The following is a 44,589-nucleotide window of genomic DNA, read 5'->3' on the forward strand; positions in this document are numbered from 1 at the left end:
CAGCCTGACAACATGCACTATTTACTGGTTGAGGACAGTGAGGACATCGGACAGGCGGTGACCGCACGGCTGAGCGAACAGGGCCACGCCGTGGACTGGGCGCGCACCTTGGCCGAGGCCGACGCCGTGCTGGCCGCGAGTGGCGTCGACCTGATCGTGCTCGACATCATGCTGCCCGATGGCGACGGTCGCGACTTCCTCGCCCGGCACCGGGCCCGCGCCGACACCACGCCGGTGTTGGTCCTGACCGCGCGCAGCCGGGTTTCGGACCGTGTCAGTGTGCTCGACCTCGGCGCCGACGACTACCTGACCAAGCCCTTCGACATCGACGAACTCGACGCGCGCTGTCGTGCCCTGATCCGGCGCAGCAGCGGGGGGGCACGCGAGCACTTCAGGGTCGGCACGCTGGTGTACGACCCGCTCGCCAGCACCGTCACCGTCGACGCCGACGTGCGACCGCTGCGCAACCGGGAAAACCGCCTGCTCGAAGTGTTCTTCCGCGCGAACGGGCGCGTGCTGTCGAAGGCACACCTGCTGGACAGCCTGTTCTCACTCGACGCCGACGTGTCGGAGAACACCATCGAGGTGTACGTCGGCCGCCTGCGCCAGCAACTCAGTGGCAGCGGCGTGCGCATCGAGACCGTCCGCGGCGCGGGCTACCGATTGGCCGGCGCATGAACCGCACCGCCGTCGCGCCCGACGCCGGCCCGTCGCTGCGGTACCGACTGCTGGCGATGCTGCTCGCGGCCTTTCTGCTGCTTGCTCTCGGCCTCTACACGGGCACGCGAGCGATCGCCGAGAACGCCGCCGACCGGGTGCAGGACCACACCCTTGCCGCGTCCTTGAACGCCGTCGCCGAGCAGCTGAGCGTGGTCGACGGCGAAGTCAGCGTCGACCTGCCCTACGCCGCCCTGGCCTTGCTGGGGGCCGCCGGCGACGACCGGGTGTTCTACCGGGTGTCGTTGCAGCCCGGCGGCGAACTGACGGGCTACGCCGACTTGCCACACGCCGTCACCGAGGCCCGCGACCAGCCGCGTTTTCAGACCCGCGACTACCGCGGGGACCCGGTGCGCATCGCCAGCACACAACGCGCGGTGTTCAACCGCAACGGCGTGGCAACGGTCACCCTCTCCATCGCCCAGAGCCGCGACAGCCACACCGAGATCATCGACCGCATCTCGCGCAACGCCGCAGCGCTCGGCGCGGCCTTTCTGCTCTCTGCAGTCGTGCTGGCCTGGTTTGCGATCGGCGGCGCCCTCGCCCCGCTCGGCCGCCTGAGTGACGCGCTCCGCACCCGACGCGCCCACGACACGGCGCCGCTGGCCCTGCGGGTGCCCCGTGACATTGCCCCCGTTGTCGGGTCATTGAACGGTTTTCTCCAACGCCTGCGCACCACGCTGAACAACACCGAGACCCTGATCGCCGACGCCGCACACCGGGTTCGCACGCCGCTGACGGCGGTCAAGGCGCAGGCCCAACTGGCGTTACGTCACGCTGAGCACCCGGAACAGCGGGACCGCCTGCGCAACCTGCTGCGGGCCGTTGATCAAACGGCGCGATCGACCGATCAGATTCTCGATCACGCGATGGTCACGTTCCGCAGCGACAGCGTCGACCACGCCACACAGCGCGAGCACAGCGACACGGTGGCCTTGTTGCACAACGCCATCACCGAGTTGCGCTACGCCGCCGAGCAACGTGATATCGCACTCCAGATCACGGTGCCGCCAGCCCCGCAGACGCTCGAGCTCGACCCGATACTCGTGACCGAGGCGCTGCGGAACGTGATCGACAATGCCATCAAGTATTCACCCACCGAGTCGGAAGTCGCGATCAGCTTGACCGCCCATGCCGAGCATCTCGACATCGCCGTCGCCGACCACGGTTGCGGCATTGCCGACGCTGACACCGCACGCGTGCGCGAGCGCTTTGTCCGTGGCAGCAACGCCGGCAACGTTGTGGGCTCCGGTCTGGGTCTGACCATCGTCGAGCAGGTCATGCAGGCCCACGGGGGCAGTCTTGCCATTTCGGCGCGCCACGGCGGTGGCACCGTTGTCACCCTCCGTTTTCCGCGGGCACGTTCATGAGAGCCACACTGATCGCCGTGCTCTGCCTGCTGGTGTGCAGCGTGGCACGCGCAGCCGAACGCGCCGTAGAGAGCCTGCCCTTCGCGGTCGAAGCCCACGCCTACCTGCCCGCAACCCCGACCACAGCGGTGTTGGACATTGTCAGCTCGGCCGACCTGGCCCTGTTTGGCACGGTGCTCGACGGGTTTCAGGCGCGGTCACCCGGCGTCGCGATCAACTACTTCCAGGTGTCGAGCCTCGAGGCCAACAAGGCCGCCACCGCAAACGCCGGCATCGATCTCGTGATCAGCTCGGCCATGGACCTGCAGACCAAGCTTGCCAATGACGGTGCGGCGCAGCCCTGGCGCTCGGCCGCAACGACCCGCCTGCCCGCCTGGGCACGCTGGCGCGACCGGGTGATCGCGTTCACCGAGGAACCGATCGTGATCGTGCTGAGCCACAGTGCGTTCGCGGGCGATCTGCCGCGCACACGCAGCGAGATCATGAACCGCTTGCGCGAGCAGCGGCCGCGGTTCCGAACGCGGTTGATCACCTACGATCTCGCCGCCAGCGGTCTCGCGTATCTGTTGGCAACACAGGACACCCGGCACGGTGGCACCTTCTGGGGCCTGACCGAACTCATGGGTGCGCTGGATTCCCAGTTCGTGTGTTGCTCGGGCCAGATGATCGACGCGATTCTCAGCGGCGAAGCGGACATCGCCTACAACGTGATTGGCTCGTACGCGCGGCAACGCCTCTCGGCGCTGCCGGCCGATCACCCGGGTTTCGTCATCCTCGAACCCGAGGATTACACCCTGCTGATGCTGCGCAGCGCGCTGATTCCGATCACCGCCGACGCCGCCGCCGCGGCTGGGCGCTTCATCGACTTTCTGCTGTCCGACACCGGGCGCGTGCACTTGCGCGACGATGCCGGCCTGCCACCCTTGCCCACGCGACAAGACACGCGTGCGCCGTCGAGCCGTCCGATCAAACTGGGGCCGGGCTTGTTGGTGTTTCTCGATCGTCTGAAGAAACGCCGGTTCCTCCAGACCTGGCAGGACGCGACGCAGCGCCAAAACGAGGTGCGTAGCGACTGAACCATCGCACCCGGCGCAGGGGCACGCGGCGTGGCCTTGCCGCGCGATGGTGATTTTCCCTCATCTGAATGTCCGGGGTAACCAGGGAACCGCTACGGTGCTCGGTCCGGCGACCTCAAGGTACGTATCTGCAACCTCGACCCCGCGCACAGCCCCGGTGACAGTGCTGTCTTGCTGCCTGAGAACCGGCTGATGATCAGCGGCGATCTGAGCTCCCACGAGCGGTTATTGCCGGTCTTCGAGCACACCGACAACAACGGCCTTGAACGGGACAGGGTCGGCGTTTGAGGCGCTCGGCGCCAATAGCGTGATCTCGGGGCACGGTGGGCCGAAAACCGTCGACGTGGTGCGCCGCCACACCCACGACAACCTGGCCGACTTGCGTCAACGCATTGCCGCGCACCTCGACCAGGGCGGCAACCTCGCCGGTGCCTGCTGCGTCAACCTGTCGCGGTGGGCGCACCTCGACACCCGGCGCACGCTGACACGCCACAACGCCGGCCGCGTGGTCGAGGCGGTGGAGTTCACGTCGCCACGCTGCGCGCACGCGCGCAGGCGATTCCCGGTAAGCTCCCCGTCGACACACCAGGCGGGCGCCACACCATGCAAGCCGTTTTCGATCGTCGCCAGCAACAGCACGACCCGCAACGCTTTGTGCGATTGGGCCAACTCGGCGAAAGCCCTGAACAACCCGAGCGCGCCGAGCGCTTGCTGGCCGCGCTGGAGCGGGCCACCATCCCGGTGCGGGTGCCGGACGACCACGGCATCACACCGATCGCGCAGGTCCACAGCCCGCTCTACCTGCACTTTCTCGAAACCATCCACGCGCGCTGGGTCGACCTGCCGGGCGCCTCGGACGAAGTGTTGCCCAACGTCCACCCGCGCGATCGCAGCGAGCGCTATCCGGCGTCACCCATCGGGCAAGCGGGCTATCACCAGGCCGACACCGCCTGCCCGATCGGCGCGCACACGTGGTCGGCGGCCTACTGGTCCGCGCAAACCGCCCTGACCGCCGCCAGCGCATTGCAGCGCAACGCCGGACCGCAGTACGCGCTGTGCCGCCCACCTGGCCACCACGCCTGCGCCGAGCAAGCGGGCGGGTTCTGTTTCCTCAACAACGCAGCGATAGCGGCACAACACCTGTTGCTGCAGGGCGCGCGGCCCGCGGTGTTGGACGTCGATGTCCACCACGGCAACGGCACGCAGCAGATCTTCTACCAGCGCGACGACGTGCTGACCGTGTCGCTGCACGCCGACCCGATGCATTTTTACCCGTTTTTCGTCGGCCACCGGAGCGAGACCGGCGCAGGGCGGGGTGTCGGGTACAACATCAACTTGCCGATGCCGCTCGGCAGCGACGACACCACCTTCATCCAGACGCTCGACGCGGCGTGCGATCACATCGCCCGCTTCGGTGCCGATGTGCTGGTGGTGGCCTTGGGTCTCGATGCTCACGAGAGCGATCCCTTGCGCGGGCTCGCAGTGACCACATCGGGGTTTTCGCGGATCGGCGCCCGCATCGGCCGCGCAGGCTTGCCCACGGTCTTCATCCAGGAGGGCGGGTACCTCTCGGAACACCTCAGCGGAAACCTTGAAGCAGTGCTGACCGGGTTCACCAACAGTTAGACGCTGTCGTCACGCGTTGACGCATCGAGCGAAAACAGCGCCGGCGTGGAACGGTTTGCAAGAACCGCAGCGCAGTGGACGTATTGGTACAGGCCAGCGGCGCAAGCGCAGCAAAGCGCCCGACGTACGACGCCCGCGCCGTTTGCAGCCGAGTATCCGGCTCTTGACGACAGTGTCCGGAACGCCCACGGGGACCGCTCGGCACACGGCACGCGCGGCGTGCAAATTGCAGCCCACCGGTGTTTGTGTGACCTGAGGGTATCGACATGCGGCCAACTGCACTGGCACTTCTGTTGACACTGGGCCTTGCGGGCTGCGGCGGTTCGGGCTCGGGGGGCCCATCGAGTGTGTCCTACCCGACTGCCGGCGACTACGCCGAGCTGCGCGTGTCCAATGACAACGCCTCGAGCTTGTACTCGGGCACCACGACCGCGCTCGCCGACGACACCACCAGCACCCCTGGGGTGTCGTCCGACGCCTTCACACACCGACCGGCGACCGCGTTGAACGCGTTGAGTCAGGTCACCGAGCTCTATCCGACCTTCACCACGCGTGCGCTGCAACGCGTCTCGACCCGACAGACCAGCGCCTGCGCAGGCGGCGGCAGCATGACGGTGACCGGCACCGGCCAGCTGACAGCGGCTGGCGACACGCTCAGCGTGACCTTCGCCAACTGTGTGACGGCAGGCAGCACGGTGAACGGCGGATTCAGCATGACCAACGTTTCGAGCGGCAGCAGCGCCGGTGCGATTCGTCTGGTCTTCGACAACCTGTTGACCGTCGACGCCACCCAGTCGGTCTACGTCGACGGCGACCTCAGCACCGAGGTCTCCAGCACCGGCTCCACCACGGTGGTGACCATGACCAGCACGCGGCTGAACGTGAAAGACAGCCTGGCCGGCGACACGGTGATGAGCAACCTCCTTATCCGCGGTGAACTCGACACCGGCGGCGCCTCACGTCTGTCGATGGCCTACACCCTGGCGTCCGACGCCATCAACGGCCGGATCACGGTCAGCACGCCTATCCAACTCGCCTTCGACGCGAACCAGACCTACCCCAGCACTGGTCAATTGCGGATCACCGGCGAGGGCGGCAGCTACGTCGAGTTCGACGCCAACACCGGTGACGTCTCCACCGTGTTGGTGACCGTCAGCAGCACCAGCGGCACCACCGCCAACACGGTGAGCTGGACCAGTCTTGGCGGTCAGACGTTGACCGGCGTGGTCGACTTCACCTGACGACACCGGCCGCCTCACGGGGCACCTCTCATCCGGGGCAGTGGTACCATCGCGCCACGCCCCCGAACCGGAGTTGCCATGACCGATGCCCGCCTGCAGCCGTTGTTGGACGCGCTGGCAACACACGGGCTCGACGCAGCCGCGTTTGTGCCGGGCCCCAACTTCGTCTCGCTGTTCGGTCGTGATTTTCACCTGATGGAACGTCCGCTGGTCGTCGTTGTCGCGGCGTCCGGCGAGGCCGTCGCCATCGTGCCGGACCTCGAGATGGGCAGTTTCGCTGCGCTGGATTTTCCGGGCGAGGTCATCCCCTGGCGCGATCAGGACGGCTACGAGCACGCCTTCGACGCGCTGGCCGACAGCCTGCCGGCACTGCACAACACAGACCGCCTCGGCATCGAATCCCAGCGCATGCGCGCCTTTGAACACATGGCTTTGCAACGCGTCTACCCGCAAGCCACGCTGGTGGATGCGCACGGCGCCATCTCCTCGATGCGGGTGCGCAAGACGGCTGAGCAGATCGAGCATCTGCGCGAGGCGATTCGCCGTTCGGAGCATGCACTGGAGGTCGTGTTGCGCCACGTGCGCGCGGGCATGACCGAGAAGATGATCGAGTCGATGCTCATCAACGCGCTGGTCGAAGCCGGCTGCGATGGACTGTCCTTCAACCCGATCGTCGCCGCGGCCGGCAACGCCGCCGAACCGCACGCACACGCGCGTGACGACTACCGCATTCAGGCCGGCGACCCGTTGCTGATCGATTTCGGTGGCCGGTACCAGGGCTACAACGCCGACATCACACGCACCTTTTTTGTCGAGCGCGCGAGCGACGAACACCGCGCCATCTACAACGCCGTGCTCAACGCCAACCTCGCGGGCATCGCTGCGGCCGTACCGGGTGCGACCGCACACGACATCGACGACGCCGCAACAGCGTCACTCGAGGCCACGCCCTACGCCGACCTGATCGTGCACAAGACCGGGCACGGCCTCGGGCTCGATGTGCACGAGGCGCCGCAGATCATGCGCGGCAACCACCACACGCTCGAGCCGGGCACGGTGTTCACCGTCGAGCCGGGCTTGTATCGCACAAATGATGTCGGCGTGCGCATCGAGGACGACGTCGTGATCACCGCGTCGGGTTGCGAGGTGCTGACGCGGTTTCCGAAGACCCTGCAGATCGTCGGCGCTCCGTCGTGAGCGACGCACCGCTGCAGTTCGACGAGTTTCTGCGGGTCGAGCTGCGGGTCGGTACCGTCCGGCAGGCAGAGCCTTTTCCGGAGGCGCGCAAGCCGGCGTTCATCCTGCACGTCGATTTTGGCGAGGCCATCGGCATACGGAAATCGAGTGCCCAGATCACCGACCTCTACATACCCGAGGAACTGGTGGGCAAACAAGTGCTCGCGGTGGTCAATTTCCCACCGAAACAGATCGGGCCACTGATGTCGGAATGCCTCGTGACCGGTTTCTACAACGCCGACGGCCAGGTGGTGCTGGCGGTGCCGGACCAACCGCTGCAGAACGGCGCGCGCCTCGCCTGACACGGGCCTGCGGTGCGCGGCACGGCCGTCAACGCACGCGCCGGGGTGGGCGCGCCGGACCAGACGCCCTCAGACCACAACCCGCCCAGCGACCGATCAGGGCATCAGAACGAAGTTGCCGACAAAGGTCTTGTCTGCAAACTGCCGCTGTGCCGTTGCGATGTCGGCGAGCGGAAACGTGGCGGCGACCAGGGGTCGGATTTCACCGCGTTCGATGTAGCCGACCAGGTTCGGGAACACCGGCTCGTCCCACGCGGTGCAGCCGATCAGGTTGAGGTCCTTGAGGTAGAGGTCGCGCATGTCCACGGTCACGAGCGGGCCGGCAATGGCGCCGCTGGTGGCGTAGCGCCCACCGCGCCGCAACAGCTTGAGGATCGGACCGACACCGTCGCCGGCCACGTTGTCGATTGCTACAGTCACCGACGATTCCCCCAACGCGGCGACGAGGTCGGTGCCGCGTGCCACGGCCGTGTCGGCACCGAGCTCGCGAACGGCATCGAGCTTGTCCCGGCCGGCCACCGCGATCACCTCGGCACCCCGCCGTTTGCACAGTTGCACGAGCGCCGAACCGACGCCGCCCGACGCCCCGGTCACCAGCACACGGTCATCGACGCAGACCCCGGCGCGGTGGACCATGTTCTCGGCCGTGCCGTAAGCACAGGGAATGGTGGCCAGTTCGGCATCCGACCAGTCACAGTCCACCGCAAAGACTTCACTCGCTGGCACAGTGACGAACTCGGCAAAGGCGCCGTCGAAATCCGACGCCATCCAGATGTTCTCCAGTGACCCGTAACCGTCGCGACGCATGCACGCCCGCACCAGCACGCGTTGCCCCGGCGCGAGGTGCGAGACGCCCTCTCCGAGCTGCACCACGTCCCCACAGCAATCGGTGCCCTGGATCAGCGGAAACGGCGTGCGCTCGTTCCACCCGCCGTCCTCGACCTCGGGCCGCTCTTCGGCGTCTCTCAAGCCCGCCGTGCTGCCCGTGACCGACGACGAGTACCAGCCGAGCCGGGTGTTGACCTCGGTGTTGTTCACGCCGGCCGCACGCACCCGGAGAAGCACCTCGCCGGTGCGCGCCTTCGGCATCGGCACCTCGCGGTAGTCAAGCTTGTCATAACCGCCGTTGCCGGTAGTCACGACCGCACGCATGGTCGGCTCGCCAGCGCGCAGCGTGAAGCGCGCGGGGTCGGTGTGGGTCAGGTAGCTGAGATCGGTCATGGGTGTGTCGCCGAATTCGAAGCGGAGGTGCAAGCGGCTGTGCCCACACCGCTCACTTCAGCAACGGTCGAAGGTCCTCGAGTTTGTCAAAAAGGTGCCAGATGTAGTCGCTGGTGCCGTCGACACGGTGTTGGTGCAAATCCGCCAATGCGGGGTCACTGCAGTAGCCGTGAAAGGCCTCGAGCGAGGCCCACTCGACCACGATCATCACCGTGCGCGGCGCGAGATCGCCCTGCGCGCTCTCGCGAAACTTGCCGAGTGCCACCAACGCGCCGCCGTGCGCGCCCACGGCCTCGACCGACCGGCGCGAGTAAGCCAGGTACTCGTCCTTGTTGGCGACGTTGAACAGGTTGAGCGCGTACACGGGCTGCGACATGGCTGGGGTTCCGCTCGAAAACGCGCAGTGTGCTGGTACGCGAGGACGGGGTCAAACGACACAGCCCGCTTCAAATCGCCTTGATCATCGTGGTCGAAATGGCCGCGAAGCCGGCGCGCTCGTAGGCCGCAATCGCCGCGGCGTTCTCGCTGTAGACGCCGAGCTCGACGTGTTCAACACCCTGTGCCCGTGTCCAGTCGCACAGCGCATCAATCACGCGCCGGACCAGACCGTGGCCGCGCGCTGACGGCACCACGAACAGGAAGCCGATGTAGCCGACGCGGGCGTGGGTGTAGAACGCCTTGGCGTCGCGCAACTGCACGTAGCCGCAGGCGAGCACGGTCTCGCCCTCCACCGCCACCGCCACCGCCACTTCACTGTCGGCCCCCGCGAGCAACGACTCGAGGTCGTAGTAGCGCACGCCGGCCGCCTTGAGGTCTCGGTCGAACGCGCGTTCGACGTCGATCAGCTGTTGCTCGAAGCCCCGCAAGGTGTCGAGATCGCTGTCAACGGCAGTTCGAATCGTGATCATGGCCACCCCTTGAAATGCAAGGCCGAATCAAAGCGGATCAGGCGGGCGGGCTGACCCACGGCGAGACGGCCATGACCCGCACCCAGGCGCAACAGGTCGGCCGGCGTCGACGTCGCGGCCCGCAGTGCCTGGTCGAGTGGCACACCCACCCGCTCGACCAGAACACGCAGCGCACGCGGCAGGTCGAGGTCGGCACCAGCGAGGGTACCGTCGTCGAGTGTCAGCCGACCGGCTGCACGGTGCACGGTTCGCGCGCCCAACGCAAACGACTGGAGCTCGCTGCCGGCGCAGGCCATCGCATCGCTGACCAGAAACGCGCGCCCCGCCGGCTGCATGGCCTGCCAGGCGACACGCAGGCTGGTCGGGTGCACGTGCACGCCGTCGGCGATCAGGCCTGCCGACACCGAGGCGTGAGCGAGCACCGCGCCCACCAGGCCAGGCTCCCGGCTGCCGAGCTGCCGCATCGCGTTGAACAAATGGGTGGTGACACTGACGCCAGCGTCGAAATACGCTCGACACGTGTCACAGTCGGCGTCGGTGTGACCCAGCGACACCGTGACTCCCGCACGGATCAGGGCGCCGACCTGCTCGAGCGACACGGACTCCGGGGCCACAGTCACCCACAACGCGGGCAACCGCCGGCGCGCCTCAATCAGCACCGCGAGGTCTGCAGGCGTCATGGTGCGTACGAGAGCCGGGTCATGTGCACCACAACGCGCCACCGAGAGGTGCGGACCCTCCAAATGCAAGCCCGCGACGGCTGTCTCCCCGTCTGCCACCGCCGTTTCAACTGCGCTGATTGCCGCCAGCACGGTGTCGGGGGTGTCGGTGATCAGGGTGGGCAGCAGCGTTGCCGTGCCGAGCGGCGCGTGCGCCGCGACCATGCGGCGCAGCCCGGCGGCACTCGGCATGTCGTTGAACATCACGCCCCCACCGCCGTTGACCTGAAGATCGATCAGGCCCGGGGACAGCAGGTCGCCGTCGAGGTCGACAACCCTGTCGGCGCCACGGGCCGCACCCCGCGCCAAGGCCAGCACCCGGCCGTCGCCCACCAGCAGGTCGCACTCCGGTCGGAGCGACACGCCGTCGAACACCACGCCGCCCCGGTACCCCGTCGTCGACACCTCAGGCACCCCGACCTTCGTTCGGCAAAACGGCAGCGTCAGCCGTGTCGGCACGGCAACGCGCAGCATAGTCGCCCGCGAGCGACAGGGCACCGTCGAGCGGTGTGCCCGCCGGGGCCTGCACACGCGCCCCGAGGTCGCTCTCCAGCGGGGGTTGGTAGTGAGGGCCCAGCCCGCCGGTCAGCCGAATCGCCAGGCTGTCGTCCCAGCCCATGGCCTCGAGCACCTCGACCGCACCGGCCGCCCCGCGCAACAGGATGTCGACGGCACAGGCGTCGCCGCGTTCCGCCGCACGGGTCACCTCGGGCGCCAACGCGCCCAAGGCCGTGGGCGTGGCATCACGGGCAAAGCGGACCACGCCGGTCGGCGATCCGAAGCGTGACAGCAAGTCTTTGGTGAGTTCGGTCGCCGGCACCAGGCCATCGTGGGTGTCGAGCACCGCCGTCAGCGCCTCGCGGCCGACCCACATCGCCGACCCGTGGTCGCCCAGCACCGCGCCCCAGCCGCCCGCCGAGCGCAGCGCGCCGGCCCGTTGCACGGCGAAAAAGGACCCGGTGCCACAGTGCACCAGCGCTCCGTCCGCGGTGCCGAGGGCGCCGCGCACGGCAGCCGGTCGATCGTCCTGCACCTGTGCCCGCTGAAACGGCAGCCGGTCAGCGACCGCGCGCGCAACCCCCGAGTCCGTGACACCGGCGAGGCCGAGGTACACCGGCACGTCGGTCCATCTGGCCAGGTCGGCGTCGAGCGCGTGTGCCAGGCGGTCAGTTGCGGCGATCACAGCTGCCACGCCACGCTCGAAGTCGGTCGTGATGTTGGCGCCTTCGACATCGACGACGTACCGCTCGCCGGCGACCCACGCGGCCGCCCGGCAGCGCGACCCGCCGCCGTCCACCGCGATCGCCGCGGGTTCAGTGCGCACGAGGCCGCCCCTGCCGCCGCGCCCGCGCGGTGCCGCTCGCCACGATCAATACAGCGTCCTCGCCTGGCGTGCCTCGAGCGACGCGTCGTAGCCCGCCCCATCGAAGTCGGACATGACGGACTGGGCCAGCGTGCCGGCGCTCGGCAGCTCGGCGGGGTCGCGCTGGCTCGACAGGGACCAGAGCTGCGCCCGCTTGAGCGCACGCGCACACTGGAAGTAGAGGGTGTCGACTGACACCACCATGACCGTGGTCGGCGTCTTGCCGTTGACCTCGAAACGCGCAAGCAGCGCCGGGTCGGTCGACAACGCGGCGCGGCCGTTGACGCGGAGACTCAGGTGGACACCGGGGATCAGGAAGAGCAGCGCCACGCGGGGGTCCTCAACCAGATTGCGCAGCGTGTCGAGGCGGTTGTTGCCGCGGCGGTCGGGCAGCAGCAACGTGCGTTCGTCGGCGATCTGCACGAAGCCCGGCCCGTCGCCGCGCGGCGAACAGTCCAGCCCGCCCGGTCCACTGCTCGCCACGGCGACAAAGGGCGCGGCCTCGAGCAGCTGTTGGTACGCTGCGTTGATCACCGGCGACTCCTTGTTGACACTGGTGGCGAGCGGCTCGCCGTACAGCGCCGCCAGCTCGTCCAGGCTCTCGACCGTGTATGACATCGCGGTGCCCTCAGGTTGACAGTGCCGTGCCCGTGGCGAAACCACTCGCCCAGGCCCACTGGAAATTGTAGCCCCCCAACCAGCCGGTGACGTCGACCACTTCGCCGATAAAATACAATCCCGGCACATCTTTGACTTCAAGGCTGCGCGACGACAGGCTGTCGGTGTCGACACCACCGAGGGTGACCTCGGCAGTGCGGTAGCCCTCGGTGCCAGCGGGGCGCAGCGACCACCCGTTGACGCGCGCGCCAATGTCCGCCAGCGCTCGGTCTGGCCAATCCGCGAGCGCGGTGTCCGCGCGCGCTGGCCACCACCGGCCTTCGAGGCCGCTCACCAGGGCGCGCGGCAGGTGCTCGCTGAGCACGGTGCGCAACACGGCGCGGGGTGCAGTGGCTTTCGCCGACAGCGCGAGCGCTGACGCGTCGCGTCCGGGCAGCAGGTCCACGTCAATCGGCTGGCCAAGGTCCCAGTAGTTGGATACCTGCAGCATGGCCGGGCCGCTGAGCCCCCGGTGAGTGAACAACATGGCCTCGGAAAACGCCGGCCCCTCGGCCTGCGCCGTCACTGACACCGCGTTGCCACTGAGGGCCTCGGTCAGCGATTGGGTGTCCCCGCTGAACCGAAAGGGCACAAGCCCTGCGCGCTGCGGCCGCAGGGTCAGACCAAACGCCTCCGCCAGGCGGTAGCCAAAGCCGTCGCCGCCCATGCTCGGGATCGACAGTCCGCCGGTTGCAACCACCACGGAACCGCACTGCCACGCGCCGAGCGAAGTGTCGACCTCGAAGCCCGGCGCGCGGCGGCTGACCGCACCGACGTCACAGCGGGTTTCGATGGTCACACCGGCCTGCTCACACTCGGTGAGCAGCAACGTGACGATGTCCTTGGCCGAATCGTCGCAGAACAACTGGCCGTGGTCACGCTCGTGCCAGGGTACCCGGTGGCGATCCACGAGCTCAATGAAATGCCAAGGTGTGTACCTGGCGAGGGCACTCTTGACGAAATGCGGGTTGCCGCAGATGAAGTTTTCGGGCCCGACGTGCAGGTTGGTGAAATTGCAGCGCCCCCCACCCGACATCAGGATCTTCCGCCCGGGCTTGCGGCTTTTCTCGAGCACTGTGACGCGCAAGCCGCGCTGCGCCGCGGTCAGCGCCGCCATCAGCCCGGCCGCACCCGCGCCAAGCACCAGGGCATCACAGGTTTTCACACACAGGGCAACACTGGGGGCTAAGCGCCCATTCTAACGCGTGCGCAACGGAGGCACGGCGTCCGCGCTGCGCCAACTAGACTCAGTTCGACAACGAGACCTGCATCCACGGAGAGCACCGGCCATGACCGCGCTGCCCACCATCCTGGCGGCCCTCGGCGCCGCGATCTGCATCGCCGTCGAACGCCTGGCGGACCGCACCTGGGAGGCGGTGTTGAGCCAGGACACACGCATCGCGTTGGCCGCCGCGTTGGCCGCCGCGGGGGTGAGCTTCGCGCTGTGTCTGACGCCACGGCGTCCGCTGCGGGACACCGGCTTTGCGCTGGTCGGCGGCGCCACGGTCGGCGGCCTGGTGTACGGCCAACTCCACCTCGACACGCTGAACGGGTACAGCGTGACGACGGTGTTCATTGCGCTCGGCATCGCCTTGCCCCTCTACCAGGCGAGCGGGCCGCACCCGCGCTCGCTCTACGCCGCATTGCACCGCCACGCCTGGACCAACATCATCGTGGGCAGCCTGAGCCTGGTGTTTGTGGCCGTGGCGTTCGCCTGCGCATTCTTGCTGGCCGCGCTCTTTGCCCTGGTCGAGATCGACGTGCTGAAAGACTGGCTTGAGAACGCGACGTTCAACGCAGGGCTTGCGGGCGCGGCTGCGGGCGCCGCCGCCGGCGTGTTGCGGCAACACCACGGTGTCGTCTCGGCCACCCAGGGCGTGGTCCAGAGCGTGTTGTCCATCCTCGCCGTGCCCGTGGGCATCGGCCTGCCGGTGTTCCTGCTCGCCCTGGGAGGCACCGGGCTGAGCCCGCTGTGGGACGCAGACTGGAGCGCAACGGTGACCGTTCTCAGCGCGGCGAGTCTGGCGGTGCTGCTGGCCAACAGCGTGTTGCGCAGCAGCGACGAGGACGTCACCGACAACCCGGTCACGCGGCTCGCCGCCCGCGCACTCGGCCTCTGCGTGCTGCCGTTGACCGCGATCGCCGCTATCGCGCTCGCACTCCGGGTTGAAGCCCACGGGCTGACACCCGAGCGCATCTGGGGTGGCATCGCGGTCGCCGTCGCGTTGCTCTACGGCCTGGCCTATCTGGTGGCCCTGCTGCCCGGCCCACTGTGGATGAACCGCGCTCGCCGGGGCAACGTGGTGCTCGCCACGCTGGTCTGCGCCCTGGCACTGATCCTCGCGACGCCAGCACTCGACCTCGGCGCCATGGCGGCCAGACAACAGCTCGCGCGGGTCAGCGCCGGCGAGGTGACGGTGGATCAGTTCGACGCCGCGGCGCTCGCGCACGATTTCGGACCCGGGGGACGGCGCGTGCTTGTCGAGCACGACCCAGGCGGCGACGCCGCGCTCAGCGAGCGCATCGCCGTAGCCCTGCAGGAGGATGGCAAACACCAACAGGCGCTCGGCACGCTGAAGGCGCTGTTGACAGTGCAACCCGCCGGGCGAGCCGCGCCGGACGCGCTGCTCGAGCTGCTGATCTCGCGTCGCGCGTGCGACGGCAGCTACTGTTATCTCGTGCTGGCACCGACGCACGCCATGACCGTGTCGGACACGTGCTACCGGCGCAATCGCAGCTGCCAGCCCAGCGTCCGTCACTTCATTCTGTCCGAGAACGGTTGGGGCCGATACTACGGGCAACACGACCGAATCGAGTCCGGGCAGAACATCGAACTGAACCGCGCCGCCGCCGCCGGCGCCATCAGCCTGCGCACGGTCACACGCGCGCAGGTCTACATCGGCGACACCCCGGTCGGTCAGCCGTTCAAACCGGGGCCGTTTGCCGAGCTCCTCGAGTGAGGCCGCCGGCCTCGAGCCGTGCCGACAGCACACCGGCCTGTGCGACCACGAGATCGGCGAAGGTCGCCGCAGCCGGGTTCAACTCGCCCTCGGCCAGCAGGTGAACCGTGCGGGTGACCGCGTTGTCCGCGAGCGGCAAGGTCGCGACCGAAGCCGACTCGGGCACGGCCAGGGCCGGCAACAGCGTCACGCCGAGCCCGCGTTCGACGAAACTGATCATCGAGGCCACGTTGTGCACCGTGACGGCCGGGTCGGCAGTCAGTGCGTCCACCTCGGTGCGGCCGATCAGCCCCAGCAGACCGTGGGCAATGAACCGCTCGCCGGCGAGTGCAGCCCACTGCACGGGCCGACCCGTTTTCACCAACCAGTGGTCGGACGCACACACGACCAGAAACGGTTCGGTCAGCAGCGTGTGCGCGCGGGTGGTCGGACTGACAGGCGCGCGGCTGGCCAGGCCGATGTCGGCTTCGTTGTCGCGCACGAGCTCGCTGACGGCGAGTGAGTCGACGTCGCGGATTTCGAGCGCGACGTCGGGTGCCGCCTGCTGAAACGCCGCGACCACGTCCGGCAACAGGTGCGTCGCGATCGACGGCACCGCGGCGACCCGCACGCGCCCGATCCGACCGGCGGCGTAATGGCAGACGGCGAGCATCGCCGTGTCGAAATCGGCCACGGCAACCCGCGCGCGCTCGAGCGCGAAGCGCCCGAGTGCCGTGAGCTGCGATTTGCGCTCACCGTCGAACAGCGGGCCGCCAAAGGTAGCCTCCAGTTGTTTCATGGTGGTCGACACAGCAGAGGGCGTGCGGTTGAGGCGCTCGGCCGCTGCGGCCAGCGTGCCGCACTCCGCGACGGCGATGAACGCCCGCAAGGCGTCGGGTTTTGGCAACATGGAACTACTTCAATTTTTTTGAAATTTCGTGTGTAAAATTTCGTTTGACTCTAAAGACTACCCCACCCACGCTCTGCCTGTGATGACAAAGCGTTCAGACTGAGGGGACAGCAACCGTGCGCACACAAAACCACATTGCCGGCGACTGGGTGGCTGGCGCGTCCACCGTGCCCAATCACAACCCGTCGGACCTCAGCGACGTCATTGGCCACTTCGCCCAAGCCGACACCGCAGACCTGCACCGTGCCATCGACGCGGCAACCGAGGCGCAGCGCGCCTGGGCCAGAACCGGTCTCGAACACCGCCAAGCCGTCTTGCACCGCATCGGTGAAGCCCTCATGGCACGCGCGACTGAACTCGGTACACTGCTCGCGCGCGAAGAGGGAAAGCCGCTCGCCGAAGGCAAAGGTGAGGTCTACCGCGCCGGCCAGTTCTTCACCTACTACGCGGCCGAGGTGCTGCGTCAGATCGGCGACACGGCCGACTCCGTGCGACCGGGTGTCGAAGTCACGGTGCACAGGGAGCCGGTCGGCGTGATCGGCATCGTCTCGCCGTGGAATTTCCCGACCGCCACCGCCGTCTGGAAGATCGCGCCCGCGCTCGCATTCGGCAATGCCGTCATCTGGAAACCCGCCAACCTCGTGCCCGCGTCCGCCGTCGCGTTGACCGAGATCATCGCCAACCAGACCGAGCTGCCAGCGGGCCTGTTCAACCTCGTGATGGGCAGCGGTGGTGCCATCGGCCAGGCGCTGGTCGAACACCCCGGAATCGACGCGATCAGCTTCACCGGTTCAGTCGACGTCGGCAAGGGCATCGCCGCCGCCACGGCACGAAATCTCACCAAGTTGCAGATGGAGATGGGCTCGAAAAACGCCCTCGTCGTGATGGACGACGCGAAGCTCGACACCGCCGTGGCCGCCGCCGTTGGCGGTGCCTTCGGGGGCACCGGGCAGAAGTGCACGGCCTCTTCGCGCGTGATCGTGCACCGCAAAGTGCACGATGAGTTTGTCGAACGCTTCGTCGCCGGTGCCAAGGCCCTGACCGTCGACCACGCACTCAAGGACGGCACCCAGATCGGTCCGGTCGTGAGCGAAACCCAACTGCAACAGAACCTCGACAACGTCGAGCTCGGCAAACGCGAGGGCGCCGAACTCGTCTGCGGCGGCGACCGCGCGACGCGCGAGACCGACGGCTATTACATGAACCCCGGTGTCTTCATCGGCGGCACCAACGCCATGCAGATCAACCGCGAAGAACTCTTCGCCCCGCTCGCGTGCGTGATCGCGATCGACAGCTACGACGAAGCCCTCGCCACCGTCAACGACACCCGCTTCGGCCTGACCTCCGGCATCATCACCGAGTCACTCGCGCGAGCCACACACTTCCGCCGCCACGCGCAAACCGGCTGTGTCATGGTCAACCTGCCCACCGCCGGCACCGACTACCACGTGCCCTTTGGCGGTCGCGGCGAGTCGAGCTACGGTCCACGCGAACAAGGCCAGTACGCGGCCGAGTTCTACACCACCGTCAAGACCAGCTATATCGCCGCCGGAGACCCAGTGTGAGCGCTGTGCGGATCGACGGCCTGCAATACGCCAACTGGTCGGAGACCATCTTCCGTGAAATGCGCGCAGGCAAGGTCGACGCGGTGCACGTGACCATCGCTTACCACGAGAACTTCCGCGAGACCGTTGCCAACTTCGAAACCTGGAATCGCTGGTTCGAGCGGTACCCCGACCTCATTTGCAAGGCGGTCTCCGGCGATGACGTGCGCGCAGCCAAAGTTGCTGGCCGCACCGCGATCGTGTTCGGTTTCCAGAACCCCTCGCCCATCGAAGACGACATCGGGCTGGTTGAGATCCTGCACGCGCTCGGCGCGCGCTTCATGCAACTCACCTACAACAACCAGTCGCTGCTGGCGACCGGGTGCTACGAGGCCGAAGACACCGGCATCACCCGCATGGGCCGCGAAGTCATCCGCGAAATGAACCGTGTGGGCCTCGTGATCGACATGAGTCACTCGGCCGAACGCTCGACACTCGAGGCGGCCGAGATCAGCGAGCGACCGATTGTGGTGAGCCACGCCAACCCCACGAGCTGGCACCCGGCGCTGCGCAACAAATCAGAGGCCGTGATGCGCGCGCTGGCCGAGAGCGGCGGCATGCTCGGATTCTCGCTCTACCCACACCACCTGAGAGGCGGCTCCGACTGCACACTCGAAAGCTTCTGCCAGGCGATGGCGGATGCCGCCGAGGTCATGGGCGTCGACCACCTCGGCATCGGCTCCGACCTCTGCCAGGACCAGCCCGACAGCGTGGTCGAGTGGATGCGGGTGGGCCGTTGGAGCAAATCGATCGACTACGGCGAGGGCTCGGCCGACAACCCGGGCTTCCCGCCGATGCCGTCCTGGTTCGGCGGCAACACTGATTTCGACAACATCCAGGCGGGGCTGCGGGCAGTCGGTTTCAGCGCGAGCGATGTCGACGCCCTCATGGGCGAGAACTGGCTGCGGTTCTTCGACGCCAATTTCAGCCCGAAAGCGACCTGAACCCCACCGGCGACACCGACAGAGGCCACACACTCAGGCTTGAGTCTCCCCAGCCGATGGCATCTGGATGCTGTCGACACGAGTTGAAGACTTGAGCGAAAACAGTGGTTTGCGAGAACCGTTGCGCAGTGTACGTGTCAGTACATGAGCAGCGGAAGCGTACAATCCGTTCCACGGCGGCACTGTTTGCAGCCGATAATCCGACCCGTGACGACCGTATCCGACGTATAAACGGGATCAGATACACGGGATCAGACGGGCCACTGCAGGCCCGCTCAACGCGAGGTCCAGAGCATGCACAGTGACACAGCCTTACGCGATCCGAATGAGGTCACCCACCTCGCGCGACTCGGCAGTGCCCATGCGCACCGGCTGTCGTTCATGCGGGTGTTGTTGCGCCGGCTGAAACGCGAGAACTGGCGCTTCAGCCGCCACCGCTTCGAGATCGACGCCAGTGGCGTGGGCCGTGCTGTCTACCTCGCCGCCGGCCCCGAACGCACCTACGCGCTGGTGGCCTTTGCCCACGATCTGCCCGACGAACTACGTTCCGACCGCGTGATCGCCGAGGCGTGGGACACCACCTTCTGCTTGCACGACGGTGTCCCAACCGACGCCGACCTCGACCGTCTGGCGGCCAACGTCCCCAAACAGGAAGCCGGCCGCATCAGCGGACGCGAACTGTCGCTCTCGCGCGCAAACCGGTCCGTGCGCCTGTTCAAAACGGTGATCGACGCCTTGTCGCGGGGCCAGCAGCCCGACGCCGACGAGCTGATGCGGGTCGGGTACCTGATGCGCACCACCGCCGTGTACGGCTCGGGCAAATTCGGCGCTGCCGACCGCGACGCGATCGCCGGCCGGGCCGAGTTCACGAGCCCGTTTCAGGTCGAACTGCTCAACGTCTACCTGATCCGCGCCTTCACAGTCGACCTGGTCGAACACATGGCCATGGCCCGAGGCGGCGACAATGCGGTCGCGCTGGACCCTGCGCTTCGGCGCACGCTCGGCGTGGGCAATTCGACCGGGCTCGGCATGGCGCCCTTTCTGGTCAACCACCCGCGCCTGACGCACGCCTGGCTGCACGCGCGCGAGACCGCGCTGGCCCGGGTGCGGGCGCTGCCAACAGCAACACAGCAAGGCGTCGAGACCTTCGTACAGTTTCTGCGCCGCGCCCAGCGCAACGCCGACACCTGGCACAGTGAGCACCCGGTTCAACAACCGAAAATCGCGTCACTGGTGGCAGACTTGAACCGCCTGAGCCACCACCTCGACAGCTTTGACTGGCAAATAGCGCAACCCTGGAACGCCCTGTGGCGCTGGGCGGAGTCTGCACTCGGGCTCGAAGGCCAGGAACAACTGCTGGCGCTGATGCTCGAACCGCACGGCGTGCTCGTCGACGACCTCGCAGACCGCCTCTCGACCGCGGAGCCGTTTCCGGCGCTCGACGCGCGCGGCACCGTGGGCAGCCTGCAGGCCTTCCTCGACACCCACTACGCTTGGGCGCTGTCCATCGACCACACGTCCGACACCAGCCGCGCACGCTTCTGGTACGTCTCGGAGGAAAAACTCGAACCGCGTCTCGGCGAACGCTTCGATGAACCCGGTGCCGAGCGCGAGCAACCACTCGGCATCAGCTGGCAAATTCGCCAGCTCGCCGAGGCACTCGCCGCCTGCGACCCCGATCTGCCACTGGCTGATTTTCTCGCACGCCACCCCGAACACCGGCACACCGTGCGCCGCGCTCAGCTCGCGCCGCAGCACCCCTACATGGAGGTGCGCGACAACCTGCTCGACGCAACCATGCTGCCGATCGACCTGCTGCGCGTGAAGCTCGCGTTCTTCGGTGCCAACCGCTTTGATCCGCGCTCGGACCGCTGGCTGCGCATCACGATGTTCCAACACGCCCCCTACCCGCACGAGCTGCAGGCCGGCGAGGCCGATGACTGGTGCTACCCGCGGGTCGCCAACGCGTGATCGTGTCGCTCGGCGAAGTGGAGGCGATGGTGCGCAAGGCCGCGCGCGGCGCTGGCTGGCCGTGGGGCCATGCCGAGGAACTCGGCGCGAGTGCGCGGGCCTTGTGCGCGGCAGGGTTTCCCGGCGCCGCGCTGGCGGCAGCGCTGCTGGACGCACACGGCGACGACGGTACCTGTCCGATTCGTCAGTCCGCGCACTGGTGTGACACCCGGCAGCTGCCTGACGCTTCCGTCACCGTGCGCTGCCCGCTGTTGAGCGTGCCGTTGCTTGCGACGGTGTTCTGTTCTGACAACCGTGTCCTTCAGGCCCGGTGGGACGGGGCCATGATCACCGCCGATGCTACCGGCCACACCTGCGCAGACGACCCACACCGGGCCGCGACCACCGGCGCCCGCGGTATCAAGTTCACCGCCGTACACCACACACCCGCCAGCCAGGCGGTTGCGCGCGCCGTCGGCGTCGAGGTGCAAGATGCCAACTGGCACGCGCTCGACCGCCACGCCCAACACAGCTACGTGCCAGCCAGCGAGCAATCGCGCATGGGCGCCGGGCCAACAGACTGACGCCACCGACGTCATCGAGGCCCGGGCAGCATTCAACGTCTCAACGTGTCTGCCGCTACGTTGACTCTGAACAACAGTTTCGGAGGGTTCCGTGCCCAAGCGACAGTCCGGCTTTACCCTAATTGAGTTGATGATTGTGATCGCCATCATCGGCATTCTTGCGTCGATCGCTGTGCCGTCCTACCGCGACTACGTGCGCAAGAGCAACGCGGCGGAGGCGCTGGCTTTGCTCAAGACCATGTCCGACAAGGCGATCCACTTTTACAACGTGAACGGCACCTTCCCGTTTCGGACGTCGACCATCGCAGCGTGGGATTCGAGTGTCTCGGCGACAGAAACCGACTACGCAACCGATGTGGTGCACTCAATCCACTTCCGAAACGATGTCGGGCCAGCCAATTCTGGTCAGGTGTGGGTGCGGCTGAACGGCGGCGTCTTTGGGCCCAGCGGTCGGCGCCATTTGCGTGCTGTGCTGCAAGATCGCGGTGGTATCATCACGGTCGACTGGTGCGATCAAACCGGTGGCTGGCCCACTGAGACCGATATCTGGCACTACTTTGACTGCCCATAGCGATCCACGCTGACACACCCAACGAAAAGACCGCCACAGAGCGGTCTTTTTGTTTAGCCGCGTTGGGAACCTGTGCGGACCCACCGGTCTGGCCATTTCACTCGCCAACTCAAGGTCAACGGCCTGAAAGCGACATCGCGTCGCGCACACCGTCGTTTCCGGGCTCGCAAGAGGCCAATCGCCAAACGTACAGTGGCTGCTTTGCACCACGCCGCATCAGCCATGTCCGAGCCCAACCGCCGCCGCAGTCGCCAGTCGCGTCGCACCGCGCGCCTCGATCAACGCACGCCCATGCTGCCCGCCCTGACGCGCCGCTTGCCCTTGACCGAGCCGATGGACGAAGAACAGATCCGCAAAGTGGACGACGCCTCAATGTCGATTCTCGAAGAGGTTGGCGTGGTGTTCCGCGATGAGATCGCGCTTGACGACTGGCGCTGCGCCGGTGCGAAGGTGGTCGGCGAGACGGTCTACCTCGACCGCGCCCACGTGCGTGAATTGATCGCAAGCATTCCAAGCAGCTTCACCTACCACGCGCGCAACCCGGACAACCATCTACCCTTCGGCGGTGACCGCGCGATCTTCGTGCCGATGACGGGCGCACCCTACCTGCGCGACCTCGACGACGTTCGACGCGCACCGACGCTCGCGGATCTGGCCAATTTCCACAAGCTCGCGCACATGCTGCCATCGATGCACAGCTCGGCACACCACATCGTCGAGCCGATGGACCACCCCATCAGCCACCGGCATTTGCGCATCACCTACTCGTCCATGAAGCACTCGGACAAGACCTTCATGGGCATGACCACGAGCCCGAAGAACGCCGAAGACGTGCTCGACATGGCAGCGATCCTGTTCGGTGAGGACTACCTCGAAACCCACCCGGTGGTCACCGGCAACTGCAACGGCAATTCACCGCTCGTCTGGGACGAAGTCATGCTCGGCGCCTTGCGCGCCTTCAGCCGACGCAATCAACCGATCCTGTGCTCGCCTTTCGTGCTCGGCGGCGCGAACACGCCGGCGTCCACAGTGCCCGCAGTGGCCCAACTCAACGCCGAGGCCCTGAGTTGCCTCGCCTACACCCAGGTGGTGCGCAAGGGCGCCCCCGCGATCTACGGCCACTACCTCAGCACGGTGTCGATGGCCTCGGGCGCGCCAATGGCGGGCACGCCGGAAATCAGCCTCATGAACTTCATGATCGGGCAGATGGCGCGGTTCTACGGCGTCCCGTGGCGCACCTCGAACACCCTCGGTGGCGCGAAAACGCTGGATGCACAAGCCGGGTACGAGAGCGCGACCACACTGATGGCGGTGTTGATGGCCGGCGCAAACTACATCTGGCATTCCGCCGGGTGGAACGAGGCCGGCATGCACTGCTCGATGGCAAAATTCGTTGTCGACGCCGAGCAGTGTGCAGCCGGCTACCGCATGGCCGAGGGGTTGCGTTGGGACGACTTCGACGCGGCCCTGGCCGCCGTTCGCGACATCGGCCCGGGCGGTCACTACCTCGGCCACGCGCACACCATCGAGAACTTCCAGCGCGCGTTCTTCATGCCGAAGCTCTTCGACAACAACAGCTACGAGCAGTGGGTTGCCGAAGGCGAGCTCGACACCACCGCGCGTGCGATCACCAAGGTCCGACAGCTGCTCGAAGCCTACGAGGAGCCGCAGCTCGACCCGGGCACCGACGAGGCGCTGCGCGACTACATCGCACGACGCGAGCGCGAGATCCCCGCTGCTGACGCGCTCAACAACACACACTGAGGGCGACGCTCACCCCCCCGAACGCGCCCCACTCGCCTCGGACGCACGTCGCTGCTTCTTTGCCTTGTAGTGTGCCTTGGTTGCAATGTAGAGCGTCTTGTCGATCTCGCAGAACACCGTTTTGCCGCCACGATCGGTGTAGCGTGTGGTCTTGACGTAGACCATCTCGCCCGCCGACTCGACTTCCGAACGGATGGCCTCAACCTCCTCCGGCGTGTACACGCTCTCGGCAACCACATCCTGGTAGGCCGGCACCTTGAAGCGGATCTCGGCTGACTTGTCCCAGACGATGTACTGGCTGTCGAGCAGGTTGATCAGCTGCACCATCGGCACCGGGTCAACCGCCGAGAACAGGCTGCCACCGAAAATGGCGCCCACGTAGTTGCGGTTTCGGTAGTCAATCGGAACTTCGACGACGATGCGCAGCAGGTCATCCGAGACACTCACGACCCGTCCTGTGGTGCGCCGGTACATTGGTGACCAGTTCAGGCCATGTTTGAAAAGCGAAGAGCGCTTGAAGAATCTAGGGCCGTACTTGGCAATCGATTGGTAGACGGACATCGAGATCTTGTTCGTGTGTCAGTTCGCGGGTAGCGGATGGGCAAGCCAGGGCATGCATCACCACGGGTGCACACGCCCGTCCCAGGTGTAGAAGGTGCCGCTCTGCTCGAGGGTGAGCGACAGCGCCAGCTTGACGATGCCCGCCGCGCTCTCGTCGGGAGAGATATCGGCCGCATCACCGCCCATGTCGGTGCGCACCCAACCGGGGTGAATCGGGCACACGGTGATGTTGTGTTCGCGCCACTCCTGCGACAGCACGTGCATGACCTTGTTCAGTGCCGCCTTGGAACTGCGGTATGCGACCAGGCCGGTGCCACCGTGCTGCAGTGAGCCCATCTGACTCGACACCGTGACAACGCGCGGGTTGCCCGACCGTTTTAGCGGGGCAAAGAGCGCCTGACTGACCCACAGCGGCGACAGGGTGTTGATGCGGAAGGTGTCCAACCAGCGCTCAGCCGTGAGCGGGTCGTCGGCCTCGCGGCCCGGCCCGATGACACCGGCGTTGTTGATCAGGAGGTCGAGCGTCTCGTCAGCCAGCGCCTCACCCAGTTCGGCCACGGCCTGCTCGTTGACCACGTCGAGGGCGTGCAGTCGCACGCCGTGGCTGTCGACCAGCATGGCGAGCTCGGCGCCCGGTTCGCCGCGGTGGGTTGCGATCACCGAGAGACCGGCCTCGCAGAAGTGCTTCACCAACGCGAGTCCGATACCGCGCGCCGCTCCCGTCACCAGAACTGTTTCCATGACCCTGTCGAATTCGCCAGCCGAGGCGCAGCATGCTACCCGATGCCGTCGGCGGGCAGAAGGTGTCACCGCGCAGCGCGCATCAGGGTGCGTCGTGTTCGCAGAACGGCAACGGCGACCCGTCGTCACACACCCACGGGGCCCGCGACGCCCAGTGCTCGCGGACCGTTGGCCCGCTTGGCGGCGCGGTGTCGAGCGCACCCGCAGGCACGACAGCCCAGCGCCCGTCCCGCGTCAGCCGCGGTACCGCGCAGCCACACTGGCTGCAGACCGCCGTCGCGAAGCTGTCGGCACTGGGCAGGTCCCACCGCCGCACCGCCGACTCACCGGTCAACCAGGTCAGTTGCGCGGGCGCGACGATCAGCACCGCCGCACGGTCGGCGCCGGTCGCCTTCCGACACCGCAGGCAATAGCAATACGTGAAGGCCTCGATCGGCGTCGCGACCTCGAAGGCGACACTGCCACACAAACAACTGCCTCCGAGTGGCATGGTCACCTCCACGCGCAACACCCTGCTCTTACGTCCACCGCGTTTCCTCGCCATCAGCCCAGTCAGACCCGGTCCATCAAGACACCGAGCTGAACAACACGCTCTGGTTCAGAAAGTACCGCTCCATCATCACACGGCTGGCACCGCCGAGCACGCGCGCCGTCTGGCCGAGGCTACCGCCGATCACGTCGGGGCTGGTTACCCCCTTTTGATCGATCTCGGTCAGGCGTTTTTGCACGCGAGCGACCAGGTCAACCTTGACGTCGTCCGGAAAAATGCCATCGATGATTGCCGCCTCGAAGTCGACAATCGAACAGGCGGACCCGATCGCAACAGCCAGGTAGTGCGCGACGGTGTCGAGCCAGGGCTCGACGTCGGCGCGGTGCCGCACCCACTGTTCGGGCGCTTGCCAGTTGACATCACGGCCCTCTGGCGTGTGTTTGGCGACGCGCTGCTCAAGTGACAGCACCGACGCGTGGTGCAGCAATTGGGTTGTGCTGCCATTGTCGTGGGTGAACACCATGGTGCCCAGCGTTGCCGCGTTGCCGGTTCGCCCCGGGTAGAGGGTGCGGTTGAGCACAATGCCGCCGCCGATGAAGGTGGCGACAAAGAAGTACACGAAGTCGTGGTATTGCACACCCTCGCCGAATGCCAACTCGGCGCCGCACGCCGAGGTGCCGTCGTTATAGACAAAAACCACGGTGTCGGTAGCGTCGGACAGCAGTTCAGCAAAGCGGCTATCGCGCCACGCCTCGAGCCGGGTCTCCGGCACACCGAGTTCGGCCGGCCACTCCCAGATGCGGCCCGGCATCGCGATGCCAGTGCCAATGACGCGTCGACGCTGCCCTGTCGAAAGCGCGGCAAGCAACTCACGCACACCGGCAATGGCAAACTGCAGAAGTGCCTCAGGATCGGGCCAGCGGTAGCCCACACTGCGCCGGGCGCGGACTTGCCCGAGGAAATCGACCAACACCACGTCCGCACTTCGCCGGCCAATCGTGACCCCGACCGCGTAGGCACCGTCTGGGTTGAGCGACAGCGGTATCGAAGGTTGGCCAACCTTGCCCCGCCGCGGCTCCCCTCGGACCAGCAGCTGGTCTTCCTCGAGCCCGCGAATCAGCACCGTGACCGCTTGCGCAGAGAGGCCACTGAGCCGCGAGACGTCGGCCTTGGCCAGGCTGCCGTGACGGCGCACCAGCGAGAGCACGAGCCGCTCGTTGTACGCCTTCACGCGTACCTGGTTGGCGCCACCGCTGCTCAATGCCGGGCGTTCGAAGGTGTGCTGTTCAGCCAAGCTGTGTTCCAGATACCGGGGGTGTTCGGACGAAGAGCACCGTAACAGGCGAAGATAAATAAATCATTTTGATTTATTTATTGACAGCCTTGCGCACCCGGTGCCACGATTCGCACCATATTGCTGTTTGCAGCAATATGACGCACACCGCGACCCTCACACGACACGCTGTCGCATTCCGAAGGAGAGGAACATGAAAAACGCCCTGATCGCATCCGTGCTCGGCGCACTGACTCTGGGCCTGATGTCACACGGCGCCCTGGCCGGTGGCCACGGCATCGGCGCCTGCCTGATCACCAAGACCGACACCAACCCTTTTTTCGTGAAAATGAAAGAGGGTGCCACGGCCAAGGCCGAGGAACTCGGCATCGAACTCAAGTCCTACGCCGGCAAGATCGACGGTGACCATGAAACCCAGGTTGCCGCCATCGAGACCTGCATTGCCGATGGCGCCAAAGGCATCCTGATCACCGCGTCCGACACCAAGGCCATCGTCGGCCCCGTGCAGCAGGCGCGCGATGCCGGCTTGCTGGTCATCGCACTCGACACCCCGCTCGAGCCGATCGATGCCGCGGATTCCACCTTTGCCACTGACAACTTCCTCGCTGGCGAGCTGATCGGCAAATGGGCGGCGGCGAGCCTCGGCGACGACGCGGCCACTGCGCGCATTGCCATGCTCGACCTCGCCATCAGCCAGCCCTCGGTGGGCGTGTTGCGCGATCAGGGTTTCATGCAAGGCTTCGGCATCGACCTCGCCGACCCGAACAAGTGGGGCGACGAGACCGACGAGCGCATCGTCGGCCACGAAGTCACCGCCGGCAACGAGGAAGGCGGTCGCAAGGCGATGGAGAGCCTGCTGGTAAAAGACCCGAGCATCAACGTGGTCTACACCATCAACGAGCCGGCCGCAGCCGGAGCCTACGAGGCGCTCAAGGCCGTCGGTCTTGAAGACGGCGTGCTGATCGTCTCGGTCGATGGCGGTTGCCCGGGCGTGGCCAACGTCAAGGACGGCGTGATTGGCGCGACCTCGCAGCAATACCCGCTGCTGATGGCCTCACTCGGCGTCGAGGCGATTGCCGCCTGGGCCAAAGACGGCACCAAGCCCGAGAACACGCCGGGCAAAGCCTTCTTCGACACGGGCGTCGCCCTGGTGACCGACACGCCCGCGCCGGGCGTCGACAGCATCGACGTCGCTGAAGGCATGGCACGCTGCTGGGGTTAAACTCGGACCCGACCGGTCTAACCCAGCCCGCCAGGGCGCCCAGTGCGCCCTGGCTTTCTCGTTGACTCCCCTACCCTGAACAGCCCGCCCCATGTCAGACAGCAAAGCGCGCTACGAAGAGGCCACAGAGACCTCACCGACCGACGTTGCGTCCTTCGAGGCCGAGCAGAAAACGGCCGTCCAGCACATCCAGCACTGGCTGCACCGCACCCCGGCCGCCGTGCCGTTGATCGTCCTGCTGGCCTCGATCGCCTTGTTCGGTGTGTTGCTCGGGTCGAAATTCTTCTCGCCCTTTGCGATGACGCTGATCCTCCAGCAGGTGCAAATCGTCGGTATCCTCGCTGCTGCGCAAACGCTGGTCATTCTGACCGCCGGCATCGATCTGAGCGTCGGTGCAATCGCGGTGTTGTGCTCTGTCATCATGGGGCAGTTCACGTTTCGCTACGGCATGCCACCGAGCCTCGCGATCCTCTGCGGACTGATCGCAGGCACGGTCATCGGTGCGATCAACGGCTGGCTCGTCGCCAAACCGAAACTGCCGCCCTTCATCGTGACCCTCGGCACCTGGCAGATCGTGCTGGCCGCGAACTACATCTACTCGGCGAACGAGACGATTCGGTCCCAGGACGTCGAGTCACAGGCGCCCCTGCTGCAGCTGTTCGGGACCAAATTCAAGATGGCGGGCGCGCAGGTGACGCTCGGCGTGATCGCCATGTGCGTGCTCGTCGTCGTGTTGGCCTACGCCCTCAGACACACGGCCTGGGGCCGCCACGTGTACGCGGTCGGGGACGACCCCGAAGCTGCGGAACTCGCGGGTGTTCAGGTCAACCGCACCCTGATCTCGGTCTATGCCCTGGCCGGCCTGATCTGCGCGCTCGCGGGCTGGGTCATGATCGGGCGCTTCGGCAGCGTGTCGCCCTCGCTCTCGACCGGCCAGATCGGCAACATACAAGCCATCACCGCCGTCGTGATCGGCGGCATTTCCCTGTTCGGCGGACGGGGTTCGATACTCGGCGCCTTCTTCGGCGCGTTGATCGTCGGCGTGTTCGAACTGGGGCTGCGCATGGCGGGCGCAGACGCGCAGTGGACCTACCTGCTGATCGGCCTGCTGATCATCTCCGCGGTGGCGGTCGACCAATGGATCCGAAAGGTGGCAGGCTGATGCACGACCCGATTCTCACAACCCGCGGCCTGGTGAAACGCTACGGGCGCGTGGTCGCACTCGATCACGCCGACTTCGACCTCTACCCGAACGAGGTGTTGGCGGTGATCGGCGACAACGGCGCTGGCAAATCGACGCTGATCAAGGCGATCTCGGGGGCCATTCAACCCGACGAAGGCGAGATCACGCTCGACGGCAGCCCGGTCCACTTCAGCTCGCCACAGGCCGCGCAGGAACACGGCATCGAAACGGTCTACCAGAACCTCGCGCTGTCGCCCGCCCTCTCGATCGCCGACAACATGTTCATGGGGCGTGAAATACGCAAGCCCGGCATTCTCGGCAGCTGGTTTCGAAAGCTCGACCGCACGGAGATGGAACGGCAGGCGCGGCAGAAGCTGTCCGAGCTCGGACTGCTCACGATTCAGAACATCAACCAGGCAGTCGAAACGCTCTCGGGTGGCCAGCGCCAGGGCATCGCCGTGGCGCGTGCTGCGGCCTTCGGCTCCAAAGTGGTGATCATGGATGAGCCCACGGCCGCACTGGGTGTCAAGGAAAGCCGCAAGGTCCTCGATCTGATCCAGGACGTGAAAGCCCGCGGCCTGCCGATCGTGCTGATCTCACACAACATGCCGCATGTGTTTGAAGTCGCCGACCGCATCCACATCCACCGCCTCGGCAAACGGCTGTGTGTGATCAAGCCGCAAGACCACTCGATGTCGGACGCGGTGGCGTTCATGACTGGCGCTGCCGAGCCGCCGCACGCCGACGCGGCGTGACGGTTCACCCCGAACTCAGAGACGCCGTCGTCGCACGCAGCCGCGACACGGCGCGGTTGCTGTTGGCCATTGCCGGGCCACCCGGCGCCGGCAAAAGCACCGTCGCCGCGGCCTTGCACGACGGTCTCGCGCAGCAGGGCGTCGCCAGCGTAGTGGTGCCGATGGACGGTTTTCACCTCGACAACGCCGTGCTCGACCAGCGCGGCCTACGGCACCGCAAGGGCGCGCCGATCACCTTCGACGCTGCCGGTTTCGTCGAGGTGGTCAAAGCCCTTCGCGACGCCGAGACCGATGTCTCGGTACCGGGTTTCGACCGCGCTGCGGACCGCGTGGTGCCGGACCACTACCGCGTGGCGCGCGCGGACACGGTGGTGATCGTCGAGGGCAACTATCTGTTGCTGACCTCACCGCCCTGGTGCGAACTGCACGGGCTGTTCGACATCACGGTGTTCCTCAACCCGGGCATCGACACGCTCGAACGCCGACTGGTGCAGCGCTGGCTCGACCACGGTCACTCGGTCGACGCCGCCCGCGCGCGGGCGAGTGACAACGATATCCCGAATGCGCACCTGGTGGTCGAACGCTCCGCCGCAGCCGACTGGGTACTGCGGAACGCCTGAGGCGACTGGATGCTGTCGTCACGAGTTGACAAATCGAGCGAAAACAACGCTCCCGTGGAACGGTGTGCGAGAACCGCAGCGCAGTGCGCGTATTGGTTCAGGCCAGCGGCGTAAGCGCAGCAAAGCGTGCGACGACCGACGTACGACGCTCGACGTGCGACGCCCGCACCGTATACAGCCGATTGTCCGGCTCGTGACGACAGCGTCTAGAGTGCGCCGCGCTCCTCCAACACCTTGCGTGCGACCCGAAAACACTCGAGCGACTGCGGCACGCCGCAATAGATGCCGACCACGTGGATGATCGCGCGGATCTCCTCGGTGCTGACACCGTTGTTGAGGGCGCCGTTGCAGTGGATCTCCCACTCGTGCATTTTGCCCAACGCCCCGATCATCGCGAGGTTCATCATCGAGCGTGTCTTCGCGTCGATCGCGTCGTCGCCCCAGCCAAAACCCCAACACCAGGCCGTCATCGCCTCCTGGAAGGGGCGCGTGAAATCGTCGGCCGCTGCGAGGTTCTTTTCCACGTACTCGGCGCCGAGGGTGGCCTTTCGCTGGGCCAGGCCGATGTCGAATTTGTTATCCACAGGTCAGTCCTCTGTTGGTGGGCCACCCGGTTATGACAATTCCGGCGCGGCAGGCGCCCGCCGCGACACTGCTGCGGGCCGGCGCAGAGTGTGGGGCAGCCGCCGGCGAAGCTCAACCGACACCGCCACCTCCCCTGAGACACCGCCCAGCTGCCTGCGCCTCTGCTACCCTGCGCCGGTGTGACCCCGCCCCCTGTTGACCTGACACGAGAGATGCGAGCGCATGCGACCCGTGATTGACCGACTCCGCCGCGAGCGCGAACAACCCGAACTCTTGCGGCAAGCCGGTGCCTACGGTGCCGCCTACCTTGAGCAGGTCGACGCCCGGCGTGTCTACCCCGACGACGACGCCGTGGCCGCACTGACCGGTTTTCAAGAACCCCTGCCAACCGACGGCACACCCGCCGCGTCTGTGCTCGACGCCCTGCACACGCTCGGCTCACCCGGCACGGTGGCCCAACTCGGCGGCCGTTATTTCGGCATGGTCAACGGCGGTGTGCTGCCCGCGGCGCTCGCCGCCCGCGTGCTCGGCGACCACTGGGACCAGAACCCGGCCCTCTACGCGCTCTCACCGACCGTTGCAACGCTCGAGGACGTGTGCGAAACCTGGCTGAACACGCTGCTGGACCTGCCCGAAAACACCACACTCGGCGTGGTCAGCGGCAGCTCGATTGCGATTTTCGCCGCCCTGGCAGCCGCGCGCTGGCGCCTGCTCCAGAACGCGGGGTGGGATATCAACGCCCGTGGCCTCTGGGGTGCCCCCAGGCTGCGGGTGATCACCAGCAGCCACACGCACGGCACGGTCAAGAAAGCCATCGCGCTGCTCGGCTTCGGCCTCGACGGTGTGGAATGGGTCGAGGTCGACGCCGAGGGACGCCTCGATCTGGCCCACTTGCCGGAACTCGACGCGCACTGCCTCGTTATTTTGCAAGCCGGGAACGTCAATTCCGGCGCCTTCGACCCGTTCGACACCGTCTGCGACCGCGCACGCGCCGCGGGCGCCTGGGTGCACATCGACGGTGCCTTCGGGCTCTGGGCGGCGGCCAATCCGGCAATGGCGGACCTCACCCGTGGCATGGCGCTGGCGAACAGCTGGTCAGCTGACGGTCACAAAACACTCAATACCCCTTACGACAGCGGGCTGGTTTTCAGCGCCGATCGCGAGGCCCTGGTCGGCGCGCTTCAGCTGTCGGGTGACTACGTCGTGTGGGGCAGCGCGCGGGACAACATGCTGTACACCCCCGAGATGTCGCGGCGCGCCCGCGGCGTGGAACTGTGGGCGGCATTGAAGTCACTGGGCCGCGCGGGTGTCGCCGAACTCGTGCAGTCCCTGCACGAGCGGGCTGTCCAGTTTGCCGACGCCCTGCCTGCGACGGGGCTGCAGGTGTTGAACGACGTGGTGTTCAATCAGGTGTTGGTGTGCGCCGACTCGGACGCGGAAACCGACGCGCTGATCGCCGCCCTGCAACGCAGTGGCGAGTGCTGGGTCGGCGGGTCGAGCTGGTTTGGGCGGCGCGTGATGCGCATCAGTGTGTGCAACTGGTGTACGACCGCCGAGGATGTCAGCCGTACGGTCGACGCGATGCGCCGCGCGCTGCAGGACCTGCGGTCCTAGGCCCGAGCGCCATCGACCGCGTCAGGCGGCCCGCACCTGCCAGCGCGCACTGACCGCGCGGTACGGGCCGAGCGCGATCAACGCCAGGCCGAGTTTGACACCGAAATCCGCGACGGCGAGCGACACCCAGAGCGGCGCGACCGGTCCGACGCCGAGCACCGGCAGCATCTCATTGGCCCAACTAACGTCGTTGCCGGGCTCTAGGAAGCTGAACGCCGAGGCAAAGGCGATGCTGAAGAACAGGGCGGTGTCGAGCGACGAACCCACCAACGTCGACGCCAGCGGCGCGCGCCACCAGGAGCCGTCGCGCAGCCGGTTGAACACGCCGACGTCGACAAGCTGCGCGGTCAGGAAGGCGAGGCCGGACGCCAGCGCGATGCGCAAAGTCACCAGCGGCCCGAATTCGCCGTGGATCTGACTGCCAACCAGCGAACACGCCACACCCACCAGAAAGCCGGCGAAGACCACACGACGCGCAATCGTTGCGCCGAAGCGCCGGTTGGAGAGGTCGGTCACGAGGAAAGCGAACGGATACGTAAACGCGCCCCAGGTGAGCCAGTCACCCAGGAGGTGCTGGACCAGGATGTTCGAGACGACGACCACCGCCGCCATGGCAGCGACGGCAAACAGGATGGTTCGGTTCATGACGCGGGTTTCTTGAGGTGCACAAGCGTAGCCGTACAATTGTACCAAACCACACACCAACGCCGGGACACCCACGCCATGGACATCGCACAGGACCGCCGTCTCGACGCCGCGGACGTGATTGCCTTGCTCGAGTCACACCTCGAGGACATGCGCGCGATCTCACCGCCCGAGAGCGTGCACGCCCTCAACCTCGATGCCTTGCGTGCACCCGACATCCGGTTCTGGACGGCGCGGGACGACGCCGGCCAACTCATGGGCTGTGGCGCACTCAAACGGCACGACAGCACACTCGGCGAGATCAAGTCCATGCGCACCCACCCCGACCACCGTCGCAAGGGCGTTGCCGCTGCCCTGCTCGTGCACGCTCTCTCGGCGGCGCGGGACGACGGCCTGCGCACGGTCAAACTGGAAACCGGATCGACCCAGCACTTCGAACCGGCGCGCGCACTGTACGCCGCGCACGGGTTCGAACCGTGCGGCCCCTTTGCCGACTACACCGACGAACCGCACAGCGCGTACATGGGAATCAACCTGTAGGTCCCGCTCGGGCCGCCGATTCAGACACAGCGGCGGCGGCATGCACTTCATGCACGAACCAAAATAAACGCGTGTTGGCGGTCGATCGGCACTACACTGCGCAAGGCTTGGCAAGGCACCACGGTGGTCTGACCCATTTGGGCTAGATCACTCGCGGTGGGCCAAGGACACGGTTAACGGACTAACCCATGACTGACCAGACAACCCTGCTGTACGTCGAAGACAACGAAGCCGATGTGTTGATGTTGAAGCACCTGCTGGCACGCCACCGCACCGCAGCCCACATCACCATCGACGTTGCCACCAGTGCCGCTGATGCCATCGCAACCTTTGACGCCGATCGACACGCGGCTGTGTTGGTCGATTGGGCGTTGCCCGATGGCACCGGTGCCGACGTCGGTGAGCACGTACGTGCACGCTCTGCGGACACACCGCTCATCTACCTCAGTGGCATCCAGTCGGCCCGAGCCATCGAAGCATCCCACCGGCTGTCCCGCTGTGCTTTCGTCAAGAAGGGCCACACGACAGACTACGTCGAAGCGATTCTGGCTCTGCTTCCGCGCTGAGCCTAAGCAAAAAACACAACTGCGGCCCTACCCGATGCAACGTTTGACTCGACGGGTCTAGAGACGCAACGCGTGAGCCACCAGCGCGTCCTTGCCTTCGAACTGACTGACATCGACACCGCGCGTCTCGAACTCGGCGATCAACTCCGCTTCGCTCAGGGCTTCGATGTCGTCTGATGACAGGCGGAGAAAGTTCAGCCGACGCCGAAACGGCGCGTTGCGTTCCCCGAAGTCACCGCAATCGGAGAACGCAAACTCCTCGGCGTACTTGCTCATGAAGTGGCCGAGAAAGCTGTTCAAGGCCGGGCGGACGCGTGGGTCGGAGGTGAGGTCCAATTCGGGGTCGTCCAGCGTCTCGACCATCAGGGCCACCCAGCGCGCGGCACCGCGGTCGTTGAGCAACTGCAGCGCGTTGTGTTGGTGGTGAAAGCTGAGTCGAAACTCGCCACCGTGGTACGCCGGCCCACCGCCAAAGGCGTCAATCCACATCGCCGCCTGCGTCATCACGTGGTGTTCGACATCACCAACGCGTTCGAACACCGACCGGAACCACGCCTCGTCGGCAAACACGCGCTGGTAGAACGACCGCACAATGGCGACGATGCGCTCGGGACCGAGCACCGAGAACAACTGCCAGAACTGAATCGGGTGCGCGGCATCGTTGGGTGCCAAGAGTGACACAACCGGCGCCATGCGGTGGGCGTTGTCAGGCAGCTCGCCCGACGCGATCGCCTTGGCAATGTACGCAGACCGCACGCGCTCGGTCAGGTAGCCGGGCGCCGTGTCGAAGTGGGGATAGGAATAGCGGGTCATGGTGCAGCAGGTCTGCTGCCTCGCTGCCCACAGAACCTGTCCTCGTGTTTCAGATGGGCTCCAAGATGGGGTGGCCGCTCGCGACTTTCAATCGCGCACCGCCGTGGCAGGGCCTCAGACCCAGAGCGCGACAGCCCCGACGGCCAGGCTTGCAGTCGCGCCAGCCGTCAGCAGTGAGCGCAGTGGGCCAAACCAGGCGGGCAATGCCTCGCTTGCCACGGCGCGCAGGTCGTACCGCCATTGCGCCACGAAGCCGATCACGAGCAACAGCAACCCCGCGGCCCCACCGAGCAGCACGGCAAACCACGCCCACACGCTCGGCGCCACGCTCAACAACCACGGTATCCAGTCGCCGTCGGCCGTTCGCAACGCCACGCCCCACCGTACGCCACCGAGAAAACTCAGTATCACGGCGCCGTACACCAGGAGAGCGGTCTGCGCCACCTGCCACAAGGCCCCATCAAACCACCAGAGTGCGCCCGCGCTGGCCACGAAGGGCAGCAACCCCGCCACGCCGAGCAGCTTGGCGGGTTGCGGGCAATCAGACAGGCGAGACAGCGAATTCAGCATCACAGGGGCTCGGTGGCGACGGTGAACAGCACACACCGGGTGTGCGCGCTGCCAGTGTAACCCGCGCCGACTGCCACGCCATCCGCCGGCGGGCGCGTCGCCGCGCAGCGTCAGCGGCAACGCGACCGCGCGTCGCGGACAATCGCCGAGAACTGCGCTTCGCTCAGGGGTTTATCCACGAACCGGTCGATGATGCCATGGCGTTTCGCACGCGCACGGTGCGGTGCGCTGAGCGGCGTGGTCAGCATGATGACCACCCGGCCCAACGCCGTCACACCCCACTCCGCAGCCACCCTGTCGAGGAAATCAAAGCCATCGAGCCGCGGCATGTTGACGTCCAGCAGCGTGAGGTCCACCGGCGCCCGTCCGGGTTCGCGCAGGTGTTCGAGCGCGCGCTCGGCGCTGTTGCACGCGACCACGGTGTCGGCGAGTCCGGTTCTCGCGATGATGCGCTGGTACACGATCAGGTCGACGTCGCCGTCGTCGACCAACAGCACGTGTGAGAGCGGTTCGAGGTGGGTCATGGGTGCTCCTGATGCCGGCCGAGCGGATTCGGGGTTGCGGCAGGTTGAGCCAGTCCGAACGCGGGTTCCGTGGCACACAACCTGCGGGTACTGACACGCTTGCAGAACCGTTTCCGCGCAAGGATGGCGCCAGCTCCGGTCAGGAGGACCCATGAGACCATCGACACCCCTCGGAATGATCGCGCTGTGTGCGCTCCAGTTCACCGTGACTGCGACCGCAGCCGAAACCGCCGTATTGAACGTCGCGGACAGCCTGTCCGTGACCGGCAACATTCAGCAACACCGGGAAGCGCCGTTCTTTGCCGGCCTGGCCGAGACGGCTGCGATCGAACGTGACGTGCGCTACGCCGCCATTGACACGCTCGAGCTCGACCCGGCAGAGACCCTCGACCTGCTGCAAAACGGTGTAGTCGACATTGCGTCGATCGGCATCGCCGCAATCGCGAAACGGGACCCGGTGTTCCTCGGCCTCGACCTGGTCGGCATGGTCACCGACTACGCGACGGCTCGCACTGCGGCGGAGGCCTATGCCCCGGTGCTCGCTTCGCACCTCGAAGAGCGGTACCAGGTGCACCTGCTTGGCTTGTGGCCCTTCGGCCCGCAGGTGCTCTTCTGCGACAGCGAGGTCAGCGGCCTCGACGACGTGGCTGGGCGCACCGTGCGCGTGTACGACCCCAACCTCGGCGCCGCACTCGAACACCTCGGCGCGCACCCGGTGCTGATCAAATTCGCCGAAGTGGAGCGCGCTTTCGAACTCGACCTGATCAACTGCGCGATAACCGGTCCGAGCTCGGCGAACACGGCCGGCTGGGTCGCCCATTCGCAAAGCACACTGCCACTGGGTTTTCAGATCGCGTTCAACGCCTACGGCATCAGCACAGCCGCGTGGGAGGCCTTCACGCCCGGCGAACAACAGCGGTTGAGTGCCACGTTTGACACCTATCTCGACGCCGTGTGGGCCTACTCCGAGAGCCTGTACGACGACGCGTTGCGCTGCAACGTGGGGGCGTCTCCATGCACCACTGTCCCACGCGCCGATTTGCAGAGCGTGTCGCCGACCGACGCCGACCGCGCCACGGTGCACACGCTGGTCACCGACGTGTCCCTGCCCAACTGGCTGGACGACTGCCACGAGACCAAACCGGACTGCGAGTCACTCTGGCGCAACAGCGTCGGCGCCGCGCTCGGCCTGAACTGACCCCGGGCAGCGTCTGATGTACGCCCCACATTCCCTGCGCCGGCAGCTGCGCGGCGCGTATGTCGCGGTGGCCGTGCTGACGGCCATCTGTGCGGTTGCCGCGGTTGCGACAGCGCTGGTGTCGCAGCGGGTCATCGGCCGTGCCATGGACCACGAGATTCCGCAGCTGCAACGCGTGCATGCGCTCAGCAACCTCGTTGACAAGGCGATCAGCCACGTCTTCTTCGAGCTGTCAGCCCAGGACCGCGCGGCCTTCGACACCGTCTCGGCACGGTGGCAGGACATCGCACAGCCGATGACCGCGGTGCTTGCGGCGTTCAACGACGAATACAATGCCGACCTCACCGCGTCGATTCGCGAACGCCTGTCCGAACTTCAATCGACTCGAAACGCCATCAATTTCGCGGTCAACGAACGACTGCATTTCCAACAGCAGCAGCAGGATGCCGTGCGCTTGCTGGGCCGGACACGGCTGGACATCCTGCAAGTGATCGACACACTCGCCGAAATCACCCACGTCGATGCGCACCACAACGCCCAGCATCGGCAACTGGATGAACTCAAACGCATCGTCGAATCCTACGCGCCGACGCTGCTCGCGCTCCCCACCGAATCCCGCGTGTTGCAGATCGAATTGGCCCGCGTGCGGACACGCAGTTTCGTGCTCGACGCGACAGCCACACTGCAGGGCTTACCCGACAAACCGGTGGCCTTCCTGAAACGGGGTTTTCGGGTCATCCAGGACCTCGGCGACGGTGAGGAGGCGATCCCGGCGTTGCGCCTGGCCGAACTCGATATCAACGCCCGCGCAGCCATCCTGAGAAACAACGCGAGGCACTTGGCCGATCGCATTCAGGCGGACCTTGCCCGGCTGTTGGCCAGTGCAGATCAGCGCTTGCAGGCCCACGTGGTCGCCAGTGGCAACACCACCTGGCAGCTCGCGGCGCTGGTGAGCGTACTGGCGATTGTGAGCCTGGTCTCCGTCGCGTGGTTCCAGACCGAGTACCTGGAGAAGCGCCTGGTTCGACCGCTGGCCTCGCTCTCGCAACACATCCAGGCGTTCGAACACGGGGGCACCGTGCCGCCCCTGCCGACCTTGCCAGACAATGAGGTGCGCGCACTGGCCCACACCTTTCAAGCGGCCGCCGAGCAGAAGGCCGCGCACGAAGCCAGGCTCGATGCCCAGAACCGCGAGCTCACCGCGCTCAATGCCCAACTGTCCAACGCCAACCGCGAGCAGTTCGAGTTCAGCTACGCCGTGTCTCACGACCTGAAGTCGCCAATCAACACCCTGAGCATGCTGCTCAACGAACTGGATGCAATCGACCCGCACACCGAGCCCGCGACCCACGCGCACTTTCTCACCGAGTGCAACAACACCCTGGACCGCATGCGGCAACTGATCGAGGGTGTGCTGCGCTACGCGAGCACGGTGGAAAACCGCCAGGCCAGGGAACACGTGGATCTGGACGCCATCCTGGTGGAAGTGCTGGACGATCTCTCGGCGGACATCCGGTCCGCCGGTGCGCGCATCACGCACGCACCGCTGGGGCAGGTGCAGGGCAATCCCTTTCAACTGCGTATGCTGATGCAAAACCTGATTGCAAACGCGGTCAAGTTTCGCCACGCCGAGCGCGCACCCGAGATCGCGGTGCGCGCGGTGCAGCCCGGCACCGACGCCGTGGTGTTCGAAGTGGCTGACAACGGCATCGGCATAGACCCGGCACACCACGACACGGTGTTCAGCATGTTTCGCCGACTGCACAGCGAGTCCGAGTTCGAGGGTAGCGGTCTCGGGCTCGCCGTGTGCAAACGCATTGCGTCAAACCACAACGGCAGCATCTCGGTCGGCGCACGCGCCGCCGGCGGCAGCGTGTTTCGCGTCAGTTTGCCGGCCCGGCCGCTGTCGAGTATCCCGGACACGGCACCGCGCCGCGCCGCCTGACGGGGTCGCCCGCCGGGTTGCGATCAGCCCACCGCCTGCTCGGGGTAGAACAACACCTGACCCGGCAGGCTGAAACGCGCGTGGCGCCCGCCGTCACCCTGCGCGTTCCCAATGGCGAATTCGCCGTTCCGCTCCACCACGATGCGCCGGATCGATGACAACCCGTAACCGCCTTTGAGAATGAACTCGGTGTCGTTCTGGTGGTTGATGTCGACATCATCGAAACCGACACCCGTGTCGGCGTACACCACCCGAAAGCGCGTGTCGCTGACCGGCTCCACGTGCACCTGCACGGACACGGTAGTGCTCGCGTTGTTCTTGATCACCTGAGAGAACAGTGTCCGCAGTATCAACTCCAACGCAAGCTTGTCACCGTAGAGCCAACGGTCCTCACAGGACAAGTGGTGTTGACACAGCGGGTCGATCGAGACCAACACGGCGCGACCCACCTCAGCGAGGTTGAACTCATCGAAGCTGTGGTTCACCGAGCTCGCAGCAGCGTAGGTTACGATGTCGTCGATGTTGTCGTAGGAGGTCTCGGCGAGGTTCTGCGCCAACGACACCAGCGACCGTTGCTCGGCGCTGGGTTCATCGACCGACTCGGACAGCATGTCGACAATGCTGGTGAAATTTCGGATCGGCGCACGCAAGTCGTGGGCGGCCAACGCGATAAACTGTTCGGCCTCGTCCAGCACGCAATGGCTTTGATACTGTGAATCGCGTTGCGCGTAAGCCGAGGACATCTGTTGCGTGGTCCCGAGGATGTTGACCACATCCCCCTCCCGGTTGCGCAAGGGCATCAGCTGGGTATGCAGCAGCAGTGGGCGGCCCGAGAACGCGACGGCGATGTCATAGGCCGCTGGGAGGCCGGTGCACATCGCCATGACGTGCCGGCCGTACACAGGTTTGCCGTGTTCCTCACCAAACAGACTCACGGCGGTCTTGCCGACGATGTCATCCTTCGAGGCCGACAGCAGTTCGCAAGCCGCGCGGTTGACACCGGTGTAGATGACCCGATTCGCGTGGTTGGTTCCCAACACGAACACAGGGGACTGCACGCAATCGAGGACGTCTATGGCTGGAAAGTTGTGCATCGTCACCGGGCCCCGGCTCCAGCACCCGATCCGTCGGGTCTGGTTTCGACCGATCCGCACCAGCAGGCCCTCTGCCGGCGACACTCGGCCCCTGTTAGAGCTGAGAGTGTCTGGGCGACGCGTCTGAGACGAAACGGACGCGGTTGCGGCCGGCCCGCAGGCAACCCCAGGCGAACCGTATCGGACCGGGCGCACTGCAGACAGCGCGCGAGTCGACTCACCTCGTGTGACGGCGCGCGCCAGGTTTCCTTTAGTGCCGGCGGGGACGCCACCCGGCCCGTCGCCGCTGTTCCTGCCCGACGGGTGCGTGGTAGTTTCTGTGACCGGCTGACCGGATACCGTCATCTCCGATGCACCACGACCGGTCGTCGACACACGACAGGATTGCCCCGCGCCATGACACCGTTGCCAGCCATCGACGATTTCGACCTGCGCGCCCTGCCCAACGGGTTTTACGAGAACCCTTACCCCTGGTACCGGGCCTTGCAAACCCGGGAGCCGGTGCGGCGGATGCCGGATGGCAGTGTGCTGCTGACCCGGTACGCAGACGTTCAGGCGGTTTACAAGAACCCGACCGTGTTCAGCTCGGACAAGACCACCGAGTTCAAACCGAAGTTCGGCAATTCCGCGCTCTTTGAGCACCACACGACCAGCCTGGTGTTCAACGACCCGCCACTGCACTCGCGGGTTCGGCGACTGATTGCCGGCGCCATGCACCCCCGCGCGATCACCGACATGGCGCCCGGTGTCGTGGCCTGCGTCGACGCCCTGCTCGATGCCCTTGAGGATCGACCTGAGGCGGACCTGATCGCCGATTTCGCGATGCAGATTCCGATCGAGATCATCGGCAATCTGCTCGGCATCCCGCCGCACGATCGCGGCCCACTGCGCGGCTGGTCGCTCGCCATCCTGGGCGCGCTCGAACCGCGCATCGACGCAGACACCTTCGACCGCGGCAACCGGGCCGTGACCGACTTCACGGCCTACCTCGACGGACTGACTGCCGAGCGGCGTCGCACACCGGGCGACCCGGAACGCGACGTGCTGACCCGTCTCATCCAGGGCGAAGCCGGCGACACGCTGAGCCTCTCCGAGCTGCTGCAGAACTGTATCTTCATCCTCAACGCCGGACACGAGACCACCACCAACCTGATCGGCAACGGGCTGGTGCTGTTGGCGCAGCACGGCAGCCAACGCGCCCAGTTGCTCGCCGAGCCCGGGTTGCTCTCCGGCACAATCGACGAGATCCTGCGGCTGGAGAGTTCGAACCAACTGGGCAACCGCATCAGCACACGCGACACCGAGATCGCCGGCCACACCCTGTGTGCCGGCACACCGGTCACGCTGTGCATCGGCGCGGCCAACCGCGACCCAGCACAGTTCGCCGACCCCGATCACTTCGACCTGCGCCGCGCGCCCAACCGTCACCTGGCGTTCGGATCAGGCATTCACCAGTGCGCCGGTATCAACCTCGCCAAGCTGGAGGGCCGCGTCGCCCTCGGGCGTTTTCTGCAGCGCTTTCCGAACTACCGGCTGGACGGCCAGCCCACCCGCAGTCTGCGCGCCCGATTCCGCGGCTTCTCGCGCATCCCCTGTCGACTGCGCTGAACCCCCGACCGGCGACTGGCCAGGGTGCCGCGCGCGGCTGCAGTGCCAAAAACGTGACGCCCTCCGCATTTCCCTCTGTACCACCTGTGAAACACTGACCCTTCAGCGCTGTGGCTTGGCCGCGCCCGGACACAGCACCCATGGACACCGGTGAAAACGAACACCGCGCGCGTAAAAATAATAACGAGAACAAAAGCTTATGCGTACGCTTCGATTTCGACAGGCACTGACTGCCGCCCTCACGACCGCCGCCCTCGGCCTGACCGGCCCTGCGGCGGCGACCACCCCAGACGCCGACTGGGCCTTCGAGTCCACCGAGACCGGGAGCAGCGGTGTGGAAACGCGCATCGTCAACGGCGACCGCTCGGCGGACGGCCAATTCCCCTTCATCGCGGCGCTTCGCTCCGGGATGACCGGGCGCCTGGCCCTGCCGCTCAACCTGACCGCCACCGGCCCGTTGATGTCGGGGTCCGATCTGCGCAACTTCGAGGGCGAAACCATCGAATGCGGTCGCTTTGCCGACGAAGACGACCGCTGCGAGGACGGCGACGCGCGCGGCAAGGTCTGCATCCTCGAATACGATTACCCCCGCGAGGGCCGCACCGCGGAGACGCCGGGGCAACAGGCTGACCGCTGTGCCGCCGTCGGTGGCATCGCCGCGGTGTTCGTCGAGACGGCGAGCGGCTCGACCGGTGTGTACAACGTGCGCGACAGCGAGTCGCGCCTGCCCGCGATCAACGGTGGACGACTGTCCAGCAGCACCTTTGCCCAGTTCATCGTTGCCTACGCCGGCGAAGACATCGCGTTCACGCCCGGCCTGCTCGACTACGTCTACTGTGGCGGCAGCTACCTGGGCGACCGCTGGGTCGCCACCGCCGCCCACTGTGTCACCGACCTGCTTGGCAACCGACTGTTGCTGCCCAGCGAAATGGCGGTCACGGTCGGTGTGAACGACCTCAGCTCCGACCGCTCTCGGTCAGAGGCGGTCGCGGTCGAGCAGATCATCAGCAACCCGGGTTTCCGCGTCGACACCTCGGGCACCATCCGCGGCGACTGGGCGCTGATCCGCCTGTCGGCCACACCCGAGAGCGGCAGCGCCATCCCGATCGCATCGGCCAGCAACCTCAACGCCGCGAAAGCCGCTGCCGGTGCGGTCACGGTGATCGGTTGGGGCGGCCAGGTCGCCTATGGCCCTGGCACCTCGCAGCCCACACGCCCTTACAACATCATGCCGTCGAGCACGCTGCGCCACGCCGTGATCCAGTTGGCCGACACGGACGCCTGCAACGCCGGATTTCTGAACTTCAACACCGTGTACGAGGATGGCGATCGCAGCCGCCTGACCGTGGTCGGTGACGAAGAGGTCTGCCACGCCAACCGACAGACTTTCGACGTCAACGTGTGCCACGGTGACAGCGGCGGGCCGAGCGTGATCGCTGTCGAGGGTGAACTGCAACTCGTCGGCGCCACCAGCTGGGGCCCGGGTCCGGGCTGCGCCTACGGGTTCGACGGTTCCTACGCTGTCTCGGCCAGTCTCACGCACGTCGCTGGGGAGCTCTCTCGCCTCACCGGACTGTCACTCGAAGACACGAACGGCCTGGTGATCCCGTCGGGCACAACGCGGTCCGGCGGCGGCGGAAGCCTGTCAGTGCCGGGCTTGTTTTTCATGCTGATGATCGCCGGGCTGCGGGGCCGCAGGCGTTCACACTGACGCCCGTGGCGGCCAGACCCGGACGCGCCGGTGTGGCACCCGGCGTGGGGTGGACGAGGCACACGGTGGCGCGCGGATGGTGTAGTCTGCCGTGAACAACCGCCAAAGCCCGGACGCACCGCCATGCTGAAACGCGCCGCCTGCATCGCCCTTTTTCTGCTGCCTTTCTCGCAATCACACGCATCTGACGCACTGGAGCGCATCGAAGCCATCAGCGAAGACATGACCTCGCTGATGTTCGACGCCATGCTCACTGAAATGGGCGCCGAGGGTGTCGATACCAGCAAACTCGCAGAGTTGGTGCCGAGCACCGAATGGGACGAGCCCATGCGTGACGCGGGCCGTTGCGTGCTCGACCGTTTCACTGCCCGGATCGGCGACGACGGCGTCGACGCCATGCTCGATCAGATGGAGGCCCGGTTGCCGGAGATTCGGGCCGGCGGCATGCAGGCGATCGATCAGCTCGGCAGCCTGCTGCCCGAAGGCATCAGCGAAGCCGAGGCCGACGCCATCAACAGCGAATGCGGCATGACCCGCTTGATCCGGGAAAAGATGATGAACCCGGAATTCATGTCGGCCGTGATGTCGCTGATGAGCGAAAACTGACC

The 44,589-nt window shown here is 66.3% G+C and carries 44 protein-coding genes; 26 read left to right on the forward strand and 18 right to left on the reverse strand.

From position 1 onward, the window contains the following. From AAGA11_12505 to AAGA11_12535, 7 genes are all read left to right on the forward strand, one after another. Positions 1-678, forward strand: a 678-nt coding sequence (locus tag AAGA11_12505; protein MEM9603678.1) for a response regulator transcription factor, incomplete at its 5' end; no start/stop codon positions are given. Next, positions 675-2,087, forward strand: coding sequence for a sensor histidine kinase (locus tag AAGA11_12510; GenBank protein MEM9603679.1), 1,413 nt, complete (start codon positions 675-677; stop codon positions 2,085-2,087). The genes AAGA11_12505 and AAGA11_12510, both read left to right, overlap by 4 nt. Continuing rightward, the gene (locus AAGA11_12515) at positions 2,084-3,163 is read left to right on the forward strand and encodes an ABC transporter substrate-binding protein (GenBank protein ID MEM9603680.1); all 1,080 of its coding nucleotides are present in this window, start codon (positions 2,084-2,086) and stop codon (positions 3,161-3,163) included. Before AAGA11_12510 ends, AAGA11_12515 begins: the two co-directional genes overlap by 4 nt. A 603-nt stretch (positions 3,164-3,766) precedes the next feature. Further along, entirely contained in the window at positions 3,767-4,789 is a 1,023-nt protein-coding gene (locus AAGA11_12520) for a histone deacetylase family protein (GenBank protein ID MEM9603681.1), read from the forward strand. Positions 4,790-5,055: 266 nt separating this feature from the next. Beyond that, positions 5,056-6,030, forward strand: coding sequence for a hypothetical protein (locus AAGA11_12525; protein MEM9603682.1), 975 nt, complete (start codon positions 5,056-5,058; stop codon positions 6,028-6,030). Positions 6,031-6,108: 78 nt separating this feature from the next. After that, the gene (locus AAGA11_12530) at positions 6,109-7,227 is read left to right on the forward strand and encodes a Xaa-Pro peptidase family protein (protein MEM9603683.1); all 1,119 of its coding nucleotides are present in this window, start codon (positions 6,109-6,111) and stop codon (positions 7,225-7,227) included. Then, positions 7,224-7,568, forward strand: coding sequence for a tRNA-binding protein (locus AAGA11_12535; protein MEM9603684.1), 345 nt, complete (start codon positions 7,224-7,226; stop codon positions 7,566-7,568). Before AAGA11_12530 ends, AAGA11_12535 begins: the two co-directional genes overlap by 4 nt. A 96-nt stretch (positions 7,569-7,664) precedes the next feature. Here the strand turns inward: AAGA11_12535 and AAGA11_12540 are convergent, their stop codons facing one another. The 7 genes from AAGA11_12540 to AAGA11_12570 all read right to left on the reverse strand — a co-directional run bounded on the left by AAGA11_12540 (position 7,665) and on the right by AAGA11_12570 (position 13,601). Then, complete coding sequence (locus AAGA11_12540; protein MEM9603685.1) at positions 7,665-8,720, reverse strand: alcohol dehydrogenase family protein; 1,056 nt, start codon at positions 8,718-8,720, stop codon at positions 7,665-7,667. 121 nt (positions 8,721-8,841) lie between these two features. After that, positions 8,842-9,165, reverse strand: coding sequence for a DUF1330 domain-containing protein (locus AAGA11_12545; protein MEM9603686.1), 324 nt, complete (start codon positions 9,163-9,165; stop codon positions 8,842-8,844). 70 nt (positions 9,166-9,235) lie between these two features. Continuing rightward, positions 9,236-9,697, reverse strand: coding sequence for a GNAT family N-acetyltransferase (locus AAGA11_12550; GenBank protein ID MEM9603687.1), 462 nt, complete (start codon positions 9,695-9,697; stop codon positions 9,236-9,238). Further along, positions 9,694-10,890: an N-acetylglucosamine-6-phosphate deacetylase gene (nagA, locus tag AAGA11_12555; GenBank protein MEM9603688.1), complete on the reverse strand. Its 1,197-nt coding sequence runs from the start codon at positions 10,888-10,890 to the stop codon at positions 9,694-9,696. The genes AAGA11_12550 and nagA overlap by 4 nt, the downstream gene beginning before the upstream one ends. Beyond that, positions 10,823-11,740: a BadF/BadG/BcrA/BcrD ATPase family protein gene (locus AAGA11_12560; protein MEM9603689.1), complete on the reverse strand. Its 918-nt coding sequence runs from the start codon at positions 11,738-11,740 to the stop codon at positions 10,823-10,825. The genes nagA and AAGA11_12560 overlap by 68 nt, the downstream gene beginning before the upstream one ends. Before the next feature lie 45 nt (positions 11,741-11,785). Further along, positions 11,786-12,397, reverse strand: a complete 612-nt coding sequence (locus AAGA11_12565; protein MEM9603690.1) for a pyridoxamine 5'-phosphate oxidase family protein — start codon at positions 12,395-12,397, stop codon at positions 11,786-11,788. Between the two features lie 10 nt (positions 12,398-12,407). Next, positions 12,408-13,601: an NAD(P)/FAD-dependent oxidoreductase gene (locus tag AAGA11_12570; protein ID MEM9603691.1), complete on the reverse strand. Its 1,194-nt coding sequence runs from the start codon at positions 13,599-13,601 to the stop codon at positions 12,408-12,410. A gap of 124 nt (positions 13,602-13,725) precedes the next feature. Here AAGA11_12570 and AAGA11_12575 point away from each other — a divergent pair, with 124 nt between their 5' ends. Then, entirely contained in the window at positions 13,726-15,396 is a 1,671-nt protein-coding gene (locus AAGA11_12575) for a DUF4153 domain-containing protein (protein MEM9603692.1), read from the forward strand. Here the strand turns inward: AAGA11_12575 and AAGA11_12580 are convergent. After that, positions 15,362-16,285: a LysR family transcriptional regulator gene (locus tag AAGA11_12580; protein MEM9603693.1), complete on the reverse strand. Its 924-nt coding sequence runs from the start codon at positions 16,283-16,285 to the stop codon at positions 15,362-15,364. The two genes, AAGA11_12575 and AAGA11_12580, sit on opposite strands and share 35 nt — an antisense overlap. A gap of 116 nt (positions 16,286-16,401) precedes the next feature. Between AAGA11_12580 and AAGA11_12585 the strand changes: the two genes are divergently transcribed. The 6 genes from AAGA11_12585 to AAGA11_12610 all read left to right on the forward strand — a co-directional run bounded on the left by AAGA11_12585 (position 16,402) and on the right by AAGA11_12610 (position 23,702). Next, positions 16,402-17,850, forward strand: a complete 1,449-nt coding sequence (locus AAGA11_12585; protein ID MEM9603694.1) for an aldehyde dehydrogenase family protein — start codon at positions 16,402-16,404, stop codon at positions 17,848-17,850. Between the two features lie 5 nt (positions 17,851-17,855). Next, positions 17,856-18,833 carry a membrane dipeptidase gene (locus AAGA11_12590; GenBank protein MEM9603695.1) on the forward strand — a complete coding sequence of 326 codons (978 nt, stop codon included), beginning with the start codon at positions 17,856-17,858 and terminating at the stop codon, positions 18,831-18,833. A 294-nt stretch (positions 18,834-19,127) separates the two neighbouring features. Further along, on the forward strand, positions 19,128-20,804 hold the full coding sequence (locus tag AAGA11_12595) for a hypothetical protein (protein ID MEM9603696.1): 1,677 nt from the start codon (positions 19,128-19,130) through the stop codon (positions 20,802-20,804). Beyond that, positions 20,801-21,367 carry a DUF3726 domain-containing protein gene (locus tag AAGA11_12600; GenBank protein ID MEM9603697.1) on the forward strand — a complete coding sequence of 189 codons (567 nt, stop codon included), beginning with the start codon at positions 20,801-20,803 and terminating at the stop codon, positions 21,365-21,367. The genes AAGA11_12595 and AAGA11_12600 overlap by 4 nt, the downstream gene beginning before the upstream one ends. 91 nt (positions 21,368-21,458) lie before the next feature. Next, positions 21,459-21,938, forward strand: coding sequence for a prepilin-type N-terminal cleavage/methylation domain-containing protein (locus AAGA11_12605; protein MEM9603698.1), 480 nt, complete (start codon positions 21,459-21,461; stop codon positions 21,936-21,938). A gap of 222 nt (positions 21,939-22,160) precedes the next feature. Next, complete coding sequence (locus tag AAGA11_12610) at positions 22,161-23,702, forward strand: trimethylamine methyltransferase family protein (GenBank protein MEM9603699.1); 1,542 nt, start codon at positions 22,161-22,163, stop codon at positions 23,700-23,702. Between the two features lie 9 nt (positions 23,703-23,711). Here the strand turns inward: AAGA11_12610 and AAGA11_12615 are convergent, their stop codons facing one another. From AAGA11_12615 to AAGA11_12630, 4 genes are all read right to left on the reverse strand, one after another. Then, positions 23,712-24,263 (reverse strand): DUF4442 domain-containing protein, encoded by a 552-nt coding sequence (locus tag AAGA11_12615; GenBank protein ID MEM9603700.1) that lies wholly within the window; start codon positions 24,261-24,263, stop codon positions 23,712-23,714. A 57-nt stretch (positions 24,264-24,320) separates the two neighbouring features. Next, a complete protein-coding gene (locus tag AAGA11_12620) occupies positions 24,321-25,004 on the reverse strand; it encodes an SDR family oxidoreductase (GenBank protein MEM9603701.1) in 684 nt (227 codons plus the stop codon). Positions 25,005-25,086: 82 nt separating this feature from the next. Continuing rightward, complete coding sequence (locus tag AAGA11_12625; protein ID MEM9603702.1) at positions 25,087-25,494, reverse strand: GFA family protein; 408 nt, start codon at positions 25,492-25,494, stop codon at positions 25,087-25,089. A 76-nt stretch (positions 25,495-25,570) separates the two neighbouring features. Then, complete coding sequence (locus AAGA11_12630) at positions 25,571-26,788, reverse strand: ROK family transcriptional regulator (GenBank protein ID MEM9603703.1); 1,218 nt, start codon at positions 26,786-26,788, stop codon at positions 25,571-25,573. Between the two features lie 193 nt (positions 26,789-26,981). On the opposite strand from AAGA11_12630, the gene AAGA11_12635 reads away from it, so the two are divergent. From AAGA11_12635 to AAGA11_12650, 4 genes are all read left to right on the forward strand, one after another. Then, positions 26,982-28,010, forward strand: coding sequence for a sugar ABC transporter substrate-binding protein (locus AAGA11_12635; protein ID MEM9603704.1), 1,029 nt, complete (start codon positions 26,982-26,984; stop codon positions 28,008-28,010). Positions 28,011-28,101: 91 nt separating this feature from the next. Continuing rightward, positions 28,102-29,172: an ABC transporter permease gene (locus tag AAGA11_12640; protein MEM9603705.1), complete on the forward strand. Its 1,071-nt coding sequence runs from the start codon at positions 28,102-28,104 to the stop codon at positions 29,170-29,172. Continuing rightward, positions 29,169-29,948, forward strand: a complete 780-nt coding sequence (locus tag AAGA11_12645) for an ATP-binding cassette domain-containing protein (protein ID MEM9603706.1) — start codon at positions 29,169-29,171, stop codon at positions 29,946-29,948. Before AAGA11_12640 ends, AAGA11_12645 begins: the two co-directional genes overlap by 4 nt. Next, positions 29,945-30,568 (forward strand): nucleoside/nucleotide kinase family protein, encoded by a 624-nt coding sequence (locus AAGA11_12650; GenBank protein ID MEM9603707.1) that lies wholly within the window; start codon positions 29,945-29,947, stop codon positions 30,566-30,568. Before AAGA11_12645 ends, AAGA11_12650 begins: the two co-directional genes overlap by 4 nt. A gap of 206 nt (positions 30,569-30,774) precedes the next feature. Here AAGA11_12650 and AAGA11_12655 read toward each other — a convergent pair whose 3' ends face one another. After that, complete coding sequence (locus tag AAGA11_12655; GenBank protein MEM9603708.1) at positions 30,775-31,152, reverse strand: carboxymuconolactone decarboxylase family protein; 378 nt, start codon at positions 31,150-31,152, stop codon at positions 30,775-30,777. 223 nt (positions 31,153-31,375) lie between these two features. On the opposite strand from AAGA11_12655, the gene AAGA11_12660 reads away from it, so the two are divergent. Beyond that, positions 31,376-32,767, forward strand: a complete 1,392-nt coding sequence (locus AAGA11_12660; GenBank protein ID MEM9603709.1) for an aminotransferase class V-fold PLP-dependent enzyme — start codon at positions 31,376-31,378, stop codon at positions 32,765-32,767. A 21-nt stretch (positions 32,768-32,788) separates the two neighbouring features. Here the strand turns inward: AAGA11_12660 and AAGA11_12665 are convergent, their stop codons facing one another. Next, the gene (locus AAGA11_12665) at positions 32,789-33,412 is read right to left on the reverse strand and encodes a queuosine precursor transporter (GenBank protein ID MEM9603710.1); all 624 of its coding nucleotides are present in this window, start codon (positions 33,410-33,412) and stop codon (positions 32,789-32,791) included. A 78-nt stretch (positions 33,413-33,490) separates the two neighbouring features. Here AAGA11_12665 and AAGA11_12670 point away from each other — a divergent pair, with 78 nt between their 5' ends. Then, positions 33,491-33,952, forward strand: coding sequence for a GNAT family N-acetyltransferase (locus AAGA11_12670; GenBank protein MEM9603711.1), 462 nt, complete (start codon positions 33,491-33,493; stop codon positions 33,950-33,952). Between the two features lie 188 nt (positions 33,953-34,140). Continuing rightward, complete coding sequence (locus AAGA11_12675; protein ID MEM9603712.1) at positions 34,141-34,518, forward strand: response regulator; 378 nt, start codon at positions 34,141-34,143, stop codon at positions 34,516-34,518. 57 nt (positions 34,519-34,575) lie between these two features. On the opposite strand, the gene AAGA11_12680 is transcribed toward AAGA11_12675, so the two are convergent. The 3 genes from AAGA11_12680 to AAGA11_12690 form a co-directional block, all read right to left on the reverse strand. Then, positions 34,576-35,331 carry a hypothetical protein gene (locus AAGA11_12680; GenBank protein ID MEM9603713.1) on the reverse strand — a complete coding sequence of 252 codons (756 nt, stop codon included), beginning with the start codon at positions 35,329-35,331 and terminating at the stop codon, positions 34,576-34,578. A gap of 114 nt (positions 35,332-35,445) precedes the next feature. After that, positions 35,446-35,901: a DUF3429 domain-containing protein gene (locus AAGA11_12685; GenBank protein MEM9603714.1), complete on the reverse strand. Its 456-nt coding sequence runs from the start codon at positions 35,899-35,901 to the stop codon at positions 35,446-35,448. Positions 35,902-36,011: 110 nt separating this feature from the next. Then, entirely contained in the window at positions 36,012-36,425 is a 414-nt protein-coding gene (locus AAGA11_12690) for a response regulator (GenBank protein MEM9603715.1), read from the reverse strand. A gap of 151 nt (positions 36,426-36,576) precedes the next feature. Between AAGA11_12690 and dctP the strand changes: the two genes are divergently transcribed. Together dctP and AAGA11_12700 are read left to right on the forward strand one after the other, a co-directional pair. Continuing rightward, a complete protein-coding gene (gene dctP / locus AAGA11_12695; protein MEM9603716.1) occupies positions 36,577-37,623 on the forward strand; it encodes a TRAP transporter substrate-binding protein DctP in 1,047 nt (348 codons plus the stop codon). Positions 37,624-37,639: 16 nt separating this feature from the next. Further along, positions 37,640-39,568 carry an ATP-binding protein gene (locus AAGA11_12700; GenBank protein MEM9603717.1) on the forward strand — a complete coding sequence of 643 codons (1,929 nt, stop codon included), beginning with the start codon at positions 37,640-37,642 and terminating at the stop codon, positions 39,566-39,568. A gap of 23 nt (positions 39,569-39,591) precedes the next feature. Here AAGA11_12700 and AAGA11_12705 read toward each other — a convergent pair whose 3' ends face one another. Continuing rightward, positions 39,592-40,662 carry a PAS domain-containing protein gene (locus AAGA11_12705; protein MEM9603718.1) on the reverse strand — a complete coding sequence of 357 codons (1,071 nt, stop codon included), beginning with the start codon at positions 40,660-40,662 and terminating at the stop codon, positions 39,592-39,594. 396 nt (positions 40,663-41,058) lie between these two features. Between AAGA11_12705 and AAGA11_12710 the strand changes: the two genes are divergently transcribed. The 3 genes from AAGA11_12710 (at position 41,059) to AAGA11_12720 (ending at position 44,587) form a co-directional block, all read left to right on the forward strand. Further along, positions 41,059-42,270, forward strand: coding sequence for a cytochrome P450 (locus tag AAGA11_12710; GenBank protein MEM9603719.1), 1,212 nt, complete (start codon positions 41,059-41,061; stop codon positions 42,268-42,270). A 199-nt stretch (positions 42,271-42,469) separates the two neighbouring features. Further along, positions 42,470-43,981 carry a trypsin-like serine protease gene (locus tag AAGA11_12715; protein MEM9603720.1) on the forward strand — a complete coding sequence of 504 codons (1,512 nt, stop codon included), beginning with the start codon at positions 42,470-42,472 and terminating at the stop codon, positions 43,979-43,981. Between the two features lie 123 nt (positions 43,982-44,104). Then, positions 44,105-44,587: a hypothetical protein gene (locus tag AAGA11_12720; protein ID MEM9603721.1), complete on the forward strand. Its 483-nt coding sequence runs from the start codon at positions 44,105-44,107 to the stop codon at positions 44,585-44,587. Positions 44,588-44,589 lie beyond the last annotated feature (2 nt).

The organism is Pseudomonadota bacterium, from assembly GCA_039196715.1.
In the GTDB taxonomy this organism is placed as follows: domain Bacteria; phylum Pseudomonadota; class Gammaproteobacteria; order CALCKW01; family CALCKW01; genus CALCKW01.

Bases quoted from the DNA above. Each gene is read 5' to 3' on its own strand.
- AAGA11_12510 (MEM9603679.1), top strand. From the start codon at position 675: ATGAACCGCACCGCCGTCGCGCCCGACGCCGGCCCGTCGCTGCGGTAC.
- AAGA11_12515 (MEM9603680.1), top strand. From the start codon at position 2,084: ATGAGAGCCACACTGATCGCCGTGCTCTGCCTGCTGGTGTGCAGCGTG.
- AAGA11_12520 (MEM9603681.1), top strand. From the start codon at position 3,767: ATGCAAGCCGTTTTCGATCGTCGCCAGCAACAGCACGACCCGCAACGC.
- AAGA11_12525 (MEM9603682.1), top strand. From the start codon at position 5,056: ATGCGGCCAACTGCACTGGCACTTCTGTTGACACTGGGCCTTGCGGGC.
- AAGA11_12530 (MEM9603683.1), top strand. From the start codon at position 6,109: ATGACCGATGCCCGCCTGCAGCCGTTGTTGGACGCGCTGGCAACACAC.
- AAGA11_12540 (MEM9603685.1), bottom strand. From the start codon at position 8,720: ATGCGTGCGGTCGTGACTACCGGCAACGGCGGTTATGACAAGCTTGAC.
- AAGA11_12545 (MEM9603686.1), bottom strand. From the start codon at position 9,165: ATGTCGCAGCCCGTGTACGCGCTCAACCTGTTCAACGTCGCCAACAAG.
- AAGA11_12550 (MEM9603687.1), bottom strand. From the start codon at position 9,697: ATGATCACGATTCGAACTGCCGTTGACAGCGATCTCGACACCTTGCGG.
- nagA (MEM9603688.1), bottom strand. From the start codon at position 10,890: ATGCTGCGCGTTGCCGTGCCGACACGGCTGACGCTGCCGTTTTGCCGA.
- AAGA11_12565 (MEM9603690.1), bottom strand. From the start codon at position 12,397: ATGTCATACACGGTCGAGAGCCTGGACGAGCTGGCGGCGCTGTACGGC.
- AAGA11_12575 (MEM9603692.1), top strand. From the start codon at position 13,726: ATGACCGCGCTGCCCACCATCCTGGCGGCCCTCGGCGCCGCGATCTGC.
- AAGA11_12580 (MEM9603693.1), bottom strand. From the start codon at position 16,285: ATGTTGCCAAAACCCGACGCCTTGCGGGCGTTCATCGCCGTCGCGGAG.
- AAGA11_12595 (MEM9603696.1), top strand. From the start codon at position 19,128: ATGCACAGTGACACAGCCTTACGCGATCCGAATGAGGTCACCCACCTC.
- AAGA11_12610 (MEM9603699.1), top strand. From the start codon at position 22,161: ATGTCCGAGCCCAACCGCCGCCGCAGTCGCCAGTCGCGTCGCACCGCG.
- AAGA11_12615 (MEM9603700.1), bottom strand. From the start codon at position 24,263: ATGTCCGTCTACCAATCGATTGCCAAGTACGGCCCTAGATTCTTCAAG.
- AAGA11_12620 (MEM9603701.1), bottom strand. From the start codon at position 25,004: ATGGAAACAGTTCTGGTGACGGGAGCGGCGCGCGGTATCGGACTCGCG.
- AAGA11_12625 (MEM9603702.1), bottom strand. From the start codon at position 25,494: ATGCCACTCGGAGGCAGTTGTTTGTGTGGCAGTGTCGCCTTCGAGGTC.
- AAGA11_12635 (MEM9603704.1), top strand. From the start codon at position 26,982: ATGAAAAACGCCCTGATCGCATCCGTGCTCGGCGCACTGACTCTGGGC.
- AAGA11_12640 (MEM9603705.1), top strand. From the start codon at position 28,102: ATGTCAGACAGCAAAGCGCGCTACGAAGAGGCCACAGAGACCTCACCG.
- AAGA11_12660 (MEM9603709.1), top strand. From the start codon at position 31,376: ATGCGACCCGTGATTGACCGACTCCGCCGCGAGCGCGAACAACCCGAA.
- AAGA11_12665 (MEM9603710.1), bottom strand. From the start codon at position 33,412: ATGAACCGAACCATCCTGTTTGCCGTCGCTGCCATGGCGGCGGTGGTC.
- AAGA11_12670 (MEM9603711.1), top strand. From the start codon at position 33,491: ATGGACATCGCACAGGACCGCCGTCTCGACGCCGCGGACGTGATTGCC.
- AAGA11_12675 (MEM9603712.1), top strand. From the start codon at position 34,141: ATGACTGACCAGACAACCCTGCTGTACGTCGAAGACAACGAAGCCGAT.
- AAGA11_12680 (MEM9603713.1), bottom strand. From the start codon at position 35,331: ATGACCCGCTATTCCTATCCCCACTTCGACACGGCGCCCGGCTACCTG.
- AAGA11_12685 (MEM9603714.1), bottom strand. From the start codon at position 35,901: ATGCTGAATTCGCTGTCTCGCCTGTCTGATTGCCCGCAACCCGCCAAG.
- AAGA11_12690 (MEM9603715.1), bottom strand. From the start codon at position 36,425: ATGACCCACCTCGAACCGCTCTCACACGTGCTGTTGGTCGACGACGGC.
- dctP (MEM9603716.1), top strand. From the start codon at position 36,577: ATGAGACCATCGACACCCCTCGGAATGATCGCGCTGTGTGCGCTCCAG.
- AAGA11_12700 (MEM9603717.1), top strand. From the start codon at position 37,640: ATGTACGCCCCACATTCCCTGCGCCGGCAGCTGCGCGGCGCGTATGTC.
- AAGA11_12705 (MEM9603718.1), bottom strand. From the start codon at position 40,662: ATGCACAACTTTCCAGCCATAGACGTCCTCGATTGCGTGCAGTCCCCT.
- AAGA11_12710 (MEM9603719.1), top strand. From the start codon at position 41,059: ATGACACCGTTGCCAGCCATCGACGATTTCGACCTGCGCGCCCTGCCC.
- AAGA11_12715 (MEM9603720.1), top strand. From the start codon at position 42,470: ATGCGTACGCTTCGATTTCGACAGGCACTGACTGCCGCCCTCACGACC.
- AAGA11_12720 (MEM9603721.1), top strand. From the start codon at position 44,105: ATGCTGAAACGCGCCGCCTGCATCGCCCTTTTTCTGCTGCCTTTCTCG.